This is a genomic window from Demequina soli, assembly GCF_000971195.1.
GTDB lineage: Bacteria > Actinomycetota > Actinomycetes > Actinomycetales > Demequinaceae > Demequina > Demequina soli.
Genome location: NZ_BBLZ01000008.1, coordinates 205,653 through 248,970, shown reverse-complemented (window position 1 = coordinate 248,970; position 43,318 = coordinate 205,653). Strand labels below are relative to the sequence as shown.

The following is a 43,318-nucleotide window of genomic DNA, read 5'->3' as shown; positions in this document are numbered from 1 at the left end:
GCGCTACGAGCGGCTCGGGCGGTAGCGGGGCGGGTCGGCTCCGTGGCCGGGCTGGGCCGGTTCAGCTGAGCGGCCCGGCACCGTTCAGCAATTGTGAGAACGCGCCCTGAAGAGTTGCTGCTTGTCAGGGTGGATGCTCAAAGTTGATGTGGTTGGCCGGACGGTTTCGTGGCCCGGCCCGACCGGGCTCAGCAATGGTGAGAACGCGCCCTGGAGAGCCGCGACTTTGCCGGGTGGATCCTCAAAGTTGCCGTGGCCGGTGGGCTGACGCCCAGGCTCAGCGCCCCGCGTGCTGAGGGGCCTTCGCGATGATCCGGTGGAACAGGTCGCGGTATCCCTCGCCGACCGCCTCGACCGAGTAGGCCCGAGCGCGTTCGCGCGCCGCGGCGCCGAGCGCGGCGCGCAGCTCCTGGTCCTCGGCGAGCACCTCGAGCGTGCGGGCGAGCGCGTCCGCGTCGCCCTCGGGCACGAGCACGCCCGAGTGCCCGGGCTCGATCGCCTCGTTGAGCCCCGGCAGGTCCGACGCGACCACGGCGCAGCCCGCGCCCATCGCCTCGAGCATCGCGACCGGCAGCCCGTCCTGGTCGCCGGTCGAGGCCCGGCGCGACGGGAACACCGCGATGCCGGCGTGGGCGAGCTCGTCGTCGAGCTCCTCGCGTCGCAGCTGCCCGCGGAACGTCACCGGCAGCCCCTCGGCGAGGCCCTCGAGGCGGGCGCGCTCGGGCCCGTCGCCCACGATCGTGAGGTCGATGCGCGCGCGCGAGCGGCGCAGCGCCTCCAGCAGGACGTCGAAGCCCTTCTTCTCCACGAGCCGCCCGACGGCGAGCAGGTGGACGGGGTGCCGCCAGGTCGCGGGCTTGGAGACCTGACGGTCGTCGCGCGAGAGGGCGGTGAAGCGCGCGCCCATCGGGATGACATGCGTGGTCGACGGGTCGCCGCCGAGGCCCACCACGCGGGCCCGCATGTCCTCGTTCATCACGGTGATCGCGGAGGCGGCCCGCACCACGCGAGACTTCTGCGCCCGCGCGAGCGAGCCGTCGAGCGCGTACAGGTCGCCGCCGAGCGTGGTCACCACCGTCGGCACCGCGCCCGCGAAGGTCCGCGCCACGATGCCCTGCGGGATGATCCAGTGCGCGTGGATCGCGTCGGGGCGGAACTCGCGCAGCTCGCGTCGCAGCGCGACCGCCATCGAGCCCATGAGGAACGGCACCTGCAGCATGCGCGAGCGGCGGGCGCGGACGTTCTCGAGCATCGCGCCGTCGGCGAGGTCCTCCCAGCGCGACGGGAAGTAGCGGTACCTGATCGCCTCGACGTTCTCCCCGAGGCGCTCGCGCGGCGCGCCTCCCGGCACGGCCGGCGTGAGGATCCGCACCTCGAACTCCCGGCCCAGCTCGCGCGCCAGATCCGCGACGAACGCCGGGGTCCCGTCCCCCTCGCGCGCCGGCAGCGTCGAGGTGAGGACGAGCACTCGAGGCAGGGCCATAGGATGACTCCGGTACGGGGAGAGGGCGGTCGGTGAGCACAGTGTATGACGTGGCCGTCGTCGGTTCACGCGGCTTCCTGGGCTCCGCGATCGCCGCCGGGCTCGCCGCCCGCGGGTCGCGCGTGACGGGCTTCACCCGCACCGATCCCGTGCTGGTGGACGATGCGCTGGCGCCCCGCGCCGTCGACGTCCCGGTCCTCGTGTGGGCCGCCGGGGGCATCACCCCGACCGTCGCGCAGGAGGAGCCCGCGCGCGTCGAGGCCGAGCTCGCCGCCTTCCGGTCCTTCGCCCGCGCGGCGGCGTCGCGCCCCGCCCCGCCGCGCATCGTCCTCCTGTCGACGGGCGGCGCCATGTACGGCGGCGCCGGCCGGCCGCCATACGCCGAGACCGATGCGCCCCACCCGCCCAACGCGTACGGCGCCTACAAGCTCGCGCAGGAGCGCGTGCTCGCGGACGCGGGCCTCGCGGCGACCGCGATGCGCGTCGCGAACGCGTACGGGCCCGGGCAGCGCGGCGACCACGGCCAGGGCGTGCTCGCGATCTGGATGCGGGCCGCGCTCGCCGGCGCGCCCATCCGGCTGTACGGCGGCGGCACGGTCGCGCGCGACTACGTCCACGTCGACGACGTGGTCGACGCCGTCGCGCGCGTGATCGCCCGGCCCGACGCTCCGCCGGTCGTGAACATCGGCTCGGGCGTGCCGACCCCCCTGTGCGACCTCCTCGACGTGCTCACGCACGCGATCGGCGCCGACGGCGTGCGGGTCGAGCACCTCCCGTCGCGCGGCGTCGACCCCGACTCGACGTGGCTCGACGTCTCGCTCGCGCACGATGCGCTCGGCTGGGAGCCCCGCGTGGGGCTCGCCGAGGGCATCGCCGGCATGTGGGAGCGACGCGCCGCATGAAGCAGGTGCTCCGCTGGGCCTTCCTCGCGGTGGCGGTCGGGCTCCTCGGGTACGCCGTCGTCACGCAGTGGGACGAGGTGTCCTCGGCGCTCGCCGAGCTGACGTGGCACGCGATCGTGGGCGCGCTCGCCGCCTGCGTGCTGGCGCTGGGCCTCAACGCGCTGTCGTGGCGCGCCGTCATGCGCTCGATCGGGCTCGACGCGACGGTGCCCGAGGCGCTGCGCGTGTTCCTGCTGTCCCAGGTGGGCAAGTACATCCCCGGGTCGGTGTGGCCCGTGCTCGCGCAGGCCGAGTTCGCGCGCGACCACGGCGTGAGCCGCCCGCGCGCGATGACCGGGTCGATCGTCGCGATGGTCGTCGGCGTGGTGACCGCGGGAGTGGTCGGGGCTGTCGGGCTGCTGGTGGCGGTCCCGGGTGCGCTCGCCACCTACTGGTGGGTGCTCGTGGTCGCCGCGGCCCTCGCGCTCATGCTGGTCCCGCCCGTCCTCGAGCGGCTGGTGGTGCTCGCGTTCCGCCTCACGCGCCGCACCGAGGTGCCGGCGCACGTGGGCGGGAAGGCGCTGCTCGCGTCCGCGGCGTGGTCGGCGCTCATGTGGGTGGTGCTCGGGGTGCACGCGTGGCTGCTGCTGCGCGAGCTCGCGCCCGGCTCCGGCCTGGCGATCGCCACCGGCGCGTTCGCGTTCGCGTGGCTCGTGGGCTTCCTCGTGGTCGTCGCGCCCGCCGGCGCGGGGGCGCGCGAGGCCGCGCTCGTGGTGGCCCTCGCCCCGGTCGCGACGCCCGCGCAGGCGCTCACGCTCGCGCTCGTGAGCCGGTTCGTCATGACGGCCGCGGACGCGATCGGCCTGGGCATCGGCGTGTCGCTGCGCGGGCGACGCCCGGCTCCGGCCGCCGACCAGGCCTGACGCGCCGCGGGGGCGCCGCCGCGCGCCCGGCCGCGCGGCACGCGGTGTCACGTGCGCCACAGCGCGAACGATCGCCCTGGACGATGCGCAACAATGGCCCGGTGACCTCCTTCGCCGACCGCCACATCGGACCCGACGCGTCCGCCCTCGAGACCATGCTCGCCGCCGTGGGACACGGCTCGCTGGACTCCCTCGTCGACGCGGCCGTGCCCGCCGCGATCCGCGGGGACGACGTCCTCGTGCTGCCCGACCCGCGCACCGAGGACCAGGTGCTGGGGGACCTGAGGCGGCTCGCGTCGCGCAACGCGGTGCGCGTGTCGATGATCGGCCAGGGCTACCACGACACCATCACGCCGATGGCGATCCAGCGCAACGTTCTCGAGAATCCCGCCTGGTACACGGCCTACACGCCGTATCAGGCGGAGATCTCGCAGGGCCGCCTCGAGGCGATGCTCAACTTCCAGACCATGATCGCCGACCTCACGGCGCTCGACGTCGCGGGCGCCTCCCTGCTCGACGAGGCGACGGCCGTGTCCGAGGCCGTGCTGCTCATGCGCCGCGCGGTCCGGGGCAAGGCCGACGGGCGCATCGTCCTCGACGCCGAGTGCCTGCCCCAGACCGTCGAGGTGGTGCGGGCCCAGGCCGAGGCGATCGGGCTGGCGCTCGAGGTCCAGGAGCTGGGCGAGGGCTGGGAGGCCCCCGAGGACCTCGTGGGCCTCGTCATCCAGCAGCCGGGCCAGACCGGCGTCGTCCGCGACGTCACCACGCTCATCGACCTCGCTCACGAGGCCGGCGCGCTCGTCACCGTCGCCGCCGACATCCTGTCGCTGTGCGTGATCAAGGCGCCGGGCGAGCTCGGCGCGGACATCGCCGTGGGCTCCGCGCAGCGCTTCGGCGTGCCGCTGTTCTACGGCGGCCCGCACGCCGCCTACATCGCGGTCCGTGAGGGCCTCGAGCGGCAGCTGCCCGGCCGCCTCGTCGGCGTGTCCGTCGACGCGGACGGCGACGTCGCGTACCGCCTCGCGCTCCAGACGCGCGAGCAGCACATCCGCCGCGACAAGGCGACCTCGAACATCTGCACCGCGCAGGCACTGCTCGCCGTCATCGCGAGCTTCTACGCCGTCCACCACGGCCCCGACGGCCTGCGCGAGATCGCGCTGCGGGTGCACACGATGGCGTCGACGCTCGCGGATGCGCTGCGCGCGCGCGGCGTGGCCATCCGCCACGAGCATTTCTTCGACACCGTGGTGGTCGAGACGCCGCGCGGCGCGGACTCCGCGCTCGCCCGGATCGCGGCGCGCGGCATCAACGTGCGCCGCCTCGACGCCGACGCGATCGCGATCGCGTGCGACGAGCGCACCACGCCCGAGATCCTCACCGCGCTCGTCGAGGCGATCCTCGACCGTCCCGCCGAGCGCCCCGTCTACACGGGCCCCACGGTCACCATCCCGGTCGCGTTGCGCCGCACCTCCGAGTACCTGTCCCACCCGATCTTCCACACGTACCGGTCCGAGACGTCCCTCATGCGCTACATGCGCCGCCTCGCGGACCGCGACCTCGCGCTCGACCGCACGATGATCCCGCTCGGCTCGTGCACGATGAAGCTCAACGCCGCCGTCGAGATGGCCGCCGTGAGCTGGCCCGGCTTCGCGCAGATCCACCCGTTCGCCCCCGCGGACCAGACGGAGGGCTACCGCGAGATGATCGCCCAGCTCGAGTGCTGGCTGGCCGAGATCACGGGGTATGCCGCCGTCTCGGTGCAGCCGAACGCCGGCTCGCGCGGCGAGTACGCGGGCCTGCTCGCGATCCGCGAGTACCACCGCTCGCGCGGCGACCTCGAGCGCGACGTGTGCCTCATCCCCGCGTCCGCGCACGGCACCAACGCGGCCTCCGCGGTGCTCGCGGGCATGCGCGTCGTGGTGGTCGCGACCGCGCCCGACGGCGAGGTGGACCTCGACGACCTGCGCGCCAAGATCGCGCAGCACGAGGGCCGCGTGAGCTGCATCATGATCACGTACCCGTCGACCCACGGCGTGTACGAGGAGCACGTGGGCGAGGTGTGCGCGGCCGTGCACGAGGCCGGCGGTCAGGTCTACATCGACGGCGCGAACCTCAACGCGCTCGTCGGCATCGCCAAGCCGGGCCACTTCGGCGGCGACGTGTCGCACCTCAACCTCCACAAGACGTTCTGCATCCCGCACGGCGGCGGCGGCCCCGGCGTGGGCCCCGTCGCGGTCGCCGAGCACCTGGTCCCGTTCCTGCCGCGGTCGCTCGCCCCCGTGCAGTCGCCGCGCGAGCTCGCCCGCGAGGGCGCGCCCGTGTCGGCCGCCCCGTACGGCTCCGCCGGCATCCTGCCCATCTCGTGGGCGTACATCTCGCTCATGGGCCACGGCGGCCTGCGCCGCGCCACCGAGACCGCGGTGCTCGCCGCGAACTACGTCGCCGCACGCCTCGGCGAGCACTACCCGGTGCTCTTCCGCGGCCCCGGCGGCCTGGTCGCGCACGAGTGCATCCTCGACGTCCGCCCGCTCACGCAGCGCACGGGCGTCACGGCGGAGGACATCGCCAAGCGCCTCATCGACTTCGGCATCCACGCGCCCACCATGTCGTTCCCGGTCGCGGGCACGCTCATGGTCGAGCCGACCGAGTCCGAGGACCTCGGCGAGATCGACCGCTTCATCGAGGCCATGGTGACCATCCGCGAGGAGATCGCGGCCGTCGAGCGCGGCGAGATCACCGCCGCCGACTCGCCGCTGCGCCACGCGCCGCACACCGTCGCGATGGTCGCGTCCGACTCGTGGGCCCAGGCGTACCCGCGCGAGCAGGCCGCGTTCCCCGTGTCGTCCCTGCGGGTCGACAAGTACTGGTCCCCGGTGCGCCGCATCGACAACGCCCACGGCGACCGCAACCTCGTGTGCGCGTGCCCGCCGCTCGACGAGTACGAGGCCTGAGCCGGACCCCCGCGCGCCCGTGAGTGGCGCGCGGGGACGCACCGGCGCGCGCGGCGCCCGGATGGCTACGCTGTCGGCATGACCGCCGTCCCGCCCCGTCGCCCGCCCGCCGGGCCCGGAGGGTCATGAGCCGGCAGCCTCTCCAGCCGCCCGTGCTGCCCGGGTACACGTACGTGCGCCCGCTCGGCCAGGGCGGGTTCGCCGACGTGTTCCTGTTCCAGCAGGACATGCCGCGCCGGCAGGTCGCGGTGAAGGTCCTGCACAAGAAGGTGCACGATGCGGCGGCGCGCGCCCTCGGCGTCGAGGCCGACGTGATGGCTGCGCTCAGCGCGCACCCGTCCATCCTCACCGTCCACGAGGCCTCCGTGTCGGGTGACGGGCGCCCGTACATGGTGGTCGAGTACTGTCCCGGCTCGCTCGCGAACCGCTACCGGGCCGAGCGCATCCCCGTGCACGACGTGCTCGCCGTCGGCGTGCAGATCGCGTCGGCGGTCGAGGCCGCCCACCGCATCGGCATGCTGCACCGCGACATCAAGCCGTCCAACATCCTGGTGACCCAGTTCGGCCACCCGGTCCTGTCGGACTTCGGCGTCGCGACCGCCGTCATGGCCGGCGACGCCGACGACGTCGCGATGAGCCCCCCGTGGAGCGCGCCCGAGGTGATCGACCGGATGAGCTCCGGCACCGTCGCCTCCGACGTGTGGTCGCTCGCGGCGACCGTCTACACCCTGCTCGCCCAGCACAGCCCGTTCGACGAGGCCGACCGGCGCCTCCCGCCCGACGACCTCAAGGCGCGCATCCTCAAGGCGCGCTACCGGCCCACGGGCCGCGACGACGTGCCCGCCGCGCTGGACCAGGCCCTCGCGGGGGGCATGCGCAAGGACCCGGGCGACCGCTACCCGAGCGCGCTCGCGTTCGGGCAGGCGCTCCAGGAGGTCCAGCGCGACCTCGGCCTGCCCGTGACCCCGCTCGAGGTGCCCACCGACGCGTGGGCGCAGGCCTCCCGGGTGACGGTGGACGATGCGCCGCGCGGCCCCGTCCGCTCGCACGTCCCCGTGACGCCGCGCCGCCGCGCCACCGTCACCGGCACCCTCGCCGGCCAGCCGCGCACCTCCGCGCGCCACGTGGTGGCCTGGGCCCTCGGCGCCGCCGCGGCCGCGACCGTCACCACCGCCCTCGTCATGTCGCTGGCGGGCGGCGGGTGACCGACGTCGGCCGGGCCACCGCCGCGCGACGCCGCCGCACGGGGCGCATCGTCGCCGGCGTCGTGGCGGCCGCCGCCGTCGTGGGCGCCGCGATCGCGCCCGGCTTCGACGAGCGCGAGGCCGACGCCGTCGACCCGACCGTGTGGGCGCTGCAGACGGGCACCGGCGAGCGCTACGCGCGCGTCAACACCGAGATCGGCGAGATCGACACCGTCAAGGAGGTCGACTCGCCGTCGGACATCCTCCAGTCGGGCGACCGGCTGCTCATGCTCTCGGCCGGCCTCACCACCGTCACCGCGCTCGACGCGGGACGGCCCGCGGACCTCACGGCGGGCGGCGACGCCGGGGTCGACACGCCCGTCGGGACCACCGCGGTCGCCGCGGACGGGGACGCCGTCGCGTACCTCGCCGCGGACGGGGACGTGCTCGCGGGCCGCATCTCCGACGGCACCGCCCTGGGCCCGCGCGAGGTGGTGCTGGACAACGGCGACGGGCTGCGCGCGGTCGCCGTGGCGGTGGCCGCCGACGGCGCGCTCGCGGCCTACTCGCCTTCGCTCGGCGGGGTGGTGAGAGCGGACGCTGGCGGCGTGGTGCAGGGCGTCGACGCCGTGCCGGACGCGCCCGAGGACGGCTCGTACCAGGTGTCCTTCGCCGGGGGCGCCTGGGTGCTGCTCGAGGCCGACACGGGCGAGCTGTGGCGGCAGGGCGTCGACGGCGCGCGCGCGACCTCCACGGACCCCGACGCCCGCCTGCAGGCCCCCACCGCCTCCGCGGACGTGCGGATCGCCGACGGCCGCGGCCTCGTCGTGGTGCCCGCGGACGGCGGCGCGGCCGAGCGGGTGTTCGGCTCGGACGCCGCCGCCGGCGCGCCCGCCGCCCCGGCGGAGCTCGACGGCGTCGTCTACGCGGCCTGGCTGCCCACGGGCGGCGGCGCCGGCACGCTGTGGAGCTCCGCGGGCCCCACCGTCGCGCTCGACTACGGCGGCGGCACGCTGGGCGAGCGGCGCGAGCCGCAGCTGCGCTCCAACGGCTCGCGGATGGTGCTCAACGAGGACCGCACCGGGTGGGTATGGGACGTGCCGTCGGGCACCCTGGTCGCGTCGTCCCAGGCGTGGTCGCCCGACGAGCAGACCACCGCATCGTCCTCCCAGCAGGAGGTCGCGACCGAGGTCCGCGACCCGCGCCCGCCCGTCGCCGAGGACGACGCCCTGGGCGTGCGCGCGGGTCGGCAGGTGCGCCTGCCCGTGCTGCTCAACGACCACGACCCCAACGGGGACCTCCTCACCATCGAGCCCTCGAGCGTCACGCAGCCGTCCCGATCCTTCGCACGGATCACGGTGGGCGACGACGGCCAGTCGCTCGTCGCGACCGTCGACCCCCGGGCGTCCGGCAGCGCGACCTTCACCTACGCGATCTCCGACGGCAGCGGCGAGCAGGGCGTCTCCCCGCCCGCGACCGTGACCCTCACCGTCGAGCGCGGCGAGTCCGCGCCCGCGTGGTGCGGCGTCGAGGGCTGCGTCGCGCCGTGGCCCACGCCGCAGGTGGACGCGGGCGGCACCGTGAGCGTCGACGTCCTCGAGGGCTGGGTGGACCCCGAGGGCGACCCCGTCTACGTGGCCTCCGCGACCTCCGAGGACCCCGACGTGTCCATCGCCGCGTCGCCCGAGGGCACCGTCGTGATCCGCCACGGCGGCGACTCCTCGAAGGTCGACGTGCTCGTCACCGTCGCGGACTCGCGCGGCGAGACGGCGAACCGCACCCTCCACGTCGACGTGGTGGGCGAGCCCGCGCTCACCGTCGACCCGATCGCCGTCACCGCCCTCCAGGGCGTGCGCACGTCGATCGACATCGCCTCGCGCGTGACGGGCGGCGCCGGGCACCCCGTCGTCACGGAGGCCAGCGTCGACCCGGTCGACGGCGCCACCGTCGAGGTGTCGCCCGACGGCTCCAGCGTGCTGCTCTCCTCCGACGTGCCGGGCACCTACGCCATCGACGTCACCGTGGTCGACGGCGCTCTGCAGGCGCGCGGCGCTGCGCGCGTCACCGTGCTCGCGCCGGAGGACGAGGCGCTCGCGACCGTCCCCCTGACCGCCTTCGTGCGCCCCCACGAGGACGCGACCGTCGACGTCCTCGACGCGGTGACCAACCCCGGCGGTCGGGTCCTGCTGCTCTCGGACGCGTCGGTCGCACCCGACGGCGCCGCGCGCGTCGAGGCGTCCATCGTCGGCCACGGCGCGCTGCGCCTGTCCGGCACCACGGGCGACGGGCAGCCGGGCGTCCTCGGCGTCGTCTCGTACACCGTCTCCGACGGCTCCGGCCGGGCCGCGATGACGGTGCGCGGCGAGATCACCGTGATCCTGCTGGACTCCGCGGTGCCCGCCGCGCCGCTCGCGACGGACGACCCGATCACCGTCCGCGCGGGGGGCCAGGTCGACGTGCGCGTGCTCGACAACGACGTCGCCGCGGCCGGCGCGGTGGTCGCGCTCGACCCGGGCTCCGTCGCGGCCCCCGACGGCGACGGACTCGCGTTCGCCGCCGGACCGCTCGTGCGCATCCTCGCGCCCGACACCCCCGGCACCTACCGCATCCCGTACGCCTCGTACGTGCTCGGCTTCCCTGCGCAGCGCGACACCGCCGCGGTCGTCGTGACCGTCACCGACGGGGCCGACAACGGCGCGCCGACCCCCAAGGACCTCGCGGGGCGCGCCGCGTCGGGCGAGGAGGTCCGCCTCCCGTTCGACGGGACGGGCGTCGACCCCGACGGCGACGCCGTCACGCTCGACGCGGTCACCCGGCAGCCGGCCCACGGCGCCGCGCGCATCAGCGCCGACGGCACCGCGCTCGTATACACGTCGGTCGCGGGCTTCGCCGGTCAGGACGACCTCGAGTTCCGCGTCGTCGACGCGCGCGGGCGCACGGCGACCGCCACCGCCCGCATCGGCGTGGTCGGAGTCGAGGCGGATCCCGCGCCCGTGACGTACACCGACTTCGTGCAGGTCCAGGCGCAGTCCGGACGCCGCGTCGTGGTCGAGCCGCTCGCCAACGACCTCGACCTGACGGGCGGCGCGCTCGAGCTGGTCGACGTGCGGCCCGACGCGGAGCAGGGCACGGCCGAGTACTCGTCGCTCGCCTCGCTGCTGCCCGCCTCCGACAACACCGCCCGCACGCTCGCGGACGGGGTCGTCACGTTCGAGGTCACGGGCGACGTCGGCACCTACGCGTACCTCTACACCGCGCGCAATGCGACGGGCTCGATCTCCCAGGGGCGCATCGTCCTCAAGGCGGTGCGCGAGAAGGTGGTCGACGTGCCCGTGGTCGCGGACACCGTCCTCACTCTCGAGAACCGCGACTCCTTCACGACCGGGGTCGACGTGCTCGCCGGCACCGTGGCGTGGGCCAGCGGCGACGTGTCGGGGCTGCGGCTGTCGCTGTGGGGCGACCCCGCGGACGTCACCGTCGACGGCTCGACGCTGTCGGGGCCGCTGCCCGACCGGACGCGGGTCATCGCGTTCACTGTCGAGGGCAGGGACTTCGCGGGCGAGCGCACCGTCGGCCACGGCTTCCTGCGCATCCTCGGCGGCGACGACCTGCGCCTCGCGCTCCGCGAGGACGCCCGCATCCAGGTCGACGAGGGCGGCACGGCCACCGTCGACGTCGCGCCGCTCCTCGCCGCGCCTGACGGCACGGCCGTCGAGGTCGACGCGGGCCAGGTGCGCGCGGGAGGCGCGCGCTCCGAGGCGCGCTGCGAGGCGTCGGGCGCCCGCGCCGTGACGTACGACGCCGGGTCCGGCGCGCCGTACACGGATACGTGCCTCATCGCCGTGCGGCTGGCCGGGCAGCACGCCTGGACCGTGCTGCCCGTGCCGGTGACGGTGGTGCCCGCCGACCCCGTGCCCACCCTCGCCAGCGCCTCCCTCGAGATCGCGCCGGGGGCGTCGGACGCGTTCGACCTGGGCCACATGGTGCGCTGGCCCGAGGGCGCGACGGCGTCCGACGTCGAGGTCGCCGCCACCTACTCCGGCCAGCTGTTCGAGGTGCGGCGCGACGGCGCGCGCCTCACCATCCGCGCGAAGGACGATGCGGCGCCCGGCCGCGCGGAGTCGGTCACCGTGTCGCTGCCCCAGCACCCCGAGGTGCAGCCGCGCGTGCTGTCGCTCGTCGTCGGGCCCGCGCCGTCGGAGCTGCCCAAGGGCGGCGCCGTCGTGCAGCGCTGCTCCGAGGCGCAGGGCGACGGCTGCACCCTCACCGTCATCGGAGCGCCCGGCGAGGTCAACCCGCTGCCGGGGACGCCGCTCGAGGTGGTCGACGTCACCGGTGCGGGCGACTGCGCCGACGTGCGCTTCGCGGTCGCCGGGCCCGACACCGTGCGCGCGACCTGGACGGCGTCCGCGGCCGGCGGGGTGTGCGACGCCGTGTTCCGCGTGCGCGACGCCCAGGGGCGCGTGAGCGGCGCCGAGCGCTCGGGCAGCATCAGCCTCGACCTGCAGGGCTACCCGCGGCCGGCGGCGTCCGTCACCCAGGTCGGCTACGGCGACGGCACCGTCGAGCTCGCGGTGAGCCCCGGCTCGGCGTCGAGCGCGTACCCCGCGCTCGCGGGCTTCGACGTGGTCGCGGGCGGCACCACCGTCGCGACGTGCACGGCCGCGGGCCGGTGCACCCCGATCACGGGGCTCGCCAACGGCGCGAAGACCACCTTCACCGTCTACGCGGTGAACTCCGTCGGCCGCGCGCGCACCGGACCGTCCGTGACCGCGTGGGCGTATGCGCCGCCGGCCCAGCCGCGCATCGTGTCGTGGCAGCCGGCCGTCACCTCGGGCGACGGGGAGCGCATCGACATCGTCGTCGCGATCACCGACCCGTCGACCCGCGCGCTCCGCATCACCGCGTCCGGCTCCTCGCAGACCGTCGACGTGACCCCGGGCACGCTGCGCCTCGACGGCATCGCGATCGGCTCCAACACCCCCGTGCCCGTGGTCCTCACCCCCCTCACCGCGATCGACCTGCCGCCGATCGGGGGCGCCGCCGAGGCCGGCACGTCCGCCACGATCACCGCCAACGGCGTCGGCCGGCCGGTGCTCGCCGACGCCACCGTGTCCTACGCGCAGGGCGCCGGGTCCGCCACGATCACGGCGCGCGTGTCGCCCGGCGGTGCGGGCTCCACCACCTGGGTGGGCCGCATGGACGGCGGCCGCTGCGACGCGTCGACGCAGGCGGCGGGAGGCGCCGCATCGTTCACCGTGCCCGTCGAGCCCAACGCGACCAACACGGTCACGGTGTGCGCCGAGAGCCGCATCGACGACCGCACCTTCGGCCAGGCCGCCACCGTCGACGTCGTGTTCGCCGCGTTCGCCGACCCGGGCGCCCCCGTGCTGCAGCGCGGCTACCGCATCGCGGACTCGTGCGACGGCGACGGCACCTCGTGCACCACCGCCCTCCAGCGCGAGCCCCAGTGGCAGCCCCGCGCGGGCCTCGAGGTCTGGTACCGCGGGTCCGACGGCTCGACGTCCCGCAGCTTCGGCGACGTGATGGTCGCCGGCCGCGCCGTCAGCGTCGTCGCGTACTACTGCGTCGACTTCGGCTCCGGCCAGCGCTCGTGCTCCGACCAGACCACGCCCGTCACCGCGGACTCGGGTGCCTCGTACCGGCCGACCGTGTCGTTCGCCGCGTGCACCGTCGGCACCGTGCCGGCCCCGACGCTCGGCGGCGCCGCGGCCGACCTGGCGTCGGCGGTGACGATGCTCGACGCCGACGGCGCCGTCACGGACGATCCGTCGCTCATGCGCACCGCCCGCGTCACCGTGACCTTCCAGGGCGCCCTCACGGGCATCGCCGACTGGACCAGCGCCGCCCTCACGTGCGGCGGCGCGCCGCCCGAACCCGACCCGTCGCCGTCGCCATGACCGGCGCCACAGAGAGGAGCCCGCTGTGGCCCTGACGTCCGAGCACACCCAGTGGTTCGAGACCACGTTCTCCACGCTCGTGGACAACGTCGAGCGCGCCGTCGTCGGCAAGCGGCACGTGGTCGAGCTGGCGTTCACCGCGATGATCGCGGAGGGCCACCTGCTGCTCGAGGACGTGCCCGGCACCGGCAAGACGTCGCTCGCGCGCGCGATGGCGGAGACCGTGCGCGGCACCAGCACCCGCATCCAGTTCACGCCCGACCTGCTGCCCGGCGACGTCACCGGCGTGACGGTGTACGACCAGGGCCGCTTCGAGTTCCACCACGGCCCGGTGTTCGCGAACATCGTGCTCGCCGACGAGGTCAACCGCGCGTCCCCGAAGACCCAGTCGTCGCTGCTCGAGGTCATGGAGGAGCGCCAGGTCACCGTCGACGGCGTCACGCGCGAGGTCGGCGCGCCGTTCATGGTGATCGCCACGCAGAACCCCATCGAGCAGGCGGGCACCTACGCGCTGCCCGAGGCGCAGCTCGACCGCTTCCTCATGCGGACGTCCCTCGGCTACCCGGACCACGCCGCGACCCTGCGGATCCTCGAGCCCGGCCGGCCCGCGCGCGTCACCGTGCCCGCGATCGCCGAGCTCGACGCGATCTCGACCATGACGGCGCTCACCCACGACGTGCAGCAGCACGCGCTCATCTCCGACTACATCGCGCGCATCGTCGCGGCGACGCGCGGCGCGACCCAGGTGCGGCTCGGCGCCTCGATGCGCGGCGCGCTCGCGCTCGCGCGCGCCTCCCGCACGTGGGCGCTCGCGCACGGCCGCCACTACGTGGTGCCCGACGACGTCAAGGCGCTCGCCGAGGTGGTGCTCGCGCACCGGCTCATCCTCGACCCCGAGGCCGAGTTCGACGGCGTCACCCAGGGCGCGGTCATCGGGCAGATCCTGCTCGACACGGCGCCGCCCAGCCAGCGGGACCTCGCGTGAGCGAGCGCCCCGACGACGTCACCCGGACGCGGACCTTCGCGACCGGGACCTACTCGACGCGCACGGAGGTCGCCGACGCGCCGCGTGGACGGGTCGTCGGGGCGCGCCTGAGGTTCGACCGCACCGCCCGCGCCGCGGGCGACACCGCCGGGCGCGCGTGGGGGGCCGTCCGCGGCGTCGTCACGCCCGCCGGGTGGGCCGTCGCCGGCTGGACGCTCGGGGGGCTCGTGCTGGGCTTCGGCTGGGGCTGGCAGGAGGCCCTCGTGGGCGGGCTCGTCGGCGCGGTGCTGCTCGTGCTGGCCGTGCCGTTCCTGATGGGCGACGTGCGCTACCGGGTCGCGTTCCTGCTCGACCGGGACGCCGTGGTCGCGGGCGAGGACGCCGCCGGCTCGGTGATCGTGACCAACGAGGGCCGTCATGCGGCGCTGCCGGGCGGCGTCGAGCTGCCCGTGGGCGAGGCGCTCGTCGAGCTCCACGTGCCCCTCCTGCGCACCTCCCAGGAGTGGGCGGAACGGGTGGTGATCCCCGCCCGGCGGCGCGGCATCGTCGCCGTCGGCCCGGCCGCCTCGACCCGCACCGACCCGCTGCACCTGCTGCGCCGCCACCTCGCGTGGGACGAGGTGCAGACGCTCTACGTGCACCCGCGCACCGTCGACGTGCCGAGCACGTCGCTGGGGTGGATCCGCGACCTCGAGGGCCAGGCCGTGCGGATCCTCACGAGCGAGGACATCTCCTTCCACGCGGTGCGCGAGTACGAGCGCGGCGACGCGCGCCGTCACATCCACTGGAGGTCGACCGCGAAGACCGGGCGGCTCATGGTGCGCCAGTTCGAGGAGACCCGGCGCTCGCTGCTCACCGTGGTGCTCGACGTCGACGCCGGCTCGTACCGCGACGACGACGAGTTCGAGATGGCGGTCAGCGCCGTCGCGTCGCTCGGCACGCGCGCGATCCGCGACGGGCGCCAGCTGCGGGTGGTGCTGAGCGGCGAGGTGCCCGAGTTCGCGCGCGCCACCGTCCGATCGCTGCGCTCCCTCCGCGTCGACGCGCCGCGCGCGCTGCTCGACGACCTCGCGGGCGTCGACGCGACCGAGGCCGCGATGGGCCTCGCGACGGTGACCCGGATGGTGGCGGAGGACGACACGGGCACGTCGCTCGCGGTGCTCGTGACGGGCGCGGCGCTGCCGCACGAGCGCCTGCGCGGCGCGGCGCTGCGCCTGCCGGCCGACGTGGCGGTCGGCGCCGTCGTGTGCGACCCGGCCTCGGAGCCGCGCATGCACGCACTCGGCGGGATGCAGCTCGTCAGCCTCGGGGTGCTGGACGACCTCCGCCAGCTGCTCGCGCGCGGGACGGCGCGATCGTGACCGCCGCCCGCGCCACGGCGCGCCCCGGGGTCGCCGCCGCGGTGCTCGCGGCGGCCTGCCTGTACGCCGCCGCGATCGTGGGCGCGATCTGGCTCACGCTCCGGCACGTCTACGTGCCCGCGGGCGCGGGCCTCGGCCGGTACGGCCTCGTCGTGCTCGTCGGCCTCGCGGTGGGGCTCGGGTCCGCCGCGCTCGCGATCCTGCTGCGCCGCGGCGTGGGCACGATGCTCGCCCTCCTCGGCGGCGGATACCTCCTCGCGGCGGTGCTCGTGGCGATCCCCGGCGCCCTCGACGGCCCCCGCGAGCTCGCGCAGGCGGCGCTCGCCGCCCTCCGGGCGCCTGTGATGGGCTGGAAGGACGTGGTGACGCTGCCGGTGCCGTTGGGCGAGTACGGCGCCACCCTCGCGGTGCCGCTCGCGCTCGCGGCCGCGACCGCCGCGGGGGTCGTGTGGATCGGCACGCGGCCCCGCCGGTGGGGGTTCGCCACGGCCGTCGCCGGCGCGGGCCTCGTCGTCGCGGTCGCGCTCGGGCCCGCCGCCGCGACCACCCTGTCCGGGCTGCCGGGCGCGCTGGGCGCGGCCAGCCGCGAGGCCCTCATCGGCCTCGGGGCGCTCGGTGTCACGCTCGGCTGGGCGCTGTGGCGGTCGGCCGACGAGCGCCGCCGCGCGCTGCGTGCCGCCGGCGGCGGCGTGCGCGGCGTGCGCGCCGCGGGCCGCGCGCTGAGCCGCATCGGCGCGGCCGTCGCCGTGCTGGTCACCGCCGTCGTCGTCGCGTCGCTCGTCGCCGTGCCCGTCGCATCGTCCCACCCCCGCGAGGTCGCCCGCACGAGCGTGACGCCGCGCCTCGTGGTCGACCGCTCGGTCTCGCCGCTGTCCACCTATCGCGCGTACCTCGCCGACGGCCTCTACGACGCCCCGCTGTTCACCGTGTCCGACGTGACCGGCCCCGTCTCGCGGATCCGCGTGGCCACCCTGCCGTTCTTCGACGGCAGCTCCTTCACGGCGGTCGCGCCCGACGGCTACACGCCGCTGCGCTTCCAGCGGGTGCCCTCCGCCCTCCCGGTCGACGGCGGCACGACGGTGCACGCGACGGTCACGGTCGACGCGCTCGAGGGCGCGTGGCTCCCGGTGCCGGGCGCGCTCGGCTCCGCGACGTTCGGGGGGCCCCGCGCGGGTGCGCTCTCGGACGCGTTCTACTACGCGCCCGAGGCGGACGCGGCGGTCGTGACGGTCGACGGCGGCCTCGCCTCCGGCGACGTCGTCACGCTCGACGCGGTCGCGCCGGACACGGTGGCGCTCGCCGACGCCGGCGAGTCGCCGGGCTCGTCGGGCATCCCGGCCGACCTGGTGCCGGCGTCGCTGTCCGCGTGGGTCGCGGATCAGGGCGTCACGCGCGACGGCGCGGGCCTCGCGACGCTCGTCGAGCGGCTGCGCGCCCGCGGCTACCTCAGCCACGGGCTGTCGGACGCGGGCTCGCCGCGCTGGATCGCGGACCTCGCCGACTACGCGTTCGAGCCGTCCGCGGCGGGCCACTCGTACGACCGCATCGACCGCCTCTTCACGGCGCTCGTCGACCGCGAGGCCGAGGTGGGCGCCGACGCGAGCGACGCCCGCCTGGTCGCCGCGGTCGGCGACGACGAGCAGTTCGCGGTCGCGGTCGCCCTGCTCGCCGCCGACCTCGGCTTCCCCGCACGGGTGGTCGTCGGCGTCCGCCTCGAGGACACCGACGCGCGCGGCTGGACCCCGCCCGCCTGCACCGACGTGTGCCGCGGCCGCAACATGAGCGTCTGGACGGAGGTGCGGTCGGGCTCGGGCGACTGGATCCCGGTCGACGTCACGCCCCAGCACGCGTCGCCCGTCACCCCGACCGTCGCCACGCAGCGTGATCCGGAGTTGCCGACCGCGACCGACCCGGAGCGCGCCAAGCCCATCGAGGCGGTCGCCGCGGCCAAGGGCCGCAGCGGGGACGGCGAGGCGGCGCCCACCACGCGGACCGGCGCGGCGTGGTTCACGGGCTGGGTGCGCACGGCGATCGTGCTGGGCTGCGTCGCGCTGCTGCTGCTCGGCCCGTTCCTCGGGATCCTGGTCGCGAAGGCGGTGCGCCGGTCGCGCCGGCGCCGCGGCGCCGCGCGCGCGTCGGCGGAGGGCGGCTGGGACGAGTACGTCGACGTCGGCATCGACGCGGGCCTCCCGCCCATGCCGCTCGCGACGCGCCGCGAGATCGCCGCGGCGTACGCCACGGAGAACGGCGCCGCGCTCGCCGAGCTCGCCGATCGCGCCACGTTCACGGCGGAGGGCGTCGAGGGGGACGATGCGCGCCTCGCCTGGCGGATGCTGGCCGAGGACCGCGCGGAGCTCCGGGCGCGCCTCGGGCTGTGGCGTAGGCTCGCCTCGCGCCTGTCCACCCGGTCGCTGCTCGGCCGAGGGTCCGCGGCGGCCGCCGAGCCCCGCCACGAGGCGGAGCCCACGGACGAGCGGTGGCGCACGGTGCCATCGCCGCCGCCGTCCTCGTCGGCGCGGAGGCGGCGATGACGGGCATGAGGGAAGGAGCACGACGATGACGGCAGGGGTCCTCGCGGAGACGATGAGCGAGGCGGCGCCTGCCGGCACGGCCGCGCTCGGGCTGACCGCCGCGCTGGTCGGCGCGTTCCTCGTGAGCGTGGTCTGGATGGGCCTGGCCCTCGGCGCGCTGTACCGGCGGGTCGGGGCGCGCGGGGCGCTCGCGTGGATCCCCGTGGTCCGCTACGCCGTGATGGCGCACCTCACCCAGTCGTCCGTCGCGGGCACCGTGGTCGCGCGCGTCGTCACCGCGGCCGGCCTCGTGACCTGGGGGTGCGGCGTGTACCTCGCCTCGTCGAGCACCATCGCGCTCGCGGGGCTCGGCGTCGCGATCGTCGCGGGCGCCACCGCGTGGATGATGTGGATCGTCCAGACGCGCCGCTTCGGCCTCGACCACTCCCTGCCGACGGGCCTCACCGTCGTCGCCGCCGTCGCGCCCGGCCTGTGGGCCGCGATCGTGGGCTGGGGGTCGCTGGTGCGCCCCGTCTCGGGCACGCTGCCCGTGCGGGCGCCCGCGGTGGACGATGCGCCGGTCGCCGAGGTCGCCGAGGTCGAGCCCGTCGCGGTGGCGGTCGCCGCGGCGCCGTTCGCGCCCGTGGCCGCGCCGGCCGTCGAGCCGGTCGAGGCGTTCGCCGAGCCGGCCGCGGAGGCCGTCGCCGAGCCCGTCACCCAGCCCGTCACCCCGCCCGTCACCCCGCCCGAGGTGAGCGTCTGGGGCATCGCCCCCGCCGCCGGCCTGTGGTCGAACCCCGAGCCGGTCGAGCCCCCGGTCGACCAGATGTACCCCGTCGAGCCGTTCACCGGCAGCGACGGGTATCCCGAGGACGAGACGCTCGTCCCCGCGCGCCCCGCCCCGCCCGAGCCCGACGCGACGGCACCGGTCGAGCCGGAGCCCGCGCCGGAGCCCGAGGCCGACGCGTCCGCGCCCGTCGACGAGCCCGCGCTGCGGACCTCGCCTTACGCGACCCTCGCCCCGCGCGACCTCGACGACGAGCCCGACGGGAGCGCGCGCCTGTCCCCCTACGCCGAGCTCGCGCCGCGCGAGCCCGCGCGCCTCGCCGAGGACGCCGCGTGGGAGGCCGCCATGGCCACCCCGGCGCCGGGCACGGAGGTCCCCGCCGTCGACCCCGAGCCCGCGCCCGAGGTGGCGCCGGCGTTCCTCGACATCGCCGCCGTGGAAGTGGAGCCCGAGCCGGAGCCCCTCGACGAGGCACCCGAGCCCGAGCCGGAGCCCACGCTCCCGCCGGTGCACGTCGAGCCGACACCGACCGCGCCCCTGAGCCCGTACCTGCGGGGCGGCGCCGCCGCGCCGCCGGCCGCTCCCGCGGGCGTGCCGACGTTCGCGATGCCCGCCGCGTTCGCGGCCGTGCCCGAGCTCGAGCCGGAGCCCGTCCCCGAGGCGTCCGTCGTCGCGCCGGCCCCGGCCCCCGTCCCCGCACCCGCGGCGACGACCGCGCCCCCCGTGGACCCCGCGCCGCCGACCATCGAGCACCACATCGTGGCGCCGCCGCCCCGAACGCTGCCGGCGCCCGAGACCGGCCCGGACGGCGCGGCCGAGCCCACGACCGTGCCCATCCCGGCCGTCGCCGCGCCCGCCGAGGACGACCGCACCCAGGTCTCGGCCCGCGTACGCGAGGCGTGGGAGCTCGTCACCTCCGAGGGCGGCACCTACCGCTTCGACTCGACCACGGTGCTGCTCGGCCGGCTGGGCGGGCTGCCCCCGATCGACGGCACGCGGCGGCTCGACCTCGCCGACTCGACCCGCACCGTCTCGAAGTCCCACGCGCGCCTGCGCCTCGAGCGCGGCGGCTGGTGGGTCGAGGACCTCGGCTCCACCAACGGCACCTACCTGGTCGACCCCGAGGGCCGCGAGGCACAGGTGCCCGAGGGCGTGCCCACGCCGGTCGCCGGTCGCCTCATCCTCGGCGACGTCGAGGTCCAGATCCGCCGCCGGGGCGGCGCGGCGTGACGGCCGCGGCGCCCGAGGTCGCCGGGGCGGGCTTCTCCGCCGTGGGCGGCCGCGCGCGCAACGAGGACGACTTCCTCGCCGAGTCCCCCGTCTACCTCGTCGCGGACGGCATGGGCGGCCACCTCGCGGGCGCCGAGGCCGCCGCGGCCGCGATCGCGGCGTTCAGGCCCCTCGCGGGGGCGCCGGCCACCCCCGAGGACGTCGTGCGCGCGCACGAGGAGGCCCGCCGGCTGGTCCGGCAGGTGCAGATCGAGGTCGGCGCCGCGTCGGGCACCACGCTCACCGGCGCCGTGGCGGTGACGCACCGCGGCGCGCCGTGGTGGATGGTCGTCAACGTGGGCGACTCCCGCACCTACGCGCTCGATGGCGGCGAGCTGCGCCAGGTCTCGCACGACCACTCCTACGTCCAGGAGCTCGTCGACGCCGGCGAGATCACGGTCGCGCAGTCGCTCGTGCACCCCGACCGCAACATCCTCACGCGCGCCATCGGCGACGACATCCCCGAGATGGACGCGTGGCTCGTGCCGCAGGTGCCCGGGCGGCGCCTCATCGTCGCCTCGGACGGCCTCATGAAGGAGATCGAGGACCGCGAGATCGGCGAGATCGCGGGGCTCATCGGCGACGCCGAGGCCGCGGCCGCCGCGCTGGTCGAGGTCGCGCTCGAGCGCGGCGCGCGCGACAACGTCACCGTCGTCGTCGCGGACTCCATGTCCGTGACCCCCGCGGAGGCCGACGCGGCCCCGTGGCCCGTGTGGGGCGCCGTCGACCACGAGGACACGACGCCGAGCGCGCGCCGGAGGACCGGCGCGTGAACGAGGAGGACGACACCCGGATCTCGGCGCGCCGCGACGACGACCCGACCGCCGCATCGTCCCGCGCCGACAGCACCCGCATGTCGCGGCGCCGCCTCGCGGAGACCGCCACCCGGCCCGCGCTGCCCGAGGACGATGCGACCGCGGAGGGTCGCCGTGCCAGCGCCGCGGCCGACACGGCCCCGGCCGCGCCGCCGCGCTCCGAGCCCGAGCAGACCGGGCTCCTGCGCCCGCCGCCGGGCCTCGCGGTCCCCGAGGCGCGGCGAGGGGACTTCGGGACCGCCCCGCAGCACTACTACCCGCGGCTGCGCCACACCCAGGACGCCGCCGGCGCCGGCGTGTGGCCCGAGCCGCCCCGCCACGTCGAGCAGCCCGCGGTGCTCGATGAGGCCGCCCGCGAGGACCGCCGCGAGGCCCAGCTGGTGTCGCGCCGCCGCCGCACGCTCGCGCTCGTCGCCTCGGGCGTGGTCGCCGTGGTCGCCGCCGCGACGGTCGCCCTCGCGCTCCTGTGATCCCGGCGCCACGCAACAGGGCCGACATGTGGCGCGGCTAGGGTGAGCGTCATGGCCGATGGCATCCTGCGCTCCCCCCTCCACGACCGGCACGTCGCGCTCGGCGCGACCCTCGTCCCCTTCGCGGGATGGGAGATGCCGGTGCGCTACTCCGGCGACATCGCCGAGCACACCGCGGTGCGCACCGCCGCCGGGCTGTTCGACCTCTCCCACATGGGCGAGATCGCCATCCGTGGCGCGGACGCCGCCGCGTTCCTCGACGCCGCGCTGGTGGGCCGCATGTCCGCGGTCGCGCTCGCGGGCGCCAAGTACACGATGATCTGCACGCCCGAGGGCGGCGTCATCGACGACCTCATCGTCTACCGCCGCGACCACGACCACTTCGTCATCGTCGCCAACGCCTCGAACAAGGACGTGGTGGTCGCGGAGCTCGAGGCGCGCGTCGCGGGCTTCGACGCGACCGTCGAGGACGTCTCCGCCGAGATCGCCCTCATCGCCGTCCAGGGCCCGCGCGCCGAGGACATCGTCGGCCGCATGTGCGTCCGCGGCGACGACGACATCCGCGCCATGCGCTACTACTCCGCGACGAACATCCTGCTCTCGGGCGACATCCACGCCTTCGCCGCGCGCACCGGCTACACGGGCGAGGACGGCTTCGAGCTGTTCGTCGGCGCCGACGAGGCCGGGGCCGTGTGGGACCTCGCGCTCGCCGCCGGGGCCGAGGACGGCATCGTCCCGTGCGGGCTGTCCGCGCGCGACACGCTGCGCCTCGAGGCCGGCATGCCGCTGTACGGCCAGGAGCTCACGCGCGACACCACCCCGTTCGACGCGGGCCTGGGCCGCGTGGTCGCGTTCGGCACGGCGTCCAAGCCGCGCGGCCCCTTCGTGGGGCACGATGCGCTGCTCAAGGCCAAGGTGGAGGGCCCCGCACGCGTCCTGGTCGGCCTGGTCGGGGACGGCCGCCGCGCCGCCCGCGCCGGCTACCCCGTCCTCGACCCCGAGGGCGCCGCGGTGGGCGTCGTGACGTCCGGCGCGCCGTCGCCGACGCTCGGCCGGCCCATCGCGATGGCCTACGTGCCGCCCGCGCTCGCCGAGCCCGGCACCGTGGTCGGGATCGACGTCCGGGGGCGTCGCGAGGAGATGACCGTCGCCGCGCTACCGTTCTACTCGCGGGCCTCCTAGGCTCGAGAGGCGAGCCCCCGTAGGCTCGTCCCAGGCCGGCCCGCCGGCACCCCGCAGTCGCTGTCCGTTCCGTCCCGAGAGGGGTATTCCATGTCGAACGTTCCCGAGGAGCTGGCCTACTCGGCCGAGCACGAGTGGGTCTCCGGGGAGCCCGACGCGGGCGCCGAGGTCACCGTGGGCATCACCGAGCACGCCGCGGCGGCGCTCGGCGACATCGTGTACGTCGAGGCCCCGCGCGTCGGCGACACCGTCATCGCCGGCGAGGTCTGCGGCGAGCTCGAGTCGACCAAGGCCGTGAGCGAGCTGTACTCGCCCGTGTCCGGCACCGTCACCGCGGTCAACGAGGCGCTCGAGGGCGCCCCCGAGACCCTCAACTCCGACGCCTACGGCGACGGGTGGATCTTCAAGGTCGAGGTCTCCGAGACCGCGACGGACCTGCTCGACGCCGAGGCCTACGCCGCGACGATCGCCTGAGCGTCGTCCCCGCCATGCCCGTCAACACGCGCCTCGTGGTCGCCGCGGCGATCACCGACTCGCTCGACGCGCCGCGCCGCCTGCTCGCGGCCCGGCGCAGCGCGCCGTCGGCGCTCGCGGGCCTGTGGGAGTTCGCTGGCGGCAAGGTCGAGCGCGGCGAGACCGCCGAGGCGGCCCTGCGCCGGGAGCTCCGGGAGGAGCTCGGTGTCGAGGTCGAGATCGGCGACGAGGTGCTCGGCCCCGACGACGGCCACGGCGTCGAGGACGCGTGCGGCGACGCCCCCGTGTGGATGCTGCGCCCCGGCGACGCCGACCTCGAGCGGCTCGTCATGCGCGTGTGGTGGGCGCGGATCCTGCCCGGTGCCGACGGCGCCGAGGTCGAGCCGCGACCCCTCGAGGACCACGACGAGCTCCGGTGGCTCGAACCCGGTGGCTGGCGCGACGTGCCGTGGCTGCCCGCCGACAAGCGCATCGTCGAGGCGTTGCTCGATGACGCCATCGAGCGTCATCGCCGGGCGTACTGCTGAGATCGCGCCTGCCGACACCATCACGCGCCGAACCGGATATATCCACACCAAGTGGATACAGCGGTGGACAAAGCGGGCCCAGGCCCGGCGAGCGACCTAGCCGCGCGCGGCCACGCATCCCGCGATGTGGTCGTCTACCAGGCCGCACGCCTGCATCGCCGCGTACATGGTGGTCGGCCCGACGAACACGAAGCCGGCCTTCTTGAGGTCCTTCGCGAGGGCGACGGACTCGGGCGTCGAGGTGGGCACCTCCGACCACGCGGCCGGCGCGGCCGGGCGTGGCTCGGGCGCGTGCGACCAGAACAGGGCGTCGAGGCTCCCGCCCGCCTCCTGCAGCGCGACCGTCGCGCGCGCGTTGACGATCGCGGACTCGATCTTGCGGCGGTTCCGCACGATGCCCGCGTCGTCCATGAGCCGCTCGACGTCGGCGTCCCGGAACGCCGCGATCGCCTCGGGCTCGAAGCCCGCGAACGCCTGCCGGTAGCCCTCGCGCTTGCGCAGGATGGTGATCCACGCGAGCCCCGACTGGGCGCCCTCCAGCACGATCCGCTCGAGCAGCGCGGCGTCGCCGTGGACCGGCAGGCCCCACTCCTCGTCGTGGTAGCGCTCGTACAGCGGGTCGCCCGCGCCGAAGCAGCGGACGAGGTCGTTCGTCTCGGTGATCATGGGACCAGTCTGACGCCGCGGTCCGACCGCCGGGGCCCGGTTTGCGGCATCTGGGGACAGATCCGTCCGCGCCGGGGGTCGGGGACATCCGCTCTGGCCGGGCGCCGCGGCGCCGGGTATCGTGAGCGCGCCATGACCATCCGTGACCTCCTCGCCGCCGGCCGTCCGACCCTGTCGTACGAGCTGTTCCCGCCGCGCACCCCCGCCGCCGAGTCGACCCTCCAGGAGACGATGGACCGCCTCGCGGCCACCGGCCCGGACTTCATGTCGATCACGTACGGCGCCTCGGGCACCACGCGCGGCACGTCGCGGGGCGTGGTCCACCGGCTCGCGGTGCAGCACACCATCCCGCCGCTCGCGCACCTCACGTGCGTCGACCAGTCGCGCGCCGAGCTCATCGAGGTCATCGAGGCGTACCTCGCCGACGGCGTGCGCGACTTCCTCGCGCTGCGCGGCGACCCGCCGCAGGGCCAGACCGACTGGCGCCCGCACCCCGACGGCCTGCTCTACGCGTCCGAGCTCGTCACGCTGCTGCGCCAGGTCGCCCACGCCCACGGCGTCGGCGACCTCAGCGTCGCGGTCACGGCCTTCCCGGCGCAGCACGCGATCGAGCGGTTCCGCCAGACCGGCATCGACGTGCTGCGCGCCAAGCGCGACGCGGGCGCCGACTTCGCGATCACCCAGGTGTTCTACGGCGTCGACCAGTACGTCGCGCTCGTGGCGGACGCCGCCGCGCAGGGCGTGACCATCCCCGTCATCCCCGAGGTCATGCCGCTCGTGAGCGTGCGCCGCGCCGTGCGCGCCGAGGAGCTCACCGGGGTGCGCACGCCCGACGACCTGTTCGCCGAGCTCGAGGCCGCCGAGCGCGCCGGCGACGCCGACGCGGCGCGTGCCGCCGGCGTGCGCCACGCCGCGCGCCTGTCGCGTGCGCTCCTCGACGCGGGCGCGCCCGGCATCCACGTCATCACGTTCAACCAGCACCGCGCGGCGCTCGAGCTGGTCGACGCGATGCGGCTCGTGCGCGACTGAGGCCGCGCCGCATCGTCCCGCGCCCGTCGCGCCCGCCGGGCCGGTCTGCATGACCGGGTGCCCCCGCGGACGTGCGACCATCGACGCATGACCCGTGAGATCTCGTCCCGCACCGTGACCCTCGGCCGTGAGTCGGAGGGCGTCTACATCGCCACCAACGCCAAGGGCGACCAGCTGCGCTTCGGCCGCGGCGAGGGGCTGCTCAGCCCCGTCGAGCTCCTGCTCGCGGCGATCGCCGGCTGCTCGTCGATCGACGTCGACGTCATGACGTCGCGCCGCTCCGAGCCCGAGCGCTTCGACGTCACCGCCTCGGCCGACTACGTCACCGAGGACGGCGCGAACATCCTCGAGAACATCCAGGTCCTGTTCGACCTCGCGTTCCCCGAGGGCGCCGAGGGCGACGCCGCCCGCAAGCGCATCGCCGCCGCGCTGCGCTCCTCGCACGAGAGGTCCTGCACCGTGTCGCGCACCGTCGAGGCCGGCGTCCCCGTCGCCCTCGTCGAGGCCGGCGCCGACGCCGTCACGGCGTGACCGACACCCTCGCGATCGAACTCGACGCGGGGCCGGAGGTCGCCGACGAGGCGATGGCCGTCATGCACCGTGCCTTCGACGAGTACACCGCGAAGGGCGAGACCGCGGGCGTGATGCTCGAGACGCCTGAGACGCTCCGCGCGGAGCTGGCCCAGGGGATCCGGCTCGCCGTCGTGCGCGTCGACGGGGCCGTCGTGGCCGTCGCGAAGCATCAGCCCACCGACGCGGGGCTGCGGTACTTCGGGCGCCTCGGGGTCGAGCCGGGGCTGCGCGGCAGGGGCCTCGCCGGCGCCCTCGTGCGCGCGCTGCGGGACGATGCGCGCGCCGCGGGCCTCGCGGGCCTCACCTGCACCGTGCGTGCGGCGGAGGAGGGGAACATCGCCCTCTACCAGGGGCTCGGCATGGAGATCTGCGGGCACGGGGAGCGCGTCAGCCGGACCGGGGCGGTCATCGCGGTCGTCGAGATGCGCGACGCGTAGCCGCCCCCGGCGTCCACGGACTGGGACGACTTGTCCAGAAAATGGACTTGACCTCTGGCGAAAGGTCCGCTCTCCGGATACTCTGTCTGCGCAACTCGGTGCGATCCGCATCGACCAAGCGCAATGGCGAGCCCGCCGCGCAACAACCTCCATGAGGAATCATGTCTGAGCAGAACACTGTCTCCGTCCCTGCGCACGCCTTCCCCGGTGGCACCATCCTGGGTTACCCGCGCATCGGCCGAATGCGTGAGCTGAAGAAGGCGCTCGAGTCGTTCTGGAAGGGCGCGACGAGCGCCTCCGAGCTCGAGGCCGCCGCGAAGGAGCTCCGCCTCGCCACCGTCGCCCGGCTCGCCGAGCTCGGCCTCGGCGCGGACGACGCCTCGATCCCGAGCAACTTCTCGTTCTACGACCACGTCCTCGACGCGGCCGTCACCCTCGGCGCCGTCCCGACGCGCTTCGCCGGCCTCCGCGACGCCGACGGCGCCGTGGACCTCGCCGGCTACTCGACGATCGCCCGCGGCGTCGGCGACAAGGCGCCGCTCGAGATGACCAAGTGGTTCGACTCGAACTACCACTACCTGGTCCCCGAGATCGGCCCCGAGACGCACTTCGCGCTGTCGAGCACGCGCTGGGTGGACCAGTTCGTCGAGGCCAAGGAGGCCGGCTTCGTCACCCGCCCCGTCATCACGGGCCCGCTGACGTTCCTGTACCTGTCCAAGCCGAGCGACGAGGCGCCCGAGGGCTTCCGCCCCATCGACCGCCTCGAGGACGTCCTCGAGGTCTACGGCAACCTGCTCGAGGCCTTCGCTGCCGCGGGCGCGCCGTGGGTCCAGATCGACGAGCCGATCCTGGTCGCCGACATCGACGCCCCCCGCGACGAGGTCCTCGCCAACGCCGCCAAGGTCTACGGCTCGCTCGCCGCGCTCGCGAACCGCCCGCAGCTGTTCGTCGCCGCGCCCTACAACTCGCTCGACGACGCGCTCCCCGTGCTCACGGGCTCGGGCGTCGAGGCGATCGGCGTCGACCTGGTCCGCGGCACCGTGCCCTCCGGCGCCGACCTGTCGGGCGTGACCGTGGTCGCCGGAGTGGTCGACGGCCACAACATCTGGCGCACCGACCTCGACGCCGCGCTGCGCAAGGCGGCCGAGATCGAGGCGCTCGGCGCGACCGTCGCCGTGTCGACCTCGACGTCGCTGCTCCACGTGCCCCACACCCTCGCGGGCGAGGAGCACCTGGGCGCCGAGCTGCTCAACTGGCTCGCGTTCGCCGACGAGAAGGTCGGCGAGGTCGTCACGCTCGCGACGGCCCGCACGCAGGGCGAGGAGGCGGTGGCCGATGCGCTGGCCGCGACCCGCGCCGCCCTCGCCTCGCGCAAGGCGCACCCGGGCACCAACAAGGCCGAGGTCCGCGAGGCGCTCGCCGCCGTCACCGCGGCGGACCTCGACCGCACCGCGTACTCCGTGCGCGCCGCCGCGCAGGACGCCCGCTTCGGCCTGCCCGAGCTCGCGACCACCACGATCGGCTCGTTCCCGCAGACGCAGGACATCCGCAAGGCGCGCGCCGCGTGGGCCAAGGGTCAGATCGACGATGCGGCGTACGAGGAGGCCATGAAGGCCGAGATCGCGCGCGTCGTGACGCTGCAGGAGGAGCTGGGCCTGGACGTGCTCGTCCACGGCGAGGCCGAGCGCAACGACATGGTCCAGTACTTCGCGGAGCTGCTCGATGGGTTCTCCGTGACCGTCAACGGCTGGGTGCAGTCGTACGGCTCGCGCTGCGTGCGGCCGTCGATCCTGTGGGGCGACGTCACGCGCCCCGCTCCCATGACGGTGGCGTGGACCGCGTACGCGCAGTCGCTCACCGAGAAGCCGATGAAGGGCATGCTCACGGGCCCGGTGACCATCCTCGCGTGGTCGTTCGTGCGCGACGACCAGCCGCTCGGGGTGACCGCCAACCAGGTGGCGCTCGCGCTCCGCGACGAGGTCCGCGACCTCGAGGCGGCCGGCATCGGCATCATCCAGGTCGACGAGCCCGCGCTGCGCGAGCTGCTGCCGCTGAAGAAGCGCGACCAGCCCGCCTACCTCGAGTGGTCGGTGAACTCGTTCCGCCTCGCGACCGCGGGCGCGCTCGACGACACGCAGGTCCACACCCACCTGTGCTACTCCGAGTTCGGCGAGATCATCGACGCGATCGACGGCCTCAACGCCGACGTCACCTCGATCGAGGCGGCGCGCTCCCGCATGGAGGTGCTGCCCGCGATCAAGGGCCACGGCTACGAGCGCCAGATCGGCCCGGGCGTGTGGGACATCCACTCGCCGCGCGTGCCGTCGACCGAGGAGATCACCGAGCTCCTGTCGCTCGCCAAGGCGTCGATCCCGGGGCGCCAGCTCTGGGTCAACCCCGACTGCGGCCTCAAGACCCGCGCGTACGCGGAGACCACCGCGTCGCTCGAGCACATGATGGCGGCCACGCGCGCGGTCCGCGCGTAACGCCCCCGCCCGCCGGCCCGGTCCCCTCGTGGGGCCGGGCCGGCGGAATGCGTCTCACGGGCAGGCGGCGTTCTCCACGTAGCCGTTCTTCGCGTCGAAGCGCACGCCCGGGTCGACCGCCTTGTCGCCGTTCGGGTGCTTGAGCTGCACGCACCAGTTGTCGATCGCGCCACCCTTCCACGTCACGAGCTCGACCCCGGGCGACATCCCGAGCACGGGCTTGCCGTTGATCGTGTAGTGGGTGCCGTCCGTGCTCACGGTCACGGCCGTGTCGCTCTCGTCGTACGCGAAGCGGATCATCGCGCCGAGGTTCATCGCGTCGGACTGCGCGGCGGCGTCGTTCGCCTTGTGCGAGTGCGACAGGTACAGCGGGATGGCCACGGCCGCGAGGATCGCGATGATCGCGATCACCACCAGCAGCTCCACCATCGAGAATCCGGCATCGTTGCGCCTCAGCACGCTCTTCATCACTGGCCCCCCTCAAGGCTCGGCGCCCAGTGTGGCCTGGTAGGCCGCTTGTGCGCAACAGGGTCAGCGCGGCGACAGCACCCCGAGGATGTTGCCCTCCGTGTCGCGGAAGCGCGCCCAGAAGCCCGAGGTGGCGTCGACGGGCTGCTTGGGCTCGACCACCGTGCCGCCGGCCGCGACCGCGCGGTCCAGCATCTCCTGGAGGTCCTCGCCGCCGTCCAGGTAGAGGACCGGCCCGGTGGCGGACGGCTTCCAGTCGCTTCCGAACGCGACGGAGCCGACCATGCGGCCGCCGTCGGGGATGAGCGACTTGGGCATCCCATCCCCGATGTCCTCCGGCACGAGCGCCACACCCAGGACGGCCTCGTAGAACGCGGTCGCGCGGGCGAGGTCGGAGGCGGGGATCTCGAACCAGCTCAGCACACCCATGCGCCCCAGCCTGCGCCCGTCGCTGCGCGCCACGCAACCCCCGGAGCACACGCCATGGTGTGCGCCACGCCGCTCGCCGATTTCACGGGCTTGCGAACGTCCCCCACGCGACGACCGGGTGGCCACGGCTCGCCCGCGCCCCGAGCGCTTGGCTCGAGGAGGCTCCCGGCCTTCGGGCCGAGGCGGGGTAGTTCGCACTCTAGTAGGAACGATGCCAGCGCACGGTGCGCACTTCTGTCGCCTAGGGCCGATGTCCCCAGGTCCCTCGTGGCTCATCACAAGGACGCCCGGACCGCCCTCGCCTGTGGAGAACGCCCTCCGGGCGTTCGCAATCACGTGAAATCGGAGAGTGACGGGGAGCCATCCACGGCGGATCGCGGTGGAGTCCCCGCCTCGGTCGAGGCGTGGAGGGATGGCGATGGTGAATCCGGCGTGGCCGATGATCGGGGTGGAGCCCGAGCCGGTGTCGGTGAGGCTCGCGCGCGCTCATGCGTGGGAACGGCTGATCGGGCGACCGGCTGGCACGCCGGCGCCCGCGGCTTTCCCCCTGTTCGGGACACCCGAGCTTGCGCGGTGGGTGCGATGGCCGCAGGCGTGGCTGCGCCGTGCGCGCGCGGAGGGCCGGGTGCTGACGATCGGCCGTGGGCTGCATCTCGCCGTGCCGGACGGAGCGGCGAGCGACTGGCGCCCCCACCCGGTCGAGGCCGCGTGGCTCGTGGCCGCGATGCGCTTCGGTCGCATCGTGCCCTACGTGTCGGCGATGTCCGCCGCCGCGCTCCACGGAGCCGCACCGCTCCCCGCCGGCGCGGTGCACGTGACGGTCCCGCGCCAGGTCGCACCGCTGCGCCTGGCGCCCGTCGGCATCACGATCGTGTTCCACCAGCGGGCCGAGCGCAAAGGGCTGGCCCGCACGTGGTTGCCGGGCGCGATGCCGCGTGGCCCCGGTGGCCCGGTCCTGGAGACGATGCGTGGCGAGCTGTGCGAGCCGCGCGTCGCGACCCGGGTCCAGACCGCGCTCGATCTTCTTCACAGCCCCTCGCGAAGCGGCGCCCCCGAGAACGTGGATCGGGCCGTGGCACTCCTGCTGGCGGGCGTCCGGGTGAGCGACATCCGCACCGCTACCCTCGGTCAGCGTCGTCACACCGCGTTCGAGAGGTGGATGTACCTGCGACCTCCCCTGGAGGCACGTACGCGCGGCGGGCTGGACTGGCTCAGAGGGTGAGCTGCCAGATCCCGACGTCGATCCAGCGGTCGAGCTTGTAGCCCGCCTCGCGGATCGTGCCCACGTGGGTGAAGCCGAAGCGCTCGTGCAGCGCCACCGAGCCCGGGTGTGGCAGCGCGATCACGCCCAGCACCGAGCGCACCGGCGCATGCTCCGAGCCCTCCAGCCCACGCAGCCGCGCGAGAAGCGCCGTGTACAGCTCCGTCCCCACGCCGCCGCGTCGCACCGACGCGTCGAGGTAGACCGTGGCCTCGAGCGTGTGGCGGTACGCCGCGCGGTCGCGGTACGGGCCCGCGTACGCGTACCCGACCACCACACCGTCGCGCTCGGCGACCAGGTACGGGAGGCCGCGCCCCTGGAGGCGCTCCATGCGTGCCCACATCTCGTCGGCCGACACGGGGTCGGTCTCGAAGGTCGCGGTGTCGACGGCGACGTAGTGGTTGTAGATGTCGGCGAGGCGGGCCGCATCGGCGGCCGGGTTGGCGTCACGGATCACCAGCCCAGTATGGAGGTCAGGCGGGGACCAGCACGTCCTTGTCGCGCGTGATCGTCTCCTCGTAGGCCCGCTTGGCGCGCAGGTAGCGCCACGCGGCCACGGCGATGAGCACGCCCGCGACGCCGGCGCACGCGGTGACCAGGAACCCGCCCGCGGACCCGTGACGGTCGATGACGGCGCCGGCGAGCCATGCGCCCGCCGCGATGCCGATGTCCATGCCGGTGCGGGTCCACGTCATGCCCTCGGTGAGGCGCGTCCGGGGCACGAGGGCATGGGTGACGCCGTCGCCCACCGCCATCGTCGGCGCGATCGCCAGGCCCGTGAGGAACATGAGCGCCGCGAGCACGCCGAGGCTCGGCGCGAAGCCGAACGACACCGCGCCGATGCCCGTCACCGACACGCCCCACAGCAGGCGGGATGCGAGGGTGCGCGACCACACGCGCGAGCCGTACGCGAGCCCGCCGACCAGCGACCCGACCGCCCACACGGCGAGCACGAGACCCGCGCGGTCCTTCATGCCGAGCTCCTCGGCGAACGCGACGGTCGCGGCGTCGACCGAGGCGAACATCGCGCCCTGCGTGCCGAAGATCACGGTGGTGACGATGAGCGCGGGCGTGGTGACGAGCAGGTGGCCGCGCAGCGCGCCCCGGATGCGGCGCCGCGCGCGCGGCTTCGGCGGCAGGCCGATGCGCTCGAGGGTGCCGTCGACCACGAGCGCCGTGGAGGCCTCGCGTCCCGCCTGGTGACGGCGTGCGTCGGCGCGGCGGGCGGGGGGCTCGGTGGCCCTGAGGGCGAGGAAGCCGTAGCCGCCGATCGCGAGGGACACGACGGCGATCGCGGACGGCAGCCAGGACGCGACCTGGGTCGCGAGGATCGTGGCGAGCGCGGGGCCGGCCACGAACAGCACCTCCTCGAGCGCCGACTCGAGGGAGAACGCGGTGTTGAGCGCGTCCTTGTCCGGGACGATGTGCGTCCACCGGGCGCGCGTGTGCGTCGACTGCGTGCCGCCCGCCGCGAACAGAGGGGTGAGCACCAGGAGCACCCACAGCGGCTGGTGGGTCAGCGCCGCCGCGACGAGCGCGACGCGCCCGACGATCGCGATCGCGTACCCGATCCGCAGCACGCGCGACTGGCCGTACGCGTCGACGAGCCGCCCCACCTGCGGCGACACGATCGACGACGACACGGCGATCGCCGCGACCACGAGCCCCGCGGTCTCGTACCGCCCGTACTCGATCTGCACCAGCAGGAACGTCGCGAGGCCGGTCAGACCCATCTGGATGCGCGCGACGAGGCCCCACGCGGTGAACGCGCGGGCGCCGGGCAGGGCGAGGATGCCCCGATAGGGGGTGAGCACGTGGGAACCTCACAGGGGGATGAGCTCTCGCGCGACGTCACGCGGACGCCACTCCAATTGCGCGACGTGGCCGGCGCATCGTCCCGCTGGCACCCCCCGGGGGAACGATGGCACATCGTCTCACACGGCAGGGCGCGGCCGTGACGCGGGCGCGGCGGCCTTCAGCGGCGACCGGATCCGGTCCGCGAAGCGCATGAGCACGGAACCCACGGCCGCGAGCGTGAGCACGTAGGCCGCGGCGAGGGGGCCGAGCGTCGGCTGCACGCCGGCGGACACGCCGAGGCCCGCGATCACGATGGAGAACTCGCCGCGCGGGATGAGCGACAGCCCGGTGCGCCACTGGCCCTTGGGACCGATGCCCGCGCGCCTCGCCGCCCACACGCCCGTGACGATCTTGGTGACGCCGGTGACGAGCGCGAGCGCGAGCGCCGGCAGGAGCACGGGCCCCAGGTCGCGCGGGTCGATGGTGATGCCGAAGAACACGAAGAAGATGCCCGCGAACACGTCGCGCAGGGGAGGCATGACGCCGCGCAGCTGGTCGGCGACGTTGCCCGACAGGGTCAGGCCGAGCAGGAACGCGCCGACCGCGGCGGACACCTGGACGGCCTCGGCGAGCCCGGCGACGAGGAACGCGAGGCCGAGCACCGTGAGCACGAGCAGCTCGCGCGAGTGGGAGTGCACCGCGGTGGACACCTGGTGGGAGAAGCGCATCGCGGTGAGGAACGCGAGCGCGACGATGCCGATCGCGACGGCCGCGGCGATCGCGCCCTGCGCGAGGGTCGCGCCGACGAGCGCGACCGCGAGGATCGGCAGGAACACCGCCATCGCGATGTCCTCCATGACGAGCAGGCTGAGGATGACGGGGGTCTCGCGGTTCGCGAGCCGGTCGAAGTCGTCGAGCAGGCGCGCGATGATGCCCGAGCTGGAGATGTAGGTCACGCCCGCGAGCAGGACCGATGCGGTGGCCGACCACCCCAGCAGCAGCCCGACGGCGAAGCCGGGGATCGCGTTGAGCGCGAGGTCGAGCAGGCCGGCGCGCCACGTGGTGCGCAGGCCCACGCGGAGGTCGTCGGGCGAGTACTCGAGGCCGAGCAGCAGCAGGAGCAGCACGACGCCGATCTGGGCGCCCGTCGCGAGGAACTCCTCGCCCGCGTCGATGGGGATGAACCCGCCGTCGCCCATGCACAGGCCCGCGAGCAGGTACAACGGGATGGAGGGGATGCCGATGCGCCCCGCGAGCCGCCCGAGCAGGGACAGGACGATGAACACGATCCCCAGCTCGATGAGCACCGTCGCCGTGTGTCCCACGGAGGCGCCCGCGGCTACGACGCGCAGGCCCGTCTCGGGTGCGGTCGCGGCGATCATCGATCAGCCCGTGAGGATGTCGGCCGCGCGGTCCACGGCCTCGTCGGATCCCATCACCAGGACGGTGTCGCCCGGCTCGAAGACGAAGGACGGCTCGATCCCGGGGATCCCCTGGTCGCCGCGGATCACCGCGACGACGGAGGCCGAGGTGAGCGTCCGGATGCGGCCCTCCGCGAGCGAGCGGCCCACGAGCCCGCCGGCCGCGGGCATCGTCACCCACTCGATCGCGAGGCCGACGACGGTGTGCCGCAGGTCCTCGAGGCGGGCGATGATGTTGGTGCCGCCGAGCAGCTCGGCGAGCCGGCCCGCGTCGCCCTCGGACAGCTCGACGGTGCCGCGGCAGGCGTCCGGGTCCTCCCGGTCGTACAGGGCGATGTCGCGCTTGCCGTCGCGCCGCACGACCACGCCGACGTGGTCGCCTCCCTCCGCGGTGAACTCGTAGCGGACGCCGACTCCGGGGAGCGGGGTCTCGAAGATGTCCATGCGGCCCACTCTCTCACCTACGTGGGCGGACGGCCAGGACCGGCGTCCTTCGGTGGACGATGCACGGGGCGGCCGGGCGCGACGGCCCGGCGGGCGCTACGCCTCGTGGGCGAGGCCGAGCTCGAGCAGCCGCTCCCACGCCATGCGCGCGAGGAACGGGTCGTCGATCTCGATGTGCCGCATCGCGGCGAGCAGCTGGTACGACTGCGCGCGCCATGCGGTGGGGGCGCTGACCTCGCCGTAGCCGGCGTACAGCTCGTCGCGCATCTCGAGCGGGACCACGGTGGCAGCGCCGCCCAGGTCGGCGGCGGGGTCGCCCGCGCCGAAGCTGTGCCAGATGAGGATGCCGGCGAAGCGGCCGCGGTCGGACTGGATCGAGCGGGGCTCGAGGCGCCCGTGGGTCCACCGGGGCTCGACGTCGACGGGCGCGGCGACGCCCACGCGGAACAGCGCGTCGGTCGCCTCGACGTCGAGGACGCGGTTCTCGGGGGCGCCTCGCAGGGACGCGAACACGAGCAGGCGCTCCCAGTCGTCGACGAGGCTCGCGAGGCCGCGCGCGGTGAGCGGGTTGAGCGGCGCGTCGGCGGAGGCGGGGCGGTGCACCTCGCGCAGGGCGGAGCCGAGGTCGCGCGCCGAGTCCGCGTGCAGCGGCACGAACGCGGCCGTCGACGCCGACACCCAGTCGACGAGGGCCCAGTGGAACGGGAAGCCGTGGCCCGGCCGCCCGGTCTCGATCGGGGCGCTCACGGGGAAGCTCCACCGGTCGAGGTGGGGCGCGAGGACGTCGGCGGCGCGCGCGAACAGCGGGTCGTCGGCCCCGAGCCGCGGGAACAGCGCGCCGTGGTGGTCGCCGATGCGGATCGCGAAGTGGTCCTCGAGCGTGTAGCGGCGCCCCAGCTCGAGGTCCGCGAGGTGAGGGAACTGGTCGTCGATGAGCGCGCGGACCGTCTCGTCCGGCACCGTCAGGGGGAGGGTGGCACGGGCGTCGGGCAGCATGCGGATCACCCTAGCGGCGCCGCGTGACGACGTCACGCCTGGTGGGGGCGGCGCGCCGGGAGGGACAGCGTGAACGTCGCGCCGCGCCCCAGGCCGGCGGACGATGCGGTGACGTCGCCGCCGTGCGCGTGTGAAGCGTCCCGCGTCGCGTGTGTGAAGATTCCGTGAATCAGGGGGCCGGCAGGGCGCGCATCGCGACCCATTCGCTCGCGAGCAGGCCGAAGATCGCGTCGTCCGAGACCTCGTCCTCGACCCAGAACGCCTCGCGCTTGACGCCCTCCGCGCGGAAGCCGAGCCGCTCGAGGACCTGGATGGAGCGCGAGTTGTCGGGGTGCGTGGCCGCCTCGATGCGGTGGACGCCCGTGACGTCCACGAGGTAGTCGATCATCGCGGTGGTGGCCTCGGTGGCGTAGCCCTTGCGGCGCGCCCACGTGTGGAGCGTGTAGCCGACCTCGGCCGTGTGGCCGTGGTCGTGCAGGTACACGGCGACGTCGCCGACCGTGCGGCCGTCGGCGAGACGCTGCACGTCGAGCTGGAACCAGTGGCCCGGCACGGGGCCGTCGTGACGTTCGCTCTCGCGGATCACCTCGAGCGCCTTCTCCACCGAGTAGGGGACGCGCCACGCCTGGTACATCGCGGTCTCCGGGTCGGAGCGGCGCGCGGCGAAGTCCTCCGCGTCCTCCTCGGTGAAGGGGCGGAGCACCAGTCGCGCGGTGTGCAGGGGTGTGAAGGCCACGGGCACACGATAGGGCCGCATAACGACGTGAGCCCGGCATTTCGCGCAATTGAATTAGGAAACGTCGTCGTTGCGGATCTGTCGTACACTGCATCGGTGAGGCAAGCCTCACCTACGTCGCGGGCGCCCCGGCCCGCGTGGATCCCGCGAACGGAGCCCCATGGAGACGGTCCACGCCGCCACGATCACCACGGTCGAGCAGGTCACGGCGCACATGGTGCGCGTGGGCCTGAGGCTCGACGATCCGGCCGCGTGGGTGTCCGACGGCACCCCGGACGAGTGCGTGCACGTCGAGGTCGGCGCGGAGACGGCGGACGCGGACGGCCACAGCGCGCGCCACTACACGGTGAGCGGTCACACCCCCGACGGCTTCGAGATGGAGGTCTTCCTTCACGGCGACGGCCCGGGTGCGACCTGGGCCCGCACGGCGCGTCCCGGCGACCGCACCGAGGTGTCCGACTCCAAGGGCTACTACGAGGTGCCCGACGGCGCCGGCGTGCGCGTGCTGGTCGGCGACGCGACCGCGCTGCCCGCGATCGCGCGCGTGCTCGCGGAGGCGACGGCCGACGAGGTCTTCCACGTCGTGGTCGAGCTGTCCGACATGGCCGACGCGCGCGACCTGCCGACCGCGGCGACCGCGACGATCGACTGGCGCCTCGCGGGCAACGGGATGCGTGCCTCGGTGCTCAAGGATGCGCTGGCGGAGCTCGCCGACGGCCTGCTCGCCCCGGCCGCGGCCTCCTACGTGTGGGTCGCGTGCGAGGCCAAGGAGTCGCGCGCGATCCGGCAGATGCTGCGTCGCGAGCTTGGCCTCCCGCTCACCCACTTCCGCATCGTCGGCTACTGGCACTTCGACCTCGCGCACGCGATCCGCGTGTGGGAGGAGGCGTCGGAGACCACCAAGGCCGAGTACATGGCCCTGTGGCGCGACGACCGCACCGACGAGGAGAACTGGGTCGAGCTGGAGCCGTTCCTCCAGAAGATGGGCGCCTGACCCACCACGGTCCTAGGACGCCACCTCGAGGTCGACGAGCGCGCGCACGCCCGCCGCGCGGTACGGCTCGTCGTCGAGGGCGGCGAGCGTCACCGCGAAGGCGACCGCCTCCGCGCGCACGCGCAGCATCGTCGCCTCGTCGCGCGGCACCACCCCGTCGCCGTAACCCTTGAGCAGGTCCCGCATGCGCGCGCTGCCCACGAGGCACCACGCCTGCCCCAGGTCGGTCGCGGGGTCGGCGACCCCCAGGTCGCCCCAGTCGACGATCCCCCCGAGCCGGCCGCGCACGCTCAGCACGTTCGCGCCGTGCAGGTCCAGGTGCGCCCACGTCTCGACGGGGCGCGGGCGCACGGCGCCGGCGTGGAACTGCACGCGCGCGTGGTCCGCGTCGAGCGCGATCCCGGTCTCGACGATGCGCTCGAGGCGGTCGTCGAATCGCTCGGCGCGCTCCTCGAGCGGCGGGGAGCGGTACGGGTTGCGCGGCGCATCGTCGGGGGCGGGCACGTGGACGCGGGCGAGGGCCCGCCCCAGGTCGGCCGCGCCGCGCGCGCTGAGCGGCGCGTGGTACGCGCGCTCGCCGGGGATCCACGGCACGATCGCCCACGCCCACGGCACCTCCGCGGACGGCCGGCCGAGCCGCGTCGGCACGGGAGCCCGGAAGCCCCACCCGGGCGCGAGCCGCGGCAGCCACACGTGCTCGCGCTCGACCATCTGGGCCGCGTGCGCGCGGCGCGGCACGCGCACCGCCAGCGCGTCCCCCAGCCGGACCGTGACGTTGTCCCATCCCTCGTACGCGTCGCCGAGCGGCAGGTCGGCGAGGTCCGGGTGCTCGCGGTCGACGAGCTCACGGATGAGGTCGAGGGGGAGGGACACGTCCGCGGCGGGTGCCGACCACGACGCTGTGCTCATGCGTCGAGGCTACGGGCGCCCTCCCCGAGCCGCCACTCGGTCTCCCCCGTCAGGGTCCACCCGAGCAGCGACGGCCACGCGCCGTGCCCGTCGTCGACGTTGAGGTGCCCGGCGCCGGGGAGGACGACGCCGGGCGCGCCCCAGCGGTCGGCGATCGCCTCGAGGGGGCCGTCGCGGTACGGGTCGCGCTCGCGGGCGACCATCGTCGCCCCGTCGCGGAGCGTCGCGCTGGCGGCGGCCGCGAAGTCGCCGATCGCCCCGAGCCGCTCGGGGCCCGGCGGCGCGACCAGGAGCACGCGATCGGCCGCGGCGCCGTGAGCCTCGAGGTGACGCCACAGCACGGTGCCGAGCGAGTGCGCGATGACGATGCGCTCGCCGCCGCCCAGCATCTCGAGCTCCCCGGCGGCGACGGCGCTCCAGTCCCGGAGCACGGGATCGCCGGGCGCGGGCAGCTGGGGGTACTGGACGGGGACGCGGCGCGCGCGCAGCTCCTCCGCGAGCCACCACATCCAGTGGTCGCGCGGGCGAAGGTGCTGATAACCGTGGAGGAGGAGGACGCGGGCCGTCATCCGGTCATGCTCCCACGCGCCGCGTCACCCGAGGAGGGTCTCGCCGACGAATCCGCCCTCCTCGCAGCCCGGCGGGATCGCCCACACGCCCGACCCGATGGGCGTGGTCCACGTGTTGAGCAGGTCCGCCCGGGCGAGGCGCCGCTGCATCGGCACGTACTGCGCGTCCACGTCCCTCTGCCACGACCCGAACAGCAGGCCCGAGTTGGACACGGCAGGGCGGCCCGCGGCGTCGACCGCGCCGGCCTCGACCGGGTCGTCGTAGCTGAAGCCCATGCGCACGATGCCCGCGCCGGCGTCCGCGACATGCGCGCTCGCCGCGTGCGCGACCGGGTTGATGACGGTGAAGCCCGACGCATCCTTCTTGTCGAGGTCGATCGCGTCGTGCTCGGAGCCGCCGGTGAGGGGCGCGCCGTCGGCGAGCCGCCTCCCCACGGCGGCCTCGCGGCCCTCGCGGCCCACCTCGTCCCAGCCCTCGAGGTTCATCGCGATGCGCCGCAGCACCAGCGACGTGCCCCCGCGCAGCCACGCGGGCGCCTCCGGGCCGGCCCACACGGCGCGATCGAACGCCTCGTCGCCCGGCTGCGGGGTGGTCGAGCCGTCGACCTGGCCGAACAGGTTGCGCATCGTGGTGCCCGACGCGTCGGAGCCGTAGGCGCGCCGGAAGCCCGCCTGGCGCCACCGCAGGGTCGCGAAGGTGCGCGAGTCGCGCACAAGCATGCGCGCGAGGTGGGCGATCGCGGTCGGGTCGTCGCCGTGCAGGAGCACCAGGACGTCGCCGCCGGACCAGCGGGCCTCGAGCGCGTCGATCTCCGGGAACGCGGGGAGCGGGCCGAGCCACGAGGGCACCGCGGCGCCCGCGCGCCGCACGGCCTCGACGCCGAGCCCGAAGGTCGCCGTCAAGCCCGCGGGTCTCACGGCGAGCTCCGGCTCGAGATCCGCGAGGGCGCCGCGACCCTGGGTGAGGCGTGCCGCATCGTCCGTGAGCAGGCGCATCCACGCGCGAAGGCGGTCGCGATCGGTCCCGGCCAGCAGGTCGAAGGCCAGGTACGTGGCATGCGCGCCGGGCGCGGAGGTGACGCCGGCCTGGTGCGCGCCGTGGAACGGCACCACGCGCTCCCCGTTGAGGCCGGCGGCATCGATGGCCGGCTCGGGGGCGGCGCCGGGGACCAGCCCGGCGCGCTCCGCCCCGAGCGCGACGGCGGCTCCCGCGCCGGCGGCGGCCCCTCCGAGGAGGAGCCGCCGCCGGCTGAGGCCGGAGGTGTCGGCGGCGGGCATCAGCCCTCCGAGGGCTCCGGCGAGGCGCTCATGTCCATGCCGGAGCCGTAGCTCTCGTTCGCGCCGTCGAAGTCCTTCGCGGTCGCGGTGAACGTCACCGTCTCGCCGTCGGACAGCTCGAGCGTGAAGGTCGCCTCGTCGCCCGCGACGATCGCCGCGGGGATGCCCATGAGCATGAGGTGGAACCCGCCGGGCTCGAGCGTGAGGGACGCGCCCGCGGGGATGGTGAGGCCGCCGTCCTTCTCCTGCATCTGGCCGCCGACCACCTCGTGGAGCTGGATCTCGGGCGAGACGTCGGAGGTTGCGGCGACCACGGTGACGTCGTGGTCCGTGGTGTTGGTGAGGGTGCCGAACGCGGCCGACATCATGTCCTCGGGGGCGGCGGTCTTGACCCACGGGTCGGTGACCGTGAGCTCGGGTCCCGACGGCACGGCGTCGGACGAGCAGCCCGCGAGCGCGGCGGCGGCGATCACGGTGGCGGCGGTGGCGAGGAAGCGGGGACGGGTGAACATGACTCTCCTGTGGTGGGGGCGCGCGAGGGCGCGCGGGCATTCCTGAGAAGGCGGCCGTGAGGCCGCGGTGATGCGATGCTCAGGCGGCCGCGGGAGGCGCGCGGCTCGGGAGGGAGGCGAGCAGCGCGGAGGCGACGGCGCGGGGCGCGCGCGGCGCGGGGACGATGCGGGGGGCCGGGGCGAGCACGGGCGCGGCGGCGATGCGCAGCCCGGCGAGCAGGACCCGGACGAGCAGCGCGGCGAGCGCGTGCAGGGCCGTCACCAGGGAGGACGCGCGGCGGATGCCCGCATAGGTGACCGCCCCGGCGATGACGTGCGCGAACGGCATGGCGCCGGCGTGCGCGTGCAGGGGCGCGGCGTCGAGCGCCGCGGAGATCGCGGCGGGGTCGTGGCCCACGTGTCCCGTGAGGTGCGGGCCGTGGGCGGAGCCGAGGGAGAACGTGGTGTGGAGCGCGACCTGGCTCGCGGCGACAGCCAACCCGAGGCGCCAGCGGCCGAGAGGGCGCCCGGCGAGCTGGAACGCGATCGCGAACGCGGCCAGCAGCGGCGCCGCGACGGCCAGCGCGGACGGCGTGTGCCCGCCCGCGAGCACGTGCAGCGCCAGCGCGGAGAACGTCGACAGGGAGGCGGCGCCCGCGGCGCGCCCCAGCCTCGACGTCCCCGAAGTCACGGGCGCGATTCTCGCACGGCCACGGCCGGGGTCCCACGCGGCGTGAGGGATGATGGTGCGTCATGAGCGAGCAGAAGCCGGACGCCGCGACGGAGCGGCCCGACCACCAGCGCTGGAACTACAACATCCACTACATGGCGCCCCTGCTGGGCACCCTGCCCGAGGGCGCCCGGACGGCCGTCGACGTCGGCTGCGGCGAGGGCTACCTCGCGCGGCGCCTCGCCTCGCGGGGCCTCGCGGTGACCGCGATCGACTCCGACCCCGCCGCGATCGCCCGCGCCCGCGCGCAGGGGCACACGGTCGACCTGCTCGACTCCCCCACGGACGCCCCCGTCGCGTCGTCGTCGATCACCTACCTCGTGGGCGACGGCATGACCGAGCCGGCCGGCACGTTCGACGTGGTCACCGCATCGGCCGTGCTCCACCACCTCGAGCTCGACGAGGGCCTCGAGCGGCTCAAGGCCCTCGTGGCCCCCGGAGGCCGCCTGCTCGTGGTCGGCATGGCGAACGCGAGCTGGCCTCAGGACCTGCCTCGGGACGTGTGGGCGAGCATCCTCGAGAAGTTCCACCGGCTGTTCCGGGGCTACTGGGACCACGGCTGCGCGTGCGTGTGGCCCGCGCCGCACTCGTACCGGGACGTGCGCCGCGCCGCGGAGCGAGTCCTGCCCGGCTCCGCGTACCGCCGCGAGACGATGTACCGCTACACGCTCACCTGGGACAGCCCCGCGTCCTGAGCCCGCGCGATCCCCGTCGCGATCCGGCGCACGGCCTCCTCGAGGATCGCCGGCGACGTCGCGATGTTCATGCGCGCGTGCCCGGCGCCGCCGGTGCCGAAGTACGGGCCGTTGTTGAGCGCGACGCGGCCGTGGTCGATCAGCGCGTTCGCGGGCTCGTCGCCCAGCAGCTGCCCGAAGTCGAGCCACGTGAGGTACGTGCCCTCGGGCACCGTGTAGCGCACCTGCGGCACGTGCTCCGCGAGCAGGTCCCGCACCAGGAACCGGTTGCGGTCGAGCGCCGCGAGCATCCCCGCGAGCCACTCGCCGCCCTCCGCGTAGCCCGCGGTCTGCGCGATCACGCCGAGGTGGGTGGGGCCGTGGTGCTTGCCCGCGCGGTGGGAGTCGAAGCCGGCCGCGTCCGGGCCGCCCACGAGCAGCGCGGCCGGGACCGCGGCGAGGTTCCACGCCTTCGACGCGGCGTGCAGCGCCATCCCGGTCGGGTCCACCTCGAGGTACGGCGTGAACTCGGCGCCGGGGAACGTGAGGGGGGCGTGGATCTCGTCGGACACGATGCGCACGCCGTAGCGCTGCGACAGCGCCGCCAGGCCCTCGAGCTCGGCGCGCGTGTGCACCGTGCCGCCCGGGTTGTGGGGGTTGCACAGCAGGTAGGCGGCGCGGCGGCCCCCCGACGTGGCCTCCACCATCGCGCGCTCGACCGCGTCGAGGTCGAGCCGCAGGTCCGCGCCCAGCGGCGCCTCGCGGATCTCGCGGCCGGCCTGGCGCAGGTAGAGGAAGAACGGCGGGTACACCGGCGGGTTGACGATGATCTCGCCGCCCAGGTCGGTCAGCTCCACCAGGGCGTCCACGTAGCCCTCGATCACGCTCGCCACCGGGGTGACGCGCGCATCGTCCACCCGCCATCCCCACGTCCGCTCCGCGAACGCCGCGAACGACTCGACGTACGGCGTGGACCCCGGGTAGCCCATGTCGCCGTCGCGGACGGCGCGCGCGAGGGCCTCGCGGATCGGGTCGGCCAGGTCGACGTCCATCTCCGCGACCCACAGCGGCAGCACGTCGGGCTCGTAGTGGCGCCACTTCGCGGAGGTCCTGGTGCGGAGGCGCTCGAGGGGGACGATGAACGGATCGGCGGTCATGGCCCGAGCCTAGACGGATCGGGCCGCGCCGCGGCAGGGGCTCACGCCAT

Annotated in this window: 38 protein-coding genes (1 of these 38 running past the window's edge); 21 read left to right on the top strand and 17 right to left on the bottom strand. The window is 75.1% G+C overall.

The features are described 5' to 3' along the window. Window positions 1-277: 277 nt before the first annotated feature. Window positions 278-1,483 (bottom strand): glycosyltransferase, encoded by a 1,206-nt coding sequence (locus AOM04_RS13825; RefSeq protein WP_082104672.1) that lies wholly within the window; start codon window positions 1,481-1,483, stop codon window positions 278-280. Window positions 1,484-1,533: 50 nt separating this feature from the next. Between AOM04_RS13825 and AOM04_RS13820 the strand changes: the two genes are divergently transcribed. The 14 genes from AOM04_RS13820 (at window position 1,534) to AOM04_RS13755 (ending at window position 23,723) form a co-directional block, all read left to right on the top strand. Beyond that, window positions 1,534-2,385, top strand: a complete 852-nt coding sequence (locus AOM04_RS13820; RefSeq protein ID WP_228373729.1) for an NAD-dependent epimerase/dehydratase family protein — start codon at window positions 1,534-1,536, stop codon at window positions 2,383-2,385. Next, window positions 2,382-3,287 carry a lysylphosphatidylglycerol synthase domain-containing protein gene (locus AOM04_RS14905; protein WP_062465367.1) on the top strand — a complete coding sequence of 302 codons (906 nt, stop codon included), beginning with the start codon at window positions 2,382-2,384 and terminating at the stop codon, window positions 3,285-3,287. The genes AOM04_RS13820 and AOM04_RS14905 overlap by 4 nt, the downstream gene beginning before the upstream one ends. 83 nt (window positions 3,288-3,370) lie before the next feature. Continuing rightward, window positions 3,371-6,238, top strand: a complete 2,868-nt coding sequence (gcvP, locus tag AOM04_RS13810; protein WP_062465366.1) for an aminomethyl-transferring glycine dehydrogenase — start codon at window positions 3,371-3,373, stop codon at window positions 6,236-6,238. A 125-nt stretch (window positions 6,239-6,363) separates the two neighbouring features. Continuing rightward, the gene (locus AOM04_RS13805) at window positions 6,364-7,443 is read left to right on the top strand and encodes a serine/threonine-protein kinase (protein ID WP_062465365.1); all 1,080 of its coding nucleotides are present in this window, start codon (window positions 6,364-6,366) and stop codon (window positions 7,441-7,443) included. Next, a complete protein-coding gene (locus AOM04_RS13800) occupies window positions 7,440-13,343 on the top strand; it encodes an Ig-like domain-containing protein (RefSeq protein WP_062465364.1) in 5,904 nt (1,967 codons plus the stop codon). Before AOM04_RS13805 ends, AOM04_RS13800 begins: the two co-directional genes overlap by 4 nt. A gap of 25 nt (window positions 13,344-13,368) precedes the next feature. Next, complete coding sequence (locus tag AOM04_RS13795; protein WP_062465363.1) at window positions 13,369-14,328, top strand: AAA family ATPase; 960 nt, start codon at window positions 13,369-13,371, stop codon at window positions 14,326-14,328. After that, window positions 14,325-15,689, top strand: a complete 1,365-nt coding sequence (locus AOM04_RS13790) for a DUF58 domain-containing protein (RefSeq protein ID WP_062465362.1) — start codon at window positions 14,325-14,327, stop codon at window positions 15,687-15,689. The genes AOM04_RS13795 and AOM04_RS13790 overlap by 4 nt, the downstream gene beginning before the upstream one ends. Further along, window positions 15,686-18,220: a transglutaminase domain-containing protein gene (locus AOM04_RS13785; protein WP_062465361.1), complete on the top strand. Its 2,535-nt coding sequence runs from the start codon at window positions 15,686-15,688 to the stop codon at window positions 18,218-18,220. Before AOM04_RS13790 ends, AOM04_RS13785 begins: the two co-directional genes overlap by 4 nt. A 25-nt stretch (window positions 18,221-18,245) precedes the next feature. Further along, complete coding sequence (locus AOM04_RS13780; RefSeq protein ID WP_062465360.1) at window positions 18,246-20,216, top strand: FHA domain-containing protein; 1,971 nt, start codon at window positions 18,246-18,248, stop codon at window positions 20,214-20,216. After that, window positions 20,213-21,028: a PP2C family protein-serine/threonine phosphatase gene (locus AOM04_RS13775; protein ID WP_062465359.1), complete on the top strand. Its 816-nt coding sequence runs from the start codon at window positions 20,213-20,215 to the stop codon at window positions 21,026-21,028. The genes AOM04_RS13780 and AOM04_RS13775 overlap by 4 nt, the downstream gene beginning before the upstream one ends. Next, window positions 21,025-21,540, top strand: coding sequence for a hypothetical protein (locus AOM04_RS13770; protein WP_062465358.1), 516 nt, complete (start codon window positions 21,025-21,027; stop codon window positions 21,538-21,540). The genes AOM04_RS13775 and AOM04_RS13770 overlap by 4 nt, the downstream gene beginning before the upstream one ends. Before the next feature lie 51 nt (window positions 21,541-21,591). Continuing rightward, window positions 21,592-22,722, top strand: a complete 1,131-nt coding sequence (gene gcvT, locus AOM04_RS13765) for a glycine cleavage system aminomethyltransferase GcvT (RefSeq protein ID WP_062465357.1) — start codon at window positions 21,592-21,594, stop codon at window positions 22,720-22,722. 90 nt (window positions 22,723-22,812) lie between these two features. Then, window positions 22,813-23,196 carry a glycine cleavage system protein GcvH gene (gcvH, locus tag AOM04_RS13760; RefSeq protein WP_062465356.1) on the top strand — a complete coding sequence of 128 codons (384 nt, stop codon included), beginning with the start codon at window positions 22,813-22,815 and terminating at the stop codon, window positions 23,194-23,196. Between the two features lie 14 nt (window positions 23,197-23,210). After that, on the top strand, window positions 23,211-23,723 hold the full coding sequence (locus tag AOM04_RS13755) for a (deoxy)nucleoside triphosphate pyrophosphohydrolase (protein ID WP_062465355.1): 513 nt from the start codon (window positions 23,211-23,213) through the stop codon (window positions 23,721-23,723). Window positions 23,724-23,819: 96 nt separating this feature from the next. Here the strand turns inward: AOM04_RS13755 and AOM04_RS13750 are convergent, their stop codons facing one another. Then, window positions 23,820-24,389 carry a DNA-3-methyladenine glycosylase I gene (locus tag AOM04_RS13750; protein WP_062465354.1) on the bottom strand — a complete coding sequence of 190 codons (570 nt, stop codon included), beginning with the start codon at window positions 24,387-24,389 and terminating at the stop codon, window positions 23,820-23,822. Between the two features lie 132 nt (window positions 24,390-24,521). Between AOM04_RS13750 and AOM04_RS13745 the strand changes: the two genes are divergently transcribed. The 4 genes from AOM04_RS13745 (at window position 24,522) to metE (ending at window position 28,914) form a co-directional block, all read left to right on the top strand. Next, window positions 24,522-25,418, top strand: coding sequence for a methylenetetrahydrofolate reductase (locus AOM04_RS13745; RefSeq protein WP_062465353.1), 897 nt, complete (start codon window positions 24,522-24,524; stop codon window positions 25,416-25,418). Window positions 25,419-25,505: 87 nt separating this feature from the next. Further along, the gene (locus tag AOM04_RS13740; protein WP_062465352.1) at window positions 25,506-25,949 is read left to right on the top strand and encodes an OsmC family protein; all 444 of its coding nucleotides are present in this window, start codon (window positions 25,506-25,508) and stop codon (window positions 25,947-25,949) included. Then, entirely contained in the window at window positions 25,946-26,428 is a 483-nt protein-coding gene (locus tag AOM04_RS13735; RefSeq protein WP_062465351.1) for a GNAT family N-acetyltransferase, read from the top strand. The genes AOM04_RS13740 and AOM04_RS13735 overlap by 4 nt, the downstream gene beginning before the upstream one ends. A gap of 161 nt (window positions 26,429-26,589) precedes the next feature. Next, window positions 26,590-28,914: a 5-methyltetrahydropteroyltriglutamate--homocysteine S-methyltransferase gene (gene metE / locus AOM04_RS13730; protein WP_062465350.1), complete on the top strand. Its 2,325-nt coding sequence runs from the start codon at window positions 26,590-26,592 to the stop codon at window positions 28,912-28,914. Window positions 28,915-28,968: 54 nt separating this feature from the next. Here the strand turns inward: metE and AOM04_RS13725 are convergent, their stop codons facing one another. Both AOM04_RS13725 and AOM04_RS14855 read right to left on the bottom strand, forming a co-directional pair. Then, window positions 28,969-29,382 carry a prepilin-type N-terminal cleavage/methylation domain-containing protein gene (locus AOM04_RS13725; RefSeq protein WP_062465349.1) on the bottom strand — a complete coding sequence of 138 codons (414 nt, stop codon included), beginning with the start codon at window positions 29,380-29,382 and terminating at the stop codon, window positions 28,969-28,971. Window positions 29,383-29,445: 63 nt separating this feature from the next. After that, window positions 29,446-29,811 (bottom strand): VOC family protein, encoded by a 366-nt coding sequence (locus AOM04_RS14855; protein WP_062465348.1) that lies wholly within the window; start codon window positions 29,809-29,811, stop codon window positions 29,446-29,448. A gap of 469 nt (window positions 29,812-30,280) precedes the next feature. Between AOM04_RS14855 and AOM04_RS13715 the strand changes: the two genes are divergently transcribed. Further along, window positions 30,281-31,033 carry a type IV toxin-antitoxin system AbiEi family antitoxin domain-containing protein gene (locus AOM04_RS13715; protein WP_156160760.1) on the top strand — a complete coding sequence of 251 codons (753 nt, stop codon included), beginning with the start codon at window positions 30,281-30,283 and terminating at the stop codon, window positions 31,031-31,033. Here AOM04_RS13715 and AOM04_RS13710 read toward each other — a convergent pair. The 6 genes from AOM04_RS13710 to AOM04_RS13685 form a co-directional block, all read right to left on the bottom strand. Next, window positions 31,023-31,529: a GNAT family N-acetyltransferase gene (locus tag AOM04_RS13710; protein WP_062465346.1), complete on the bottom strand. Its 507-nt coding sequence runs from the start codon at window positions 31,527-31,529 to the stop codon at window positions 31,023-31,025. The two genes, AOM04_RS13715 and AOM04_RS13710, sit on opposite strands and share 11 nt — an antisense overlap. Before the next feature lie 16 nt (window positions 31,530-31,545). Continuing rightward, the gene (locus AOM04_RS13705) at window positions 31,546-32,886 is read right to left on the bottom strand and encodes an MFS transporter (RefSeq protein WP_062465345.1); all 1,341 of its coding nucleotides are present in this window, start codon (window positions 32,884-32,886) and stop codon (window positions 31,546-31,548) included. A gap of 120 nt (window positions 32,887-33,006) precedes the next feature. Beyond that, window positions 33,007-34,251: a cation:proton antiporter gene (locus tag AOM04_RS13700; RefSeq protein ID WP_082104670.1), complete on the bottom strand. Its 1,245-nt coding sequence runs from the start codon at window positions 34,249-34,251 to the stop codon at window positions 33,007-33,009. 3 nt (window positions 34,252-34,254) lie between these two features. Further along, entirely contained in the window at window positions 34,255-34,734 is a 480-nt protein-coding gene (locus AOM04_RS13695) for a cation:proton antiporter regulatory subunit (protein ID WP_082104669.1), read from the bottom strand. 96 nt (window positions 34,735-34,830) lie between these two features. After that, window positions 34,831-35,730 carry a phosphotransferase gene (locus tag AOM04_RS13690; protein ID WP_062465344.1) on the bottom strand — a complete coding sequence of 300 codons (900 nt, stop codon included), beginning with the start codon at window positions 35,728-35,730 and terminating at the stop codon, window positions 34,831-34,833. 169 nt (window positions 35,731-35,899) lie between these two features. After that, window positions 35,900-36,466 carry a GNAT family N-acetyltransferase gene (locus AOM04_RS13685; protein WP_062465343.1) on the bottom strand — a complete coding sequence of 189 codons (567 nt, stop codon included), beginning with the start codon at window positions 36,464-36,466 and terminating at the stop codon, window positions 35,900-35,902. Between the two features lie 160 nt (window positions 36,467-36,626). On the opposite strand from AOM04_RS13685, the gene AOM04_RS13680 reads away from it, so the two are divergent. Then, complete coding sequence (locus AOM04_RS13680) at window positions 36,627-37,460, top strand: siderophore-interacting protein (protein ID WP_062465342.1); 834 nt, start codon at window positions 36,627-36,629, stop codon at window positions 37,458-37,460. A 12-nt stretch (window positions 37,461-37,472) separates the two neighbouring features. Here the strand turns inward: AOM04_RS13680 and AOM04_RS13675 are convergent, their stop codons facing one another. The 5 genes from AOM04_RS13675 to AOM04_RS13655 all read right to left on the bottom strand — a co-directional run bounded on the left by AOM04_RS13675 (window position 37,473) and on the right by AOM04_RS13655 (window position 41,398). Further along, the gene (locus AOM04_RS13675; protein WP_062465341.1) at window positions 37,473-38,369 is read right to left on the bottom strand and encodes a phosphotransferase; all 897 of its coding nucleotides are present in this window, start codon (window positions 38,367-38,369) and stop codon (window positions 37,473-37,475) included. Next, the gene (locus AOM04_RS13670) at window positions 38,366-38,938 is read right to left on the bottom strand and encodes an RBBP9/YdeN family alpha/beta hydrolase (RefSeq protein WP_062465340.1); all 573 of its coding nucleotides are present in this window, start codon (window positions 38,936-38,938) and stop codon (window positions 38,366-38,368) included. Before AOM04_RS13670 ends, AOM04_RS13675 begins: the two co-directional genes overlap by 4 nt. Before the next feature lie 24 nt (window positions 38,939-38,962). Next, on the bottom strand, window positions 38,963-40,216 hold the full coding sequence (locus AOM04_RS13665; protein WP_062465339.1) for a Dyp-type peroxidase: 1,254 nt from the start codon (window positions 40,214-40,216) through the stop codon (window positions 38,963-38,965). Continuing rightward, window positions 40,216-40,728 carry a copper chaperone PCu(A)C gene (locus tag AOM04_RS13660; protein WP_062465338.1) on the bottom strand — a complete coding sequence of 171 codons (513 nt, stop codon included), beginning with the start codon at window positions 40,726-40,728 and terminating at the stop codon, window positions 40,216-40,218. The genes AOM04_RS13665 and AOM04_RS13660 overlap by 1 nt, the downstream gene beginning before the upstream one ends. A 79-nt stretch (window positions 40,729-40,807) precedes the next feature. After that, window positions 40,808-41,398 (bottom strand): hypothetical protein, encoded by a 591-nt coding sequence (locus AOM04_RS13655; RefSeq protein WP_062465337.1) that lies wholly within the window; start codon window positions 41,396-41,398, stop codon window positions 40,808-40,810. Between the two features lie 62 nt (window positions 41,399-41,460). Between AOM04_RS13655 and AOM04_RS13650 the strand changes: the two genes are divergently transcribed. After that, window positions 41,461-42,132: a class I SAM-dependent methyltransferase gene (locus AOM04_RS13650; RefSeq protein ID WP_062465336.1), complete on the top strand. Its 672-nt coding sequence runs from the start codon at window positions 41,461-41,463 to the stop codon at window positions 42,130-42,132. On the opposite strand, the gene AOM04_RS13645 is transcribed toward AOM04_RS13650, so the two are convergent. Further along, entirely contained in the window at window positions 42,099-43,268 is a 1,170-nt protein-coding gene (locus AOM04_RS13645) for a MalY/PatB family protein (RefSeq protein ID WP_062465335.1), read from the bottom strand. The two genes, AOM04_RS13650 and AOM04_RS13645, sit on opposite strands and share 34 nt — an antisense overlap. A 41-nt stretch (window positions 43,269-43,309) precedes the next feature. After that, window positions 43,310-43,318, bottom strand: the 3' end of a protein-coding gene (locus tag AOM04_RS13640) for an SRPBCC family protein (RefSeq protein WP_062465334.1). 462 nt of this gene lie beyond the right edge of the window; the window shows 9 of its 471 coding nt (coding positions 463-471); the start codon falls outside the window, past its right edge; it ends in the stop codon at window positions 43,310-43,312.

Bases quoted from the DNA above. Each gene is read 5' to 3' on its own strand.
- AOM04_RS14905 (WP_062465367.1), top strand. From the start codon at position 2,382: ATGAAGCAGGTGCTCCGCTGGGCCTTCCTCGCGGTGGCGGTCGGGCTC.
- AOM04_RS13725 (WP_062465349.1), bottom strand. From the start codon at position 29,382: ATGAAGAGCGTGCTGAGGCGCAACGATGCCGGATTCTCGATGGTGGAG.
- metE (WP_062465350.1), top strand. From the start codon at position 26,590: ATGTCTGAGCAGAACACTGTCTCCGTCCCTGCGCACGCCTTCCCCGGT.
- AOM04_RS13675 (WP_062465341.1), bottom strand. From the start codon at position 38,369: ATGAGCACAGCGTCGTGGTCGGCACCCGCCGCGGACGTGTCCCTCCCC.
- AOM04_RS13805 (WP_062465365.1), top strand. From the start codon at position 6,364: ATGAGCCGGCAGCCTCTCCAGCCGCCCGTGCTGCCCGGGTACACGTAC.
- gcvH (WP_062465356.1), top strand. From the start codon at position 22,813: ATGTCGAACGTTCCCGAGGAGCTGGCCTACTCGGCCGAGCACGAGTGG.
- AOM04_RS13745 (WP_062465353.1), top strand. From the start codon at position 24,522: ATGACCATCCGTGACCTCCTCGCCGCCGGCCGTCCGACCCTGTCGTAC.
- AOM04_RS13645 (WP_062465335.1), bottom strand. From the start codon at position 43,268: ATGACCGCCGATCCGTTCATCGTCCCCCTCGAGCGCCTCCGCACCAGG.
- gcvT (WP_062465357.1), top strand. From the start codon at position 21,592: ATGGCCGATGGCATCCTGCGCTCCCCCCTCCACGACCGGCACGTCGCG.
- AOM04_RS13690 (WP_062465344.1), bottom strand. From the start codon at position 35,730: ATGCTGCCCGACGCCCGTGCCACCCTCCCCCTGACGGTGCCGGACGAG.
- AOM04_RS13755 (WP_062465355.1), top strand. From the start codon at position 23,211: ATGCCCGTCAACACGCGCCTCGTGGTCGCCGCGGCGATCACCGACTCG.
- AOM04_RS13750 (WP_062465354.1), bottom strand. From the start codon at position 24,389: ATGATCACCGAGACGAACGACCTCGTCCGCTGCTTCGGCGCGGGCGAC.
- AOM04_RS13670 (WP_062465340.1), bottom strand. From the start codon at position 38,938: ATGACGGCCCGCGTCCTCCTCCTCCACGGTTATCAGCACCTTCGCCCG.
- gcvP (WP_062465366.1), top strand. From the start codon at position 3,371: ATGCGCAACAATGGCCCGGTGACCTCCTTCGCCGACCGCCACATCGGA.
- AOM04_RS14855 (WP_062465348.1), bottom strand. From the start codon at position 29,811: ATGGGTGTGCTGAGCTGGTTCGAGATCCCCGCCTCCGACCTCGCCCGC.
- AOM04_RS13700 (WP_082104670.1), bottom strand. From the start codon at position 34,251: ATGATCGCCGCGACCGCACCCGAGACGGGCCTGCGCGTCGTAGCCGCG.
- AOM04_RS13780 (WP_062465360.1), top strand. From the start codon at position 18,246: ATGACGGCAGGGGTCCTCGCGGAGACGATGAGCGAGGCGGCGCCTGCC.
- AOM04_RS13740 (WP_062465352.1), top strand. From the start codon at position 25,506: ATGACCCGTGAGATCTCGTCCCGCACCGTGACCCTCGGCCGTGAGTCG.
- AOM04_RS13665 (WP_062465339.1), bottom strand. From the start codon at position 40,216: ATGCCCGCCGCCGACACCTCCGGCCTCAGCCGGCGGCGGCTCCTCCTC.
- AOM04_RS13650 (WP_062465336.1), top strand. From the start codon at position 41,461: ATGAGCGAGCAGAAGCCGGACGCCGCGACGGAGCGGCCCGACCACCAG.
- AOM04_RS13660 (WP_062465338.1), bottom strand. From the start codon at position 40,728: ATGTTCACCCGTCCCCGCTTCCTCGCCACCGCCGCCACCGTGATCGCC.
- AOM04_RS13680 (WP_062465342.1), top strand. From the start codon at position 36,627: ATGGAGACGGTCCACGCCGCCACGATCACCACGGTCGAGCAGGTCACG.
- AOM04_RS13695 (WP_082104669.1), bottom strand. From the start codon at position 34,734: ATGGACATCTTCGAGACCCCGCTCCCCGGAGTCGGCGTCCGCTACGAG.
- AOM04_RS13825 (WP_082104672.1), bottom strand. From the start codon at position 1,483: ATGGCCCTGCCTCGAGTGCTCGTCCTCACCTCGACGCTGCCGGCGCGC.